The organism is Arthrobacter sp. ISL-30, from assembly GCF_018613855.1.
In the GTDB taxonomy this organism is placed as follows: domain Bacteria; phylum Actinomycetota; class Actinomycetes; order Actinomycetales; family Micrococcaceae; genus Arthrobacter.
Window position 1 is genome coordinate 1 of sequence record NZ_JAGGPK010000011.1, and the last position, 56,140, is coordinate 56,140.

53 protein-coding genes and 1 riboswitch are annotated in these 56,140 nt (G+C 62.8%); of the genes, 21 read left to right on the forward strand and 32 right to left on the reverse strand.

Annotated elements, in window-relative coordinates; translation table 11 throughout:
* Positions 1 to 60: 60 nt before the first annotated feature.
* Together J7E82_RS04480 and J7E82_RS04485 are read right to left on the reverse strand one after the other, a co-directional pair.
* Positions 61 to 645, reverse strand: coding sequence for a DUF3027 domain-containing protein (locus J7E82_RS04480; protein WP_214860838.1), 585 nt, complete (start codon positions 643 to 645; stop codon positions 61 to 63).
* Positions 646 to 651: 6 nt separating this feature from the next.
* Positions 652 to 1,035 carry a cold-shock protein gene (locus J7E82_RS04485; protein ID WP_214860840.1) on the reverse strand — a complete coding sequence of 128 codons (384 nt, stop codon included), beginning with the start codon at positions 1,033 to 1,035 and terminating at the stop codon, positions 652 to 654.
* A gap of 243 nt (positions 1,036 to 1,278) precedes the next feature.
* On the opposite strand from J7E82_RS04485, the gene J7E82_RS04490 reads away from it, so the two are divergent.
* The 6 genes from J7E82_RS04490 to J7E82_RS04515 all read left to right on the forward strand — a co-directional run bounded on the left by J7E82_RS04490 (position 1,279) and on the right by J7E82_RS04515 (position 8,476).
* The gene (locus tag J7E82_RS04490) at positions 1,279 to 1,494 is read left to right on the forward strand and encodes a hypothetical protein (RefSeq protein ID WP_214860842.1); all 216 of its coding nucleotides are present in this window, start codon (positions 1,279 to 1,281) and stop codon (positions 1,492 to 1,494) included.
* 72 nt (positions 1,495 to 1,566) lie between these two features.
* Entirely contained in the window at positions 1,567 to 4,092 is a 2,526-nt protein-coding gene (locus J7E82_RS04495; RefSeq protein ID WP_214860844.1) for a helicase-associated domain-containing protein, read from the forward strand.
* A gap of 54 nt (positions 4,093 to 4,146) precedes the next feature.
* Positions 4,147 to 5,793 carry a DNA repair helicase XPB gene (locus tag J7E82_RS04500; protein WP_214860846.1) on the forward strand — a complete coding sequence of 549 codons (1,647 nt, stop codon included), beginning with the start codon at positions 4,147 to 4,149 and terminating at the stop codon, positions 5,791 to 5,793.
* Between the two features lie 72 nt (positions 5,794 to 5,865).
* Positions 5,866 to 6,576: a response regulator transcription factor gene (locus tag J7E82_RS04505; RefSeq protein ID WP_214860848.1), complete on the forward strand. Its 711-nt coding sequence runs from the start codon at positions 5,866 to 5,868 to the stop codon at positions 6,574 to 6,576.
* Between the two features lie 2 nt (positions 6,577 to 6,578).
* Positions 6,579 to 8,075 carry a cell wall metabolism sensor histidine kinase WalK gene (locus J7E82_RS04510; RefSeq protein WP_214860850.1) on the forward strand — a complete coding sequence of 499 codons (1,497 nt, stop codon included), beginning with the start codon at positions 6,579 to 6,581 and terminating at the stop codon, positions 8,073 to 8,075.
* Between the two features lie 110 nt (positions 8,076 to 8,185).
* Positions 8,186 to 8,476, forward strand: coding sequence for a WXG100 family type VII secretion target (locus tag J7E82_RS04515; RefSeq protein ID WP_214860852.1), 291 nt, complete (start codon positions 8,186 to 8,188; stop codon positions 8,474 to 8,476).
* Between the two features lie 20 nt (positions 8,477 to 8,496).
* Here J7E82_RS04515 and J7E82_RS04520 read toward each other — a convergent pair whose 3' ends face one another.
* From J7E82_RS04520 to J7E82_RS04545, 6 genes are all read right to left on the reverse strand, one after another.
* Complete coding sequence (locus J7E82_RS04520; protein WP_214860854.1) at positions 8,497 to 9,633, reverse strand: ribonuclease HI family protein; 1,137 nt, start codon at positions 9,631 to 9,633, stop codon at positions 8,497 to 8,499.
* Between the two features lie 117 nt (positions 9,634 to 9,750).
* Positions 9,751 to 11,379: a chaperonin GroEL gene (gene groL / locus J7E82_RS04525; protein WP_214860856.1), complete on the reverse strand. Its 1,629-nt coding sequence runs from the start codon at positions 11,377 to 11,379 to the stop codon at positions 9,751 to 9,753.
* A gap of 353 nt (positions 11,380 to 11,732) precedes the next feature.
* On the reverse strand, positions 11,733 to 12,947 hold the full coding sequence (locus J7E82_RS04530; protein WP_308113615.1) for an ABC transporter substrate-binding protein: 1,215 nt from the start codon (positions 12,945 to 12,947) through the stop codon (positions 11,733 to 11,735).
* Between the two features lie 110 nt (positions 12,948 to 13,057).
* On the reverse strand, positions 13,058 to 13,261 hold the full coding sequence (locus J7E82_RS04535) for a cold-shock protein (RefSeq protein ID WP_214860860.1): 204 nt from the start codon (positions 13,259 to 13,261) through the stop codon (positions 13,058 to 13,060).
* 140 nt (positions 13,262 to 13,401) lie between these two features.
* Entirely contained in the window at positions 13,402 to 14,025 is a 624-nt protein-coding gene (locus J7E82_RS04540; protein ID WP_214860867.1) for a LytR C-terminal domain-containing protein, read from the reverse strand.
* 58 nt (positions 14,026 to 14,083) lie between these two features.
* Positions 14,084 to 14,434, reverse strand: a complete 351-nt coding sequence (locus J7E82_RS04545; RefSeq protein WP_214860869.1) for a DUF3263 domain-containing protein — start codon at positions 14,432 to 14,434, stop codon at positions 14,084 to 14,086.
* A 162-nt stretch (positions 14,435 to 14,596) separates the two neighbouring features.
* On the opposite strand from J7E82_RS04545, the gene J7E82_RS04550 reads away from it, so the two are divergent.
* Positions 14,597 to 15,364 (forward strand): uracil-DNA glycosylase, encoded by a 768-nt coding sequence (locus J7E82_RS04550; RefSeq protein WP_214860871.1) that lies wholly within the window; start codon positions 14,597 to 14,599, stop codon positions 15,362 to 15,364.
* Positions 15,365 to 15,450: 86 nt separating this feature from the next.
* Complete coding sequence (locus J7E82_RS04555; RefSeq protein ID WP_214860873.1) at positions 15,451 to 16,290, forward strand: siderophore-interacting protein; 840 nt, start codon at positions 15,451 to 15,453, stop codon at positions 16,288 to 16,290.
* Positions 16,291 to 16,300: 10 nt separating this feature from the next.
* Here J7E82_RS04555 and J7E82_RS04560 read toward each other — a convergent pair whose 3' ends face one another.
* The 8 genes from J7E82_RS04560 to J7E82_RS04595 all read right to left on the reverse strand — a co-directional run bounded on the left by J7E82_RS04560 (position 16,301) and on the right by J7E82_RS04595 (position 27,425).
* A complete protein-coding gene (locus J7E82_RS04560; protein WP_214860876.1) occupies positions 16,301 to 17,788 on the reverse strand; it encodes a threonine/serine exporter ThrE family protein in 1,488 nt (495 codons plus the stop codon).
* A 45-nt stretch (positions 17,789 to 17,833) separates the two neighbouring features.
* A complete protein-coding gene (locus J7E82_RS04565; RefSeq protein WP_214860877.1) occupies positions 17,834 to 18,907 on the reverse strand; it encodes a peptidoglycan bridge formation glycyltransferase FemA/FemB family protein in 1,074 nt (357 codons plus the stop codon).
* A gap of 128 nt (positions 18,908 to 19,035) precedes the next feature.
* Complete coding sequence (locus J7E82_RS04570; protein WP_214860878.1) at positions 19,036 to 20,463, reverse strand: L-serine ammonia-lyase; 1,428 nt, start codon at positions 20,461 to 20,463, stop codon at positions 19,036 to 19,038.
* A gap of 74 nt (positions 20,464 to 20,537) precedes the next feature.
* The gene (gene glyA, locus J7E82_RS04575; protein WP_308113617.1) at positions 20,538 to 21,863 is read right to left on the reverse strand and encodes a serine hydroxymethyltransferase; all 1,326 of its coding nucleotides are present in this window, start codon (positions 21,861 to 21,863) and stop codon (positions 20,538 to 20,540) included.
* On the reverse strand, positions 21,860 to 22,243 hold the full coding sequence (gene gcvH, locus J7E82_RS04580) for a glycine cleavage system protein GcvH (RefSeq protein ID WP_214860880.1): 384 nt from the start codon (positions 22,241 to 22,243) through the stop codon (positions 21,860 to 21,862). Before gcvH ends, glyA begins: the two co-directional genes overlap by 4 nt.
* A gap of 213 nt (positions 22,244 to 22,456) precedes the next feature.
* Positions 22,457 to 23,605, reverse strand: a complete 1,149-nt coding sequence (gene gcvT / locus J7E82_RS04585; RefSeq protein WP_214860882.1) for a glycine cleavage system aminomethyltransferase GcvT — start codon at positions 23,603 to 23,605, stop codon at positions 22,457 to 22,459.
* Between the two features lie 10 nt (positions 23,606 to 23,615).
* The gene (gcvP, locus tag J7E82_RS04590; RefSeq protein ID WP_251041453.1) at positions 23,616 to 26,486 is read right to left on the reverse strand and encodes an aminomethyl-transferring glycine dehydrogenase; all 2,871 of its coding nucleotides are present in this window, start codon (positions 26,484 to 26,486) and stop codon (positions 23,616 to 23,618) included.
* A gap of 196 nt (positions 26,487 to 26,682) precedes the next feature.
* Positions 26,683 to 26,776: riboswitch (glycine riboswitch) on the reverse strand.
* A gap of 109 nt (positions 26,777 to 26,885) precedes the next feature.
* Entirely contained in the window at positions 26,886 to 27,425 is a 540-nt protein-coding gene (locus tag J7E82_RS04595) for a TetR/AcrR family transcriptional regulator (protein WP_214860887.1), read from the reverse strand.
* Positions 27,426 to 27,561: 136 nt separating this feature from the next.
* Between J7E82_RS04595 and J7E82_RS04600 the strand changes: the two genes are divergently transcribed.
* From J7E82_RS04600 to J7E82_RS04615, 4 genes are all read left to right on the forward strand, one after another.
* Positions 27,562 to 29,049, forward strand: coding sequence for an MFS transporter (locus tag J7E82_RS04600; RefSeq protein ID WP_251041461.1), 1,488 nt, complete (start codon positions 27,562 to 27,564; stop codon positions 29,047 to 29,049).
* Positions 29,050 to 29,222: 173 nt separating this feature from the next.
* Positions 29,223 to 30,269 carry a nitrilase-related carbon-nitrogen hydrolase gene (locus J7E82_RS04605; RefSeq protein WP_214860949.1) on the forward strand — a complete coding sequence of 349 codons (1,047 nt, stop codon included), beginning with the start codon at positions 29,223 to 29,225 and terminating at the stop codon, positions 30,267 to 30,269.
* Entirely contained in the window at positions 30,266 to 31,291 is a 1,026-nt protein-coding gene (locus J7E82_RS04610; protein WP_214860890.1) for an agmatine/peptidylarginine deiminase, read from the forward strand. The genes J7E82_RS04605 and J7E82_RS04610 overlap by 4 nt, the downstream gene beginning before the upstream one ends.
* Before the next feature lie 12 nt (positions 31,292 to 31,303).
* Positions 31,304 to 32,869, forward strand: a complete 1,566-nt coding sequence (locus J7E82_RS04615; protein ID WP_251041454.1) for an APC family permease — start codon at positions 31,304 to 31,306, stop codon at positions 32,867 to 32,869.
* 123 nt (positions 32,870 to 32,992) lie between these two features.
* Here J7E82_RS04615 and J7E82_RS04620 read toward each other — a convergent pair whose 3' ends face one another.
* From J7E82_RS04620 to J7E82_RS04630, 3 genes are all read right to left on the reverse strand, one after another.
* Positions 32,993 to 33,541 carry a hypothetical protein gene (locus tag J7E82_RS04620; RefSeq protein WP_214860892.1) on the reverse strand — a complete coding sequence of 183 codons (549 nt, stop codon included), beginning with the start codon at positions 33,539 to 33,541 and terminating at the stop codon, positions 32,993 to 32,995.
* 215 nt (positions 33,542 to 33,756) lie between these two features.
* Positions 33,757 to 34,059 carry a DUF4193 domain-containing protein gene (locus tag J7E82_RS04625; RefSeq protein WP_214860899.1) on the reverse strand — a complete coding sequence of 101 codons (303 nt, stop codon included), beginning with the start codon at positions 34,057 to 34,059 and terminating at the stop codon, positions 33,757 to 33,759.
* Between the two features lie 140 nt (positions 34,060 to 34,199).
* Positions 34,200 to 34,421 carry a hypothetical protein gene (locus tag J7E82_RS04630; protein ID WP_214860901.1) on the reverse strand — a complete coding sequence of 74 codons (222 nt, stop codon included), beginning with the start codon at positions 34,419 to 34,421 and terminating at the stop codon, positions 34,200 to 34,202.
* 216 nt (positions 34,422 to 34,637) lie between these two features.
* Between J7E82_RS04630 and J7E82_RS04635 the strand changes: the two genes are divergently transcribed.
* From J7E82_RS04635 to J7E82_RS04655, 5 genes are all read left to right on the forward strand, one after another.
* Entirely contained in the window at positions 34,638 to 35,675 is a 1,038-nt protein-coding gene (locus J7E82_RS04635) for a LacI family DNA-binding transcriptional regulator (RefSeq protein WP_214860903.1), read from the forward strand.
* A 129-nt stretch (positions 35,676 to 35,804) separates the two neighbouring features.
* Positions 35,805 to 37,097 carry a sugar ABC transporter substrate-binding protein gene (locus J7E82_RS04640; protein WP_214860905.1) on the forward strand — a complete coding sequence of 431 codons (1,293 nt, stop codon included), beginning with the start codon at positions 35,805 to 35,807 and terminating at the stop codon, positions 37,095 to 37,097.
* Positions 37,098 to 37,168: 71 nt separating this feature from the next.
* On the forward strand, positions 37,169 to 38,182 hold the full coding sequence (locus J7E82_RS04645; RefSeq protein ID WP_251041455.1) for a carbohydrate ABC transporter permease: 1,014 nt from the start codon (positions 37,169 to 37,171) through the stop codon (positions 38,180 to 38,182).
* A gap of 1 nt (position 38,183) precedes the next feature.
* Positions 38,184 to 39,062: a carbohydrate ABC transporter permease gene (locus tag J7E82_RS04650; RefSeq protein ID WP_214860907.1), complete on the forward strand. Its 879-nt coding sequence runs from the start codon at positions 38,184 to 38,186 to the stop codon at positions 39,060 to 39,062.
* Between the two features lie 10 nt (positions 39,063 to 39,072).
* Entirely contained in the window at positions 39,073 to 40,596 is a 1,524-nt protein-coding gene (locus J7E82_RS04655; RefSeq protein WP_214860909.1) for a glycoside hydrolase family 32 protein, read from the forward strand.
* 63 nt (positions 40,597 to 40,659) lie between these two features.
* Here the strand turns inward: J7E82_RS04655 and J7E82_RS04660 are convergent, their stop codons facing one another.
* The 3 genes from J7E82_RS04660 to J7E82_RS04670 form a co-directional block, all read right to left on the reverse strand.
* Positions 40,660 to 41,295: an alpha/beta hydrolase gene (locus tag J7E82_RS04660; protein ID WP_214860911.1), complete on the reverse strand. Its 636-nt coding sequence runs from the start codon at positions 41,293 to 41,295 to the stop codon at positions 40,660 to 40,662.
* Between the two features lie 8 nt (positions 41,296 to 41,303).
* The gene (locus J7E82_RS04665) at positions 41,304 to 42,080 is read right to left on the reverse strand and encodes a ring-cleaving dioxygenase (protein WP_251041456.1); all 777 of its coding nucleotides are present in this window, start codon (positions 42,078 to 42,080) and stop codon (positions 41,304 to 41,306) included.
* A gap of 68 nt (positions 42,081 to 42,148) precedes the next feature.
* Positions 42,149 to 42,691, reverse strand: coding sequence for a YceI family protein (locus tag J7E82_RS04670; RefSeq protein WP_214860913.1), 543 nt, complete (start codon positions 42,689 to 42,691; stop codon positions 42,149 to 42,151).
* 195 nt (positions 42,692 to 42,886) lie between these two features.
* Between J7E82_RS04670 and J7E82_RS04675 the strand changes: the two genes are divergently transcribed.
* Together J7E82_RS04675 and J7E82_RS04680 are read left to right on the forward strand one after the other, a co-directional pair.
* Complete coding sequence (locus J7E82_RS04675) at positions 42,887 to 43,588, forward strand: SGNH/GDSL hydrolase family protein (protein WP_214860915.1); 702 nt, start codon at positions 42,887 to 42,889, stop codon at positions 43,586 to 43,588.
* A 78-nt stretch (positions 43,589 to 43,666) separates the two neighbouring features.
* Positions 43,667 to 44,200, forward strand: coding sequence for a hypothetical protein (locus tag J7E82_RS04680; protein ID WP_214860917.1), 534 nt, complete (start codon positions 43,667 to 43,669; stop codon positions 44,198 to 44,200).
* A 65-nt stretch (positions 44,201 to 44,265) separates the two neighbouring features.
* Here J7E82_RS04680 and J7E82_RS04685 read toward each other — a convergent pair whose 3' ends face one another.
* The 7 genes from J7E82_RS04685 to J7E82_RS04715 all read right to left on the reverse strand — a co-directional run bounded on the left by J7E82_RS04685 (position 44,266) and on the right by J7E82_RS04715 (position 51,509).
* Complete coding sequence (locus tag J7E82_RS04685; RefSeq protein WP_214860919.1) at positions 44,266 to 45,339, reverse strand: LacI family DNA-binding transcriptional regulator; 1,074 nt, start codon at positions 45,337 to 45,339, stop codon at positions 44,266 to 44,268.
* A 38-nt stretch (positions 45,340 to 45,377) separates the two neighbouring features.
* On the reverse strand, positions 45,378 to 46,289 hold the full coding sequence (locus J7E82_RS04690; RefSeq protein WP_214860920.1) for a carbohydrate ABC transporter permease: 912 nt from the start codon (positions 46,287 to 46,289) through the stop codon (positions 45,378 to 45,380).
* On the reverse strand, positions 46,286 to 47,167 hold the full coding sequence (locus J7E82_RS04695) for a carbohydrate ABC transporter permease (RefSeq protein WP_214860922.1): 882 nt from the start codon (positions 47,165 to 47,167) through the stop codon (positions 46,286 to 46,288). Before J7E82_RS04695 ends, J7E82_RS04690 begins: the two co-directional genes overlap by 4 nt.
* Positions 47,168 to 47,212: 45 nt before the next feature.
* A complete protein-coding gene (locus J7E82_RS04700; RefSeq protein WP_214860925.1) occupies positions 47,213 to 48,547 on the reverse strand; it encodes an ABC transporter substrate-binding protein in 1,335 nt (444 codons plus the stop codon).
* Positions 48,548 to 48,595: 48 nt separating this feature from the next.
* The gene (locus J7E82_RS04705) at positions 48,596 to 50,032 is read right to left on the reverse strand and encodes a GH32 C-terminal domain-containing protein (RefSeq protein ID WP_214860927.1); all 1,437 of its coding nucleotides are present in this window, start codon (positions 50,030 to 50,032) and stop codon (positions 48,596 to 48,598) included.
* A 76-nt stretch (positions 50,033 to 50,108) separates the two neighbouring features.
* Entirely contained in the window at positions 50,109 to 50,492 is a 384-nt protein-coding gene (locus J7E82_RS04710) for a GNAT family N-acetyltransferase (RefSeq protein WP_214860929.1), read from the reverse strand.
* Positions 50,493 to 50,612: 120 nt separating this feature from the next.
* On the reverse strand, positions 50,613 to 51,509 hold the full coding sequence (locus tag J7E82_RS04715) for a DNA/RNA non-specific endonuclease (RefSeq protein WP_214860931.1): 897 nt from the start codon (positions 51,507 to 51,509) through the stop codon (positions 50,613 to 50,615).
* A gap of 224 nt (positions 51,510 to 51,733) precedes the next feature.
* Here J7E82_RS04715 and J7E82_RS04720 point away from each other — a divergent pair, with 224 nt between their 5' ends.
* A complete protein-coding gene (locus J7E82_RS04720; RefSeq protein ID WP_214860934.1) occupies positions 51,734 to 52,009 on the forward strand; it encodes a hypothetical protein in 276 nt (91 codons plus the stop codon).
* Between the two features lie 187 nt (positions 52,010 to 52,196).
* Here J7E82_RS04720 and J7E82_RS04725 read toward each other — a convergent pair whose 3' ends face one another.
* Complete coding sequence (locus tag J7E82_RS04725) at positions 52,197 to 52,823, reverse strand: hypothetical protein (RefSeq protein ID WP_214860936.1); 627 nt, start codon at positions 52,821 to 52,823, stop codon at positions 52,197 to 52,199.
* 505 nt (positions 52,824 to 53,328) lie between these two features.
* On the opposite strand from J7E82_RS04725, the gene J7E82_RS04730 reads away from it, so the two are divergent.
* Positions 53,329 to 53,946, forward strand: coding sequence for a hypothetical protein (locus J7E82_RS04730; RefSeq protein ID WP_214860938.1), 618 nt, complete (start codon positions 53,329 to 53,331; stop codon positions 53,944 to 53,946).
* A 43-nt stretch (positions 53,947 to 53,989) separates the two neighbouring features.
* Here the strand turns inward: J7E82_RS04730 and J7E82_RS04735 are convergent, their stop codons facing one another.
* A complete protein-coding gene (locus tag J7E82_RS04735) occupies positions 53,990 to 54,274 on the reverse strand; it encodes a hypothetical protein (RefSeq protein WP_214860940.1) in 285 nt (94 codons plus the stop codon).
* A gap of 274 nt (positions 54,275 to 54,548) precedes the next feature.
* On the reverse strand, positions 54,549 to 56,087 hold the full coding sequence (locus tag J7E82_RS04740; RefSeq protein ID WP_214860942.1) for an HNH endonuclease signature motif containing protein: 1,539 nt from the start codon (positions 56,085 to 56,087) through the stop codon (positions 54,549 to 54,551).
* Positions 56,088 to 56,140: the final 53 nt, after the last annotated feature.

Genomic DNA, 56,140 nt, shown 5'->3' on the forward strand with positions numbered 1-56,140 from the left:
GTTGTGGTCGTTAAAACGGATCTTAACGACCACAACTGCGAGCTAGTTGGGAAACTTCTACTAATCGTCCTCGGCAGCCTCGTCGGCTTCGGCAGCTTCGTCGTCGGCCTCGGCAGCTTCGTCGTCGGCGGCTTCTTCAACCACCTCGACCTCTTCCGCCTCGGAGGCGTTCTCGTCGGAAGCCTGCGCCTCATCTTCGGGACGAACGCGCTCGGCCCAAGGGACCCACTGCGGAGCCAGGACCGAATCTTCGGAGGGAAGCAGGCCGAGTTCGCTGACGGTAACCACCTTGGAGCGCGAGTTCCGGGTCAGTACGGCGAACCATTGCCAGCCTACGTATCCGCTCAATCGTGATTCGAACAGGTGCGTTACCAGTCGTTCGCCCTCGGAGCGGGCCCCCAGATGCGGACCAACCTCTCCCGGTCCCGCTATCGACGCAATAGCTTCCCGCGCGACGTCGACCGCGGCAGCAAGCATTGCGTCCGGTTTGCCGGTACGCCAGACGGGCAAACCGGCACGGGGACGTGCGACGGCGGGCTTCCGCGCCGCACTTGCGCCGGATCCTGCCGCCTCGTCCTGGACTGCCGTCGTCTCAGGCTCAGCCGCCGATGCATCGCCTGCGGCTTGTGCGGATTCGGAAGTCATTGTGGCCTAGGCGTCCAGCTCGTCGGCGATCTTGCGAAGGGCGACGGCGATGGCCTTGCCCTTGTTGCCCTCGGGGTATTTGCCGGAGGACAGCGTGCCGGAGAGGTTGTCCAGTACGGACACCAGGTCCTGCACCAAGGGCGCCAGTTCCCTGGCATTCATCCGCTTTGCCTTGGCAATGGATGGAGTCTTTTCGAGGACGCGCAACCCCAGGGCCTGGGCGCCGCGACGTCCATCGGCCACCCCGAATTCGACACGGGTGCCAGCCTTGAGCTCTGCTACTCCAGCAGGCAGCGCCGATTTAGGAAGAAACACTTCCTGGCCATCCTCAGCTGCGAGGAATCCGAAGCCTTTTTCCTTGTCATACCACTTGACCTTGCCGGTGGGCACTTAATCAACCTTCTTCTTGTTGCGTTTCAGTCTGGTCCAGACCGCCACCGCTCCGTTCCAAAGCGCGGGGCGCTTTAGCACATGTTCTGAGGTGACGATTGTCTATGTTGGTCTACTTCTTCAAGGTTATCCTGCCTTGCCCGGGATTCCTGCTTTCATGAGGCCTGCCATCCTGCAAAAGACTTCGTATCCGGATGACGCTGCCCAAAGCGCCGATGGCCGTCGATTTGTTAACGTTGCTCCATGACACGCCTCGGCTATCGCCGTCCACTCATCATCGTCGCGGCCGTTGCCGCACTTCTGTCACTCGCCTCTGTTGGGGCAGTCATGGCAATTGCCTATGCCGGCGGCGTGGCCCCGTCCTGGATGACGTCCACAGCGCTCTTCGGGCTTCCGCTCGCCTTCCTGTTGATGCTCGTGGCCGTGATCGACGGCATTTCGCGCCGCCGTCGCCAATGACGATCAGCGCTCCAACGGAGTGGCCCCGAACCGGCCGCCCGCAAGTCCTCCCGTGGCGGTAACGTTGAATTGATGTCCCTTATCCGTGCCCTCAGCAAGGAACTCGAAGCGCGCAGTGACGACTCACTCCGTGTCCTCTTCGACGCGCGGCCCGACCTCATTTCGCCTGTTGTTCCCGACTTCGCTGCCCTTGCGGCCCGAGCCAGCGCCCGGGTCAGCGTGCAACGAGTCCTCGAGCGGCTGAACAAACCGGAAATGCAGGTCCTTGAGACGCTACATCTCTTGACCAATGCCGACACGGGCCGAAGCGCATCAGCAGCGGCGCTGAAAAAGGTCATCTCCGGCTCCACGGTGTCGGCCCTTGAGGGAATCCTCGGCAAGCTTCAGGACCTGGCGCTGGTCCACCGCGCCGAGCCGCCTCCCGGCTACAACGCCCAAGGCACCGCACGACAACGCTTCTACCTTCCGGTAGGCAGCCTCAAGGATGTCATTGGCATCTATCCGGCCGGCCTTGGGCGCAGCTATACCGAACTGGTCCGGCTGCAACCTGCCTTCGCCCAGCGCGTGGTCCAGTTAGTGAACGAGCTTCACCAAAGCGGGGCGACGGTACGTCCGGCCAGCACACCCATGGAAGCCGCCCTGTCACTCCAGCACTGGACCTCGACGCCGGAGAACCTGGCACAGATCATGTCCAAGGCGCCGGAACGCACCCGCGCCCTCCTTAACCGCTTCAGTAACTGGGCCATGGGAGCGGTTCCCCAGGCACAGCGACGGGCCTCGGTGGTCAATGAAGGCGCCAACGTCGGTCCTGTGGACTGGCTTCTGGCACGCGGCCTCCTCGTACCGTTGGACGCCGCGCATGTGGAACTACCCCACAGCGTCGGGCTGTCCTTGAGGAGTGGCGTGATTGTGCAGAATTTCGCCCTGACTCCCCCCGTTCCGGAACTTGGGCACACGAGCGCGGCCTTACGCCGCAACGCCGCGCTAGGCGCGATCGCCGAGACACTGCGCCTTGTCGCCGAGGTACTTTCCGCCGTCGATGCGCAGCCCCTGGCCACGCTGCGAAGCGGCGGCGTCGGCGTCCGGGAGCTCCGGCGACTGGCCGAGTCCATCCGCCAGGACTTGCCGGAAACCGCCCTCCTGGTGGAATTATGCGCGTTGGCGGGTCTCCTTCGCCTCGACGTCGACAACTCAACCTGGGTACAGCCGCCCTCCCTGGAGTGGCTTGAACTGCCCCGCCAGGAGCAGTGGCTATGGCTCGTCAACGCCTGGCTTGCCAGCGAACGGGCACCGTCGTTAGTGGGGCAACCGTTGGTCCCGGGGGCCGGGTCAGCGCAGCACCGGGAGAGCGACCCATCAAGGGGTGGCAATGAGCTGCACCGCACTGCGGCCCGTGCGGGGACGGCCGGCACCATTAATGCGCTGTCCGCAGAAGCCCAGCGACCCGATGCCCCGGTGGTTCGACGGCGGATCCTGGAGATCCTCCATGAGCTGACCCTCGAGGCCACGGCGCCCGACGGCAAAGCGCCGGTCCTGAACGCTGCCGCGGTCATGGAACGAGCGGAGTGGACGCAGCCCCGGATGTCCAGGCGGTTCAGTTCCCTCGTTCGGGGCATGCTCCACGAAGCCGAACTGCTTGGCCTCATGGGCTCCGGAGCCCTCACCCAGCTAGGGGCCGCCATCGCGGAAGGACACCCGGACGAGGCACTGGACATCCTTGGCGAACACCTGCCCGCTGCCCTGAGCCATGTACTTCTCCAGGCCGATCTCACGGCGGTGGCTCCGGGTTACCTCTCGCCGGAATTGAGCGCCAGGCTGCACCTGATGGCGGATGCCGAAGGGCAGGGCCCCGCAACAATCTACCGGTTTTCCGCCGCATCCATCCGACGCGCCCTCGATGCAGGATACGACGCCGAAGGCCTGCTGGAGTTCCTCCGCCAACACTCGGCCACCGCAGTTCCCCAGCCGCTCGAATACCTTGTGACAGACACTGCCTCACGGCATGGCCGGCTACGCGTTGCGACGTCGGCCAGCTTCATCCAGAGTGATGACGAGGCGGCCCTGACAGAGCTTATGCATGAGCCTGGAGCGGGTAGCCTGGGCCTTGCCCGGATCGCCCCGACTGTCCTAACCTCCTCGGCGAGCCCTCGGGAAACAGCCCGTGTCCTGCGTGAACTTGGTCTTTCCCCCACGGTCGAGGAAACGGAGGCGCAGGGAGTGCGCCTGCGGCGCTCTACCGCCGTCGTCGGATCCCGCCCGGTCTACTCCCTCCCTCGCACAGCCCCTCCGCAAGAGGCCGTAGAGGCGCAGCTCGCGGTTCTCCGTCAGCACAGGGCTGTTGGCGGCATGCAAGGCGGAGGGAACTCCGAGGCTGCCACGCAATTAGGCCTCGAAGCCCTTCAGACGGCTATTCGCCTCAGGCAGGAAGTGATCCTGAACGTCGTGGACAGCGAGGGGAATGCCAGCGTCGAGAAGGTTGTTCCCGTATCTGTGTCCGGGGGCAGGGTCCGTGTCTTCGACCCGGTCAAAGAAACCGAGCGGGTCCTTTCCCTCCACAGAATCATCGACGTCGAACCGGCCCGAGAACTCCGGAAATGAACGTTGGATCCCCGGCAGCATCGAAAATAAGCAGAAAGTAGGCAGGAACCGACTGTGACTGACGGTCCCCTGATCGTGCAGAGCGACAAAACCATCCTCCTGGAAGTCGACCACGAACTCGCCACCGAAGCGCGCCACGCCATCGCCGCATTCGCGGAGCTCGAACGCGCACCTGAGCACATGCATAGCTATCGCCTGACGCCGCTCGGGCTGTGGAATGCGCGGGCTGCAGGGCTCGACGCCGAGAAGGTACTGGATACCCTGCTGAAGTATTCGCGATTCCCGGTGCCGCACGCGCTGCTGATCGATATCGAAGAAACAATGTCCCGTTATGGGCGACTAAGGCTGGAAAAGGATCCGCAGCACGGCCTGGTTATGCGCACCAACGATTACCCCGTGCTGGAGGAAGTCATCCGCGCCAGGAAGATCGAGCCGCTCCTGGGGCCGCGGATAGACGGGGAAACCGTGGTAGTCCATTCCTCCCAGCGCGGGCAGCTGAAGCAGCTCCTGCTGAAGCTCGGGTGGCCCGCGGAGGACCTCGCCGGCTACGTGGATGGCACTCCGCATCCCATCATGCTGGATGAGACAGGCTGGCACCTCCGCCCCTACCAGAAAGTTGCCACCGAAAACTTCTGGTCCGGAGGGAGCGGGGTAGTGGTGCTTCCCTGTGGTGCGGGAAAGACACTGGTAGGCGCCGCCGCCATGGCCACGAGCTCCACGACCACCCTCATCCTTGTCACCAACACCGTTGCCGCCCGCCAGTGGAAGGACGAACTTCTGAAGCGGACCTCCCTGACGGAGAAGGAAATCGGCGAGTACTCGGGCTCTGTTAAGGAAGTCCGGCCCGTCACCATTGCCACATACCAGGTCCTGACCACCAAGCGCGGCGGACTCTATCCGCACCTTGAACTAGTGGACGGGCACGACTGGGGCCTGATCATCTACGATGAAGTCCACCTGCTGCCCGCCCCGATCTTCCGGATGACAGCGGACCTCCAGGCCCGGCGTCGGCTCGGCCTGACCGCCACGCTGGTGCGGGAGGACGGGCGCGAAGGGGAAGTCTTCAGCCTCATCGGCCCCAAGCGCTACGACGCCCCCTGGAAGGATATCGAAGCCCAGGGGTACATAGCCCCGGCCGACTGTGTGGAAGTAAGGGTGGATCTTCCCAAGGATGAACGGGTTGCCTACGCCATGGCTGAGGACGCCGACAAATATCGCTTGTGCTCAACCTCGGAGACCAAGACCAGGCTCGTGGGGGAACTCGTGGATCACCATAGGGGCGAACAGCTTCTGGTGATTGGCCAATATATCGACCAGCTCGATGAGATCGGCGAGCGCCTTGGCGCCCCCGTCATCAAGGGCGACACGACAGTCCGGGTCAGGCAAAAACTCTTTGACGCCTTCCGTGCCGGGGAAATCCAGACCCTCGTGGTGTCCAAGGTGGCCAACTTCTCCATCGACCTGCCGGAAGCGTCGGTGGCGATCCAGGTGTCCGGTTCATTTGGATCCCGACAGGAGGAAGCGCAACGACTGGGACGGCTGCTACGGCCTAAGCAGGACGGCCGTTCAGCACGCTTCTACTCGCTGGTGGCCAGGGATACTCTGGACCAGGATTTCGCCGCGAAGCGACAGCGCTTCCTGGCGGAACAGGGCTACGCGTATCGCATCATTGACGCGAAAGACGTTCAAACGGGCATCTGATCAGTGGAAAAGCACAACAAACACTCAACATTCGTCCAGAAATCTCCCAGAAACTGGGAGCATCATGGAGATATGAAGAAAAACGGCCCTGAAGCCAAGCTGCTCGTGGTTGATGACGAGCCAAACATCCGCGAGCTCCTCTCTACGTCCCTGCGCTTTGCCGGCTTTGAGGTTGTTGCAGCGGGCAACGGCCGCGAAGCCCTCGCCGCGGCGGACCAGCATTCCCCAGACCTCGCAGTGCTTGACGTGATGCTCCCGGATATGGACGGCTTCACCGTCACGCGGAAGCTCCGGGCCGCGGGCAAGCATTTCCCCGTGCTGTTCCTGACGGCCAGGGACGACACGGAGGACAAGGTCACTGGCCTCACTGTCGGCGGCGACGACTACGTCACCAAGCCCTTCAGCCTGGACGAAGTTGTGGCTCGCATCCGTGCCGTGCTGCGCCGCACCCAGCCTCTGGAGGACGACGACGCCATCATCCGGGTGGATGACCTGGAGCTCGACGACGATGCCCACGAGGTTCGCCGTGGAGGCACCGTGATCGAGCTGTCCCCCACTGAGTTCAAGCTGCTCCGCTACCTCATGCTGAACCCCAACCGGGTCCTGTCCAAGGCCCAGATCCTTGACCACGTCTGGGAATACGACTTCAATGGGGACGCCTCCATCGTGGAATCGTACATTTCCTATCTCCGCCGCAAAGTCGAGATAGATCCGGATCCTTCAGCCCTGATCCAGACAAAGCGCGGAGTCGGCTACGTCCTGCGAACGGCTGAGAAGCGCTGACCTTGCTAAACCGCTGGAAGTCGGCCTCCCTGAGGTCCCAACTCGTCGCCATCATCATGGGGCTGCTCCTGCTTGCCCTGGCTGCAACCGGTTCCGGAACCCTCACACTGGTTCGTAGCTACCTTCAGGGGCAGGTCGACGACAAACTCGAGGCCGCCGTCGAACTGGCCCGAGAGCAGCAGTCCTTCAACAAGCTCCAGGACTCAAACTCGGCGGTTCCCACCGACTATTCGCTGTTGCTGTTCAGCCCGGGCCTTCCCCAGCCGTACATTTTCGGCGGCAGCAAAACAAACCATCCGAACATCCGCAGCATTACTCCCGCAGATGTTCGACGTTACAACGACACCCCCTTCCAGGTGCGCGGCACCGACCACAACAACTGGCGGGTCATGGCCGTCAACGTGGTGGACAGCAACAACAACACCGCCGTAGTGATTGTCGGTCTGCCGTTGTCCCCTGTGGACAAGGTCATGGAGCACGCGACGTTCGTGGTGGTGGGCGTTGGGCTCCTGACGCTTGTGCTGGCCTTCTTCATCGCCACATGGACGGTGGCACGCTCCTTCCGCCCCCTCGTCCGGGTGGAAAAGACCGCAGCGGCCATTGCGGCTGGTGACCTATCCAGGCGTGTCGAAGTCGAGAACCCCGGGACTGAGGTGGGACGCCTTGGGCGCTCCCTGAATGCCATGCTGGCCCACATCGAATCATCCTTCGCTGCCCGTGCCGCCTCCGAGGAACGCATGCGGCGCTTCGCCGCGGATGCCTCTCATGAGCTGCGTACGCCCCTTGTCACGATCCGCGGCTTCTCCGAGCTCTACCGGCAGGGTGCCCTGGTAACCGATGACGACGTAGCCATGGCGATGGGACGGATCGAGAGCGAAGCCAAGCGCATGGGATCCATGGTGGAAGACCTTCTGCTGCTGGCGCGCCTCGACGAACAGCGGCCCTTGCAGCTCAAGCCGGTAGATCTCCATATCCTCGCCCACGACGCCGTCGTCGATTCACAGGCGACGGCGTCAGGCCGCACCATCTCGCTGATCGGGCTCGACGGCGGCCAACCGGCACCCGCTCCCGTCCTCGGCGATGAGGCCAAGCTCCGGCAGGTAATCGGGAACCTGGTCAGCAACGCCCTGCGCTACACCCCTGAGGGCAGTCCTGTGGAAATTGCCGTCGGCCGCCGAGCCTCGGATGCCGGCGAGCTATCAGTGGTGGAGATTCGAGACCACGGATCCGGGATCCCGCCTGAGGAGGCGCCGCGGATCTTCGAACGGTTCTATCGGGCGGACACCTCCCGCACAAGGGAGACTGGAGGAAGCGGGCTGGGGCTCGCTATTGTGGCCGCCATTGTTGGTTCGCACCAAGGCACGGTGCGGGTGGAAGAGACCGACGGCGGTGGGGCAACCCTCGTTGTCAGCTTGCCGTATGGCAACGATGAGGACGAGAACCCTGATGCATCGGCGTCAGAGGCCGACGGCGCTTATCCACATAGCGTCAGCCAGTAGTGGTCCCGCCGCTGCAGCCTTCCTAGGCTCGATGGGGTATCCGGCAGTTGTCTAAGGGTCCTGTGAAAGGTGCTGCAACTGCCCCATCATCAATGTCGAGAGGCACCGCCATGAGCATCATTTCCGTCGATACCGAACTCCTGCAGCTAAAGTCGGCCAACGTCAAAGCCACTGTGGAACGGATCAGCGCTGACGTGCAATCCATGAAGCACGGCCTGGACGAACTCCAAGGCACCTGGAAAGGTTCGGCAGCCACGAATTTCCAGGCCCTAATCACGGAATGGGCCATGACCCAAAGCAAGGTGGAGGCATCCCTCGCCTCCATCAACCAGGCCCTTGCCTCGGCTGCCGCCACCTACCTCGAGACCGAGCAGGGAAACACGCAACGTTTCATGTACTGAGATCGGGATTCCTGGCCAGGCTAGGCTTCCGGCGTTCCCTGATGGAACCGAAGCCGCCATTGTCCTCCGTCAAGAACCCATAGGGACGTTCGAAGGACCGTCCCGGCCCGCCCGTAGCTGCGATAGGTCAGCAGGATCGCGTTGTCCCCGATTCGGTCGGAGCCGAGGAGTTCGATGTCCCCGTGTTCGGCGGGGTTCTGTTCAAGGGACATCATCATGGCGTCCCGGGTCCAGAAGCGGCCGGACGTCCCGATTTCGGTGAAATCGGGGTGGAGCAGAACGCCGGTTCGTCCGAGGTCGGCGCGCACGTCGGGACGCAGGAGTTCCTTCTCCAGCGCAAGGACGGTTTCCTCGTCAGTGCGTCCGGAGTTCACGGGTGCCCCATCCACAGACTCCGTGAACAAGACGGGTTCAGCGAAGGCTTCCTCGTCGTCAAAGAGGGAGGGCTCTTGGGTGTAAGACGGTTCCTCTGTGTACACGGGTTCTTCCTCTGGGGTGTACAGAGGCTCTTCCGCTTCTTCACCAAAAACCTCGCCGGAGGAGGATTCAACGGGAGAGTGCTCAACGGAAGTCGTCTGGTCAAAGAGAGACGGCTCTTGCGCCACCGGTGCCGCTGCCCCGGTGACGGCGCCAGGGCGGCCCGTACGGAGTTCTGCATCTTGTTGTGCGGCAGCGCGTGACCAAGGCGTCGAGCCGGAGAAGCCGGGACCGGCCGGAACAGCAAGTCCCTGCTGGTAAGCGATTGCCACGGCCCGAGCACGTTCGTCAGCGGCCTCGTTGAGGTCATGGCCGGCATGACCCTTGACCCACTCGAACGTATACTTTCGGCCGATCAGCTCAGTATCTATATCCTTGAGCAGCTCCACATTGAGGACGGGCTTTCCATCGGCCTTGCGCCAGCCCTTGCGCTTCCACCCCGGCATCCACTTGGTGATGCAGTTGATGACGTACTGGCTGTCGCACAGGATATGCAGTTCCTCATCAGGAAGGTGGGCTGTCTGGCGGAACAGATCCAGCACGGCCATGAGCTCACCCTGGTTGTTGGTGCCGTGGGGCCAGCCCCCGGCACGCCAGCAGGAATCATTCACGTACCAGGCCCAGCCGGCCGGGCCGGGATTGCCAAGCGCGGAACCGTCGGCCGCAGCAGTAATCGTCATGCCTCAATCCTGCCAGACAGCAGCGACACCAAAGAGAGCGTCCATAAACGGCGAGGCGGCCCCCACCCGAAGATGGGGACCGCCGTCGTTGATTGCTGCCGTGTGGTTGGCGGGAGGCTAGAAGCCGCCCATGCCGCCCATGTCGTCGGCACCCGGGCCAGCCGTAGCAGCCTTCTCGGGCTTGTCAGCCACAACAGCCTCGGTGGTCAGGAAGAGACCAGCGATGGAGGCGGCGTTCTGCAGGGCAGAGCGGGTGACCTTGACGGGGTCGTTGACGCCGGCAGCCAGCAGGTCTTCGTAGACGCTTGTTGCAGCGTTCAGGCCGTGGCCGGACGGCAGTCCGCGGACCTTGTCGACGACGACGCCCGGCTCGAGGCCGGCGTTGAAGGCGATCTGCTTCAGCGGAGCGTCGATGGCAACCTTGACGATGTTGGCACCGGTGGCTTCGTCACCCTGGAGGTTCAGGTTGGCGAAGGCCTTGGCACCGGCCTGGATGAGGGCGACGCCACCACCGGCGACGATGCCTTCTTCAACGGCAGCCTTTGCGTTGCGGACGGCGTCCTCAATGCGGTGCTTGCGCTCCTTCAGCTCAACCTCGGTTGCGGCACCGGCCTTGATGACTGCAACGCCGCCGGCCAGCTTGGCCAGGCGCTCCTGCAGCTTCTCGCGGTCGTAGTCGGAGTCGGAGTTCTCGATCTCGGCGCGGATCTGGGCAACGCGGCCTGCGATCTGCTCGGCGTCGCCGGCACCTTCAACGATGGTGGTCTCGTCCTTGGTGACAACAACCTTGCGTGCCTGGCCGAGGAGTTCGAGCGTAGCGTTCTCGAGCTTGAGGCCGACTTCCTCGGAGATGACCTGGCCACCGGTGAGGATGGCGATGTCAGCGAGCTGGGCCTTGCGGCGGTCACCGAAGCCCGGAGCCTTGACGGCAACCGACTTGAAGGTACCGCGGATCTTGTTCACGATCAGCGTGGCCAGGGCCTCGCCTTCGATGTCTTCGGCAATGATCAGCAGCGGCTTGTTGGACTGCATGACCTTCTCCAGGACCGCAACGAGTTCCTTCACGTTGGAGATCTTGGAGTTGACGATCAGGATGTACGGGTCTTCCAGAACCGTTTCCTGGCGCTCAGCGTCGGTGACGAAGTAAGCGGAGATGTAGCCCTTGTCGAAGCGCATGCCCTCGGTGAGCTCAAGCTCCAGGCCGAAGGTGTTGGATTCCTCGACGGTGATGACGCCTTCCTTGCCCACCTTGTCCAGGGCTTCGGCAATGAGGCTGCCGATTTCGGAATCGCCGGCGGAGATGGAAGCCGTGGCTGCGATCTCTTCCTTGGTCTCGATCTCCTTGGCGGAAGCAAGCAGCTCGGTGATGACGGCCTCAACAGCCTTCTCGATGCCGCGCTTGAGGGACAGCGGGTCGGCGCCGGCAGCAACGTTGCGCAGGCCTTCCTTGACCAGTGCCTGTGCCAGGACGGTTGCGGTAGTGGTACCGTCGCCAGCGACGTCGTCCGTCTTCTTGGCAACTTCCTTGACCAGCTCGGCGCCGATCTTTTCGTAGGGATCGTCCAGCTCGATCTCCTTGGCGATGGACACACCATCGTTGGTGATCGTGGGGGCGCCCCACTTCTTTTCGAGGACGACGTTGCGTCCACGCGGGCCGAGGGTGACCTTAACGGCGTCGGCGAGGGTGTTCAGGCCCCGCTCAAGGCCGCGGCGTGCCTCTTCATCAAATGCAATGATCTTGGCCATGACGGCAATAGTCCTTTCGGGACAGTCGTTAAGAAGGTACCCATTGCCTTGGTGCCCGCGACGGACGATCCTTCCAGCCGGGCCTCTGTACGCCCCACTCTCCGGACCTCACCTCAGCAAGGTTTTTCTTTGGCTCCTGCCGCTCCTTTACCAACCCGATGATCCGGCTTTCCGGAAGTCGTTTTAGCAGTCGAAGCTTGGGAGTGCTAAGTCAATAATTAGCACTCACCCGGGGAGAGTGCAAGCAGACGAGTCCGCTGGTGCCGTTTTGGCAGGGCAGGTTCGCTGGTGGCGATCAGGACTGCGATGTGTTCCTGCTGCCAGGGCAACGGGTGCGGGGGTGACTTCCCACATTAGCCGGATTTGGCAACCGCCTGGCTGCCGCTCAGTTCTGCGCGGTTGTCCCCTCCATAGGTGAAGACCATGTAGTTGGCCGAGGTGATGTCACCGTTCGCGTCGAAGTTAATGGCCCCGGACTGGCCCTGGTAGTCGGGCGTCCTGCCCGCCCTCAAGCCATCGATGCATTCCTTGTAGCTGGCGCACTCCGCGAAGTCTGCCACACTACCGCCTGCGGCGCTCCCGCCTGCGGCACTTCCGCCCACGGCCGCCGTCGCAACTCCTGCGCGGAATCCACCCGAGACCGTGGTTAGCCAGGCCGCCATGGACGAACCGGCGTCGTCCTCTGCTGCCGCAGCGGCAATGGCCGCCAGATTAACGGCGTCGTACGTCTCGGCGGCGAACGTCATATCCTTCAGCCCGGAATCCATTGCCACCAGCTCGCCCTGGAAGTGGGCCGAGGGAAAGACTCCGGGCAGGATTCCACGGGCTCCGCTCAAGGCCTTGGAGCCAAGTTCAGCACCGTATTGGCGGACTGCTCCGTCGCTGAGCACCAGCTTTTCTCCGGAGATGCCTGCGTTGTGGAGTTCCGAGAGGGCCCCTTGCGCGCCTCCGCGGGCAACCACGATAACGACCTCCGGGCCCGCTGCCTTGACCTGGGCTACGGCCGCGGCCGCGTTCCCGGCAGTAAATTCGGCTGTTGCCACCGTTTCGGCTCCGGAAGACGTGACAGCAGAGCTCGCCGATTCCGCCACGTCCTGGCCATAGTCGCCCGCCTCATGAATTACCGCCACCCGCTTGGCACCGCCCTCGAGCGCCAGCTTAGCGAGTGCACCGCCCTGGGCAACGTCGGCCGCCGCAGTCCGGAAATAGAAACCGCCGCTGTTGTACGCGCTCAGGCCGGCGGCAGTGTTGGCCGGGGAGATCAGCAGGATCTTGGAACGGGAGAGCACATCTATCGCTGCCGTGGCCCGGCTGGAGTCCGTGGGGCCGATCACGACGTCGGCGTCCGCATCGACCAGGGCGCGGGCCTGTCCGGCCGTATCCTGGCCCACCGATTCAGGCAACAGTTCCACAGGCCTGCCCTTATGGCCGCCTGCCCCATTGATTTCCTGGACAGCCAGTTTGGCGGCTGCAAGCTGGGCCTTGTTGAGAAAACTTCCCTGTCCTTCGTTATCGAGGATCAGCCCGATGCGCAGCGTACCGTCACCGCTCGCCTCGGCAGGGTCCACCCGCGCATTGCCAGTGGGTACGGAACAACCTGAAAGCGCAAGGGCAGCCGCGACAGGGACAGCAGCAAGTACTCTGCGAAACCGCGGGCTTCGCCGATCAAGGAAAGGCACTACGCGAGCCGTACGCTCTCTGCCTGCTGGCCCTTCTCGCCTTCGCCGATTTCGAACTCCACCCGCTGGCCTTCTTCGAGGGCGCGAAATCCGTCCATCTCAATAGCCGACCAGTGGACAAAAACGTCGTCGCCGGTTTCATCCACCGTGATAAAGCCGTAGCCCTTTTCGGCGTTGAACCATTTGACGGTCCCCAAAGCCATGATGTCCACTCTTTCCGATTGCACGATTCCAGGGCCAGCCCCTGCCACTGTCCCGGTGCAAACTACTGTATCCACAGTCACATACCGCGGCGCCTGCACAGTGCCGGAGCATGGGAATAGTTATTCAGGCGTAACCGGGATTACTGGAAGCCCGGCCCCAGGATGATGACCACAGGCTGCTGGAACTCGGCTGATTCCACGAGATTAGTGATTCCCAGGAGTTTCCCCAACGCCTCGGCATTGCCCAGTTGGGCGGCGTCCCTGTAGAAGATCACTGACGACCGCTGTGGGGTGCCGCTCCAATTGGCCACCATTCCCAGCGGCCAGCCTTCGGCCTGGACCTGTGCGGCAACGCGGGCGGCGAGGCCGCCGGTGGTAGTGGCGTTGTACACAGACACTGCTGAGGTAGTGTCCACGGCTGCCGTGGTGGGGGTAGGCGTCGGGCTGGGCGATGGATGCACGGTGCTTTGCGGGCTGGCCGAGGCGGACGTCGTAGCCAGTGTTTCGGCCTTCGGCGTTTCGGACGCAAGGGTTCCTCCCTTGGCATCTTCCGCTGAGACATTGCTGGACATTGCGGCCGGCTGGGTGAAGCCCAGCTTGGGGAGGATCAGGAAACAGACAAGGCCGATGACCAAGGCGGCAATGCCCACAGTAAGGATGGGTACCAGTGAGGGCCGCGGAGCATCTGTCGCGGCGCGGTGGACGCCTTGGCGCGACGAGTTCTGCGCGACGCGGTCGAATTCATCCCGGGCATATTTGGTCATAGTAAAGAGGCATCCTTGCTTGTGACTGCTGGCCTGCTACGGGGCGGGAGCCCTGGTTTTACGCGTCAGACCCCAACCGGCGCGCCGTGCGGGCCCGCTGACGTGACGTACGTAGTCTACGCAATCTCTTGACCAGCATCGGGTCGTGCGCCAGGGCGTCCTCCGTGTCAATGAGGGCGTTGAGGATCTGGTAGTAATGGGTAGCCGAGAGGTCGAACAGCTCCCGGATGGCTTGTTCCTTGGCCCCTGCATACTTCCACCACTGCCGCTCAAGGGCCAGCATCTGCTGCTCGCGTAAGCTGAGGGGCGAGTCGCTGCGGGTGCGGGATGAAATGTCTTCAAGCGCCAGGCCGGCGCCATGGGCCTCGAGGCCGTCGGAGGCCATGTTGTCCGGTGCGGGTTCTGCCACGACATACTCCTTGGGGCGCTGCTCAAAATGTCCTACCCCCATGCTACGGACGAATAACAGGCATGTCATTTAGCCGGGCCCTGGCCGGGTGCTAGCCAGCGGGCTGCCGCTCCAAACCAGCGTCCAACCCAGCGTCCGCCGCAAGTGGGAGACAATGGGGAGGTGTTTGGCGAAGAAGCGTTGTTCGATGTGGGGCAAGGGGAACGGGAGCCTGAGGCCTTTGCCCAGCTCACCACTTTACCCCTGGATGAGCTCCTGGCGCCCGACTGGGCGAAGGCCTTGGAGCCGGTCGAGGCCGAGCTGCGACAGGCGCTGCGGTTTGTAGCCCGTGAGGCAGGCGACGGAGCTAAGGTGCTGCCATCGGCGTCGAACCTCCTGCGCGCGTTTCGCCGGCCCTTGGCCGACGTCAAAGTCCTGATAGTGGGCCAGGACCCCTACCCGACGCCGGGACACGCCGTCGGGCTTTCCTTCGCAGTCTCCCCCCAGACGCGCCCCATCCCCCGCAGTCTTGTGAACATTTACCGTGAACTCCAGGATGACCTGGGCCTCCCTCCTCGTGTGCACGGCGACCTTTCGGCGTGGTCGGACCAGGGGGTGCTGCTGCTCAACCGGGTGCTCAGTGTCGCGGCGGGAAAGGCGGGCTCGCACCGGGGCAAGGGCTGGGAGAAGATCACGACGGCGGCTGTCTCCGCCGTCGCGTCGCGGCAGGACAATCGCGGTGTCCGCAGCCCCCTGGTGGCCATCCTGTGGGGAAAGGACGCTGACAGCGTTCGGCCCCTCTTGGGCGAGACCCCGATACTGGCAAGCGCGCATCCAAGCCCCTTGTCTGCGTCCCGTGGTTTTTTCGGTTCGCGTCCGTTCAGCCAGGCCAACGCCCTGCTCCGGGAGCAGGGCGCTGACGGCGTGAATTGGGAACTGCCGGCAATCTGACAGCCGGCCATCACTGTTGCAGGAATTATCGTGTGAGTGTAATAACACCCCGTCAGCCAGCGGCATTGTTAGCCTAGGCTTACCTTATGACTACTGTTCCAGCAGCCACTTCGGCAACCCGGAAATCGCGGCCGCAAGTGAATCTGACCGTCCTCCGACGCGAGGAACTGTCGCCGCACATGGTTCGCATCGTGGCCGGGGGTCCTGGTTTCTCGGACTTTGTGAACAACGCCTTCGTTGACCGGTACGTCAAGATCGTTTTTCCGCAGCCCGGCGTCGATTACCCCCGGCCGCTGGACCTGTGGGCCGTGCGCGAGACGATGCCGCGGGAGCAGTGGCCTTACACCCGCACCTACACTCTGCGTTGGGTAGACGAGGCCGCGGAGGAGCTCGCCGTCGACTTCGTCGTCCATGGTGATGAAGGGCTGGCCGGGCCTTGGGCCATTGCGGCACAGCCCGGGGACGAATTTGTCTTCACCGGGCCAGGCGGAGCCTACAACCCAGACCCTGCCGCCGATTGGCATCTTTTCGCTGGCGACGACGCCGGGCTCCCGGCCATAGCGGCCGCCGTCGAATCCCTTCCCGCAACAGCCCGCGGGCTCGCGTTCCTGGAAGTCGATTCCGAAGCGGACATTCTACCCATTGCGGCTCCGGCCGCCGTCGAGCTTCACTGGCTCCTCCGCCGTGGCGTGCCCGCCGGGTCCTCGACGCTGCTCCTGGACGCCGTTCGTGACGGCGATTGGCTGGACGGCCGGGTCCACGTGTTCGCACATGGCGAGCGGGGCTATATGAAAGGGCTGCGGGACATCCTGTTCAAGCAGCGCGGACTGGAGCGGACCCAAGTGTCACTCTCCGGTTATTGGGCACAGGGCCGGGTCGAGGACGACTTCCAGGCCGAGAAGAAACTCCCGATCGGCCAGATCTAGCGGCTACATCCTAGCGGCGCCGGCCGCGCCTTCGTTCATTGCTGGCGAGCCCCTGCGTCAACGGCCTTGCCAGGTTGTCGCCGAGGACAATGCCTGCGGCAATAGCCAGCACAATCGCGGCGGCGTTGAGCATGCCCCCGGCGCCTGACAGGGTCTCCCCTTCCTCCACAGTGAGCACGTACAGGGAGCGGAAGATCGTCAAGCCCGGAAGCAGGATCAAGGCCGCCGGAACGGCCACGACAAGCTGGGGCGCGCCGAGCTTCAGGGCTACCACCCGTGCCAGCAAACCGATGACGACGGCGGATATAGCGGGGGAAAGCCGGTCGCCTAAGCCCAGGTTCCCGGCCGCCCAGAGTGCGAAAAAGCCGACAAGCCCCACGGCCGCCGTCGGAAGCAGGAGCTTCACATGGGTCTGCTCCGTGACACCGATCGCAACCACGGCCACGGCGATAAGCAGTGCCTGACCCCACAGCGGATACGCGTCGGGGAAGGTCTGGGTGACGTCGATGGGTTCGCTGCCCAGTAGCTCCCCGACCACGAAGGCCACCGCGATCCCCGCCACGATCGCGCCGAAAGTGAGGAACGTGGAGAGGAATCGCCCGGCCGCCGTGACCGGGAAGCCATTGATGGCGTCCTGAACGGAGGACACGAGCCGCCCGGTGGGCAGGAGCAGCAGGATCCCGCCGGCCACCACGATGGACGGGGCAATATCCGCACCCGCCCAGCGCAGCATCAAGGCTATGAACGTGACCAGGAAGGCGCAGGCAGCCGTGTTGAAGAAGTCCGGCGTTCGCCAGCGGCCGAGCTGGCGGGCCAGCAGGCTGACCAGGATGTTCGACCCGAACGCGAGGGCCGAGGCGCCCGGGCCACCGCCCAGGACGCCCACGAATACTGCTGCGAAGATACCGAAAGCGATGGTGACCATCCAGCGCGGGAAGGGCTTGCTGCCACGGATGATGTCATCCAGCCGGCTGACCGCTTCTGTACGGCCAACTCCCCCGGCCACAATGTCCGTGACGAGCTGGTGGACCTTGGCCAGGCCCGCGTAGTTATTCGTCCAGGACCGAACCACACGGAGCAGCGAAATCGGTGTCTGGTCCTTCGGCGCATAGTTGATGGCGACCGACTGGTTTGTGATGTCCACTTCGATATTCTTCAAGCCCAGCGCAGCGGTTACGGCGATGATGCTGGTTTCGACCTCCAAGGCGCCGGCGCCATAGCGGAACATGGTTTCCGCCATGTGCAGGGCGAAGTCGATGGTCTTCCTGGCAGAGGCGTCCACCCCGCCAACCTGGATGGTGGGATTGGCGTATGGGCTGCCGGCAAGGCGATCCACAATGGTGAGGGGCGCCGTCGGCGGATTTTCGCCTTGGACCAGCCGGCGCAGCATACGCCTGGCGTAGGCATTCTGCGTGATTTGCGACGCCGTGAGCGGCTGGGTTTTGGGCAGTCCGTCCGTCTGGGGACGGTTGCCGGCTCCTTCGGGTCGTTCAGTCAATCTGGGCAGCCTCCAAGGTGAAAACAGGGATCACGCACTGCGATTCTAGTAGAACTGGCGGCCCGTCCTGCGCGTGTACAACTGCCGGGCGATACGCTCCCCGGCGAGGGTCCAGGCCTTATACTTCAGCGGGCTCAGGACGTGGTCGTAACATCCCACGAAGTCAGTGACGGTCTTGCTGAAGCTCGTCTTGAAAAGGCCGAGCCCGTGGAAGGGATTGGACGTGTCCTTGAGCTTGTCGCTGGGTGGCGTGCCGCAGAAATCGTACTCGGTGCAGCCGAGCTCCTTCAGCTGGTTAATGGCAGTCCATTGAACCAGGTGCGAGTCCCCATACTGGCTGCGCTTTTGCAATGACCCGCCATCCTTGTAGGTTCCCTTGCGGCCGTAGTTGATCACGAACGCGCCCACGGACGGAACGCCATTTTCGTAAACGAACATCAGCCGGCCCTGGCCCCGCTTGATGAAGTTGGTCCAGAACTGCTGGTAGTAGTCGTACTCCCGCACCCGGACCTGCGACTTCGCCTCCACCGTGTTAGTCATTAGCGCGTACATCGCCTTGAAGTTTTCCTCGGTGGGATCCACGTTGTGGACCTGGACCCCTTCGCGGATGGCTCGACGGATGGCGTTACGGCCGCGCGAATGGAGGTTCCGCAACAGTTGGTTCTCATCCGGGGTGATGTCCAGCAAGGCCGTGGAATCATTCGGCTGCAGATTGGGGGTCTTGACCAATCCGGCACCCTCAAGGACGCGGTGGGCTTCATCAGACAGCACAATGTCCGGTTCGATCTTGATCGCGAAGACGTTAAGCCGGGATCGGGAGACGAACTCCTTGTTGGCCTTCACGATTCCGGGGATGTCATCGACCGTGGCGACGTCCGGCCCCTTGATGATGTACCAGAACCGGCCAAGCACGGGGAAAGTTTTCTCCAGGACAAGGTTGTAGCTGGTGTCGTCAGCTGTTTCGTAGACCAGGTGCAGGACCTTCCAGCCGAACTGCTGCTTCACCTCCGCAAAGGCCTCGGACTGCAGCAAGTTCCCGCCATTGGGATTGGCAATGACGTGCTCGTCCCAGTTGGCGATCTCCTCGGCGGTGGCAAAGCGGGCGGTGAATTCTCGCAAGGGGGCAGTGTCCAATCAGTTCCGTGCTTGAGGCTGCGTGCGTGGCATGCAGCCTCAAGTCTAACCGCCGGGAGATGGTCATCCTTGAGTCAGGACAATCGCTGTAAAGCCGGCTGGGAGGCCGACCCCTAGCACTCCACGACGTTGACGGCGAGGCCGCCCATAGCTGTTTCCTTGTATTTCGAGGACATGTCCTTGCCGGTTTCGCGCATAGTGACGATGACTTCATCAAGGGAGACGCGGTGGGTGCCGTCGCCCCAGAGCGCCATTTTGGCAGCGTTGATCGCCTTGGCTGCGGCGATCGCGTTGCGTTCGATGCAGGGAATCTGCACGAGCCCGCCGATGGGGTCGCAGGTCAGGCCGAGGTTGTGTTCCATCGCAATTTCGGCGGCGTTTTCGACTTGGGGGGGAGAGCCGCCCAAGACTTCGGCCAGGCCCGCCGCGGCCATCGAGGACGCGGAACCTACCTCGCCCTGGCAGCCAACCTCGGCGCCGGAGATGGAGGCCTGTTCCTTGTAGAGCACCCCGACGGCGCCGGCGGCGAGCAGGAACTTCACCACGACGTCGTCGCGGTCCTGCTGGCTGGCCTTGTCCATTCCCGGCGCGAAGTGCAGGGCGTAGTACAGGACCGCGGGGATGATCCCGGCCGCGCCGTTGGTGGGGGCGGTCACGACCCGCCCGCCGGAGGCGTTTTCCTCGTTCACGGCCAGCGCGATGAGGTTTACCCATTCCTGCCAGTACTTGGGGTCATGGTAATCGGCATCATGGCCCGGGTTTTCCTTCAGGAGCCGTTCGTGCCAGTCAGGCGCCCGACGGCGGACCTTCAGTCCGCCGGGCAGCACGCCTTCGCGCTTGAGGCTGGTGGCGACGCAATTCTCCATCACGGACCAGATGTGCAGGAGCCCGTCGCGGATCTCTTCCTCGGAGCGGGAGGCGCGTTCGTTGATGAGCATGATGTCCGAAATGCCCAGGCCTTTGGACTGGCAGCGGCCCAGCAGCTCCGCAGCGGTGCGGAACGGCAGCGGAAGTTCCTTCTTGGACTCGTCCAACTCCTTCTGTGCGGCGTCCTCTTCGCCATCACGGACAATGAAGCCGCCGCCGACGGAGAAGAAGGTGGCCTCGTACAGGACCGCGCCTTCGGCGTCGGACACCGAGAATTTCATGCCGTTGGTGTGCCGGGGCAGCACCGTGAGCGGGTGCAGGATCATATCCTCCACCGCGTACGGCAGCGGCCTGCCTTCGCCGGACCCTGCTCCCGCCAACTGCAGGGTTCCGGTCTCAGCGATCGAGGCCAGCCTTTCCTCGACCTCGTCAGGGAGGATCAGTTCGGGGTGGTAGCCCTCCAGGCCCAGCAGCACGGCGGTCATGGTGCCGTGGCCCCGGCCCGTCGCGGCGAGGGAACCGTACAGGTCAACGCGCAGGGAATCCATCCGGTCCAAGGCGCCGGATTGCTTGAGTTCGTCGGCGAAGACCGCCGCGGCCCTCATAGGCCCAACGGTATGCGAACTCGAAGGGCCGATCCCAATCGAAAAAAGATCGAAGACACCAACAGCCATGTGCGCTTCCTAACTAACAACTATGGCAGGGACACTATGGACGGGCCCCACCGGGCCAAGGTGACCAAAGGAGGTCAGGACAGAGGTGAGACTGACGGGTAAAGCGGGTGCGCGGCGGCGAGTGCCTCCACGCGGTGGCGGAGCCCCGAAAGGTCCGCGTCGGCGTCGGCCATCAGGGCCTCGGCGATGATATCCGCAACTTCGGCAAACGCTGCTTCACTGAAGCCGCGCGTAGCCAAAGCCGGGGTACCGATACGCAGCCCGGAGGTGACCATCGGCGGGCGCGGGTCAAAGGGCACGGCATTGCGGTTGACAGTGATGTCGATTGCGGCGAGCCGGTCTTCGGCCTGCTGTCCGTCGAGTTCGCAGTGACGCAGGTCCACCAAGACCAGGTGCACGTCCGTACCGCCGGAAATCACGGAGATCCCCTTGGCCGCCACGTCAGCCTGGGTGAGGCGTTCGGCCAGGATCCGCGCACCGGCCAGCACGCGCTCCTGGCGTTCCTTGAACTCCGGCGAGCCGGCGATCTTGAAGGCGACTGCCTTGCCGGCAATGACATGCTCCAGTGGTCCGCCCTGCTGGCCCGGGAACACTGCCGAGTTGATCTTCTTGGCGATATCGGCGTCGTTGCTCAGGATGATGCCGCCGCGCGGACCGGCGAGGGTCTTGTGCGTCGTGGACGTCGTCACATGGGCATGCGGAACCGGGGACGGGTGCAGCCCGGCGGCCACCACGCCGGCGAAGTGCGCCATGTCCACCATCAGGTACGCGCCCACGGAGTCCGCAATCCGGCGGAACTCGGCGAAGTCCAGCTGCCGGGCATACGCGGACCAGCCCGCCACGATGAGCTGCGGCTTGTGCTCCTGGGCCAGGCGCTCCACCTCAGCCATGTCGATCCGGTGGTCCTCTTCACGGACCTGGTACGGGATCACGTTGTACAGCCGGCCGGAGAAGTTAATCCGCATGCCATGCGTCAGGTGCCCGCCGTGAGCCAGGTTCAGGCCCATGATGGTGTCGCCGGGCTTAATCAGGGCATGCATCACCGAGGCGTTGGCCTGCGCACCGGAGTGCGGCTGCACATTGGCGAACTCGGCGCCGAAGAGTGCCTTAACCCGGTCGATCGCGAGCTGCTCGATCACGTCCACATGCTCGCAGCCGCCATAGTAGCGCTTGCCCGGATAACCCTCGGCGTACTTGTTGGTCAGGACCGAGCCCTGCGCCTGCATCACGGCCGCAGCCGTATGGTTCTCCGACGCGATCATCTCCAGGCCGTCGCGCTGGCGGGTCAATTCGTCGTCGATCTTTGCGGCGATCTCCGGATCCAGCTCGGACAGCTGCGCGTTCAGCGACGGGGAAACAACCTGCTCGAAAGCCGCGGTTGCGGCACTTGCGGCGCTCACAGCTCGCCACCGTTCTTGGCCGCGTACTCCTCGGCGGAAAGCAGCGGGCCATCGGAGTCGGCGGCTACCTTGAACAGCCAGCCGGCTCCATAGGGGTCGTTGTTGATCAGGGCCGGGTCGTCGACGACGGCGCTGTTGACTTCGGTGACCACGCCGGTAACCGGGGCATACAGGTCGGAGACGGACTTGGTGGATTCCACCTCGCCGCAGGTTTCGCCTGCGGTCACAGTGGAACCGACCTCGGGCAGGTCAACGTAGACAATGTCCCCGAGGGCGTCAGTGGCCACGGCGGAAATGCCAATCGACACAAGGTTCCCCGCGTCACGGGCCACCCATTCGTGTTCATCGGAGTACTGCAATTCAGGTGCAACTTTTGCCATAGTCTTCTTCCTTACGTTTGTAGGATGCGTGTGCTAAATCAGTTGTGGCTGTCTTTGGGGGCGGCTGACCAGTTCAGGAAGAATGGTCGCCGGAACGATAGCCGGCCGCGGGGCCCCTTCGGGGGGGGTGATGTCCGGAAGCGTGCGTCTTCGCGACCGAGCACGCGGAGGATGTCACCTCCGACGGGCCTGCCAGCCAGGCGGGGTTCGGGCCTACTTTGAGCGCTTGTAGAACGGGAGCGCTGTCACTTCGAACGGCTCGCGCTTGCCTCGGAGGTCTACTTCCAGGGGCGCGCCGATTTCCGCATGCTCGACGTCGACGTAGGCCAGCGCAATAGGGTACCCGAGGGTCGGGGACGGCTGGCCGGAGGTGACCTCGCCCACCACGGCGCCGTCCTTCAGGACCGGGTAGTGGCTTCGACCGGCGCGGCGTCCGAGCCCCTTGAGGCCCACCAGTTTCCGGCCGGTGGTTGCGCCAGCCCCGGCGGCCTTTTTGGCTTCCAGGGCAGCGCGGCCCACGAAGTCGCCTTCCTTGGAGAGCGCGACGACGGGACCCAGGCCGGCGGCGAACGGGTCGCCGTCGCGGGAGAGCTCGTTGCCGTAGAGCGGCATCCCCGCTTCGAGCCGAAGGGAGTCGCGGGAGGCGAGCCCGGCGGGCGTCAACTCCCCCTCCCCAGCAACGGCGACGATTTCCGACCAGAGGGCCGGGGCGCCGTCGTTCTCGATGAAGATCTCGAAGCCGTCCTCGCCGGTGTAGCCGGTGCGGGCCAGCAGCAGCTCGGCTGTGGTGCCGTCAACGGTGAAGGGGACCTCGACGGCGGCGTAGTACTTCAACTCGGTGACCAGGCTGTGCTGCTCCGCCGGCACAAGGCGCAGCAGGATGTCCTCGGCTTTGGGTCCCTGGACGGCGATCAGGGACATCTCGGAGGAGACGTCCTCGACTTTCACATCGAAACCCGCGGCCCGTTCGGCCAGGGCTGCGGCCACCGTGCTGGCATTGCCCGCGTTGGGAACCACGAGGTACTTGTCTTCGCCCTCTGTTTCAGACGGGCGGCGGTAAACGATGAGGTCATCGATGATGCCGCCATCCTCGGCGCAGATCAGGGAGTATTTGGCCTTGCCAACGGCGATCGCAGAGAGCTTCCCCACGAGGGCGTAGTCCAGGAAGGCACCTGCGCCGGCGCCTGTGATCCAGACTTCGCCCATGTGGGACAGGTCGAACAGGCCGGCCGACTTGCGCACGGCGTGGTGCTCGGACAGCTCTGAGGAGTATTTCAGGGGCATCTGCCAGCCGCCGAAATCGGTGAACGAAGCGCCCAGCTTCTTGTGCTCTTCGTAGAGCGCGGTGTAGTTCTCAGTCATTGAGGCGTCCTTAGTTTTCGAAGTCTTCGAGCGGAGGGCAGGAGCAGACCAGGTTGCGGTCTCCGGCGGCGCCGTCGATTCGTCCCACCGGCGGGAAGTATTTGTCCTGCTTCAGCGAATGGACCGGGAAGGCGGCCTGCTCGCGGGGGTAGGCCCGGTCCCAGGAGGAGGAAACGACGGCGGAAGCGGTGTGCGGGGCGTTGCGCAGCGGGCTTCCCTCCAGCGTGAAGTCCCCGCTCGCGACCTGTTCGATCTCGGCGCGGATGGTGATCATGGCTTCGATGAACCGGTCGATCTCGGTCAGGTCCTCGGACTCCGTGGGCTCGACCATCAGGGTTCCGGCCACTGGGAAAGCCAAGGTGGGCGCGTGGAAGCCGTAGTCGATGAGCCGCTTGGCCACGTCCTCAGCGGTGACGCCGGTTCGGGAGGTGAGTTCACGCAGGTCAAGGATGCACTCGTGGGCCACCAGTCCACCCTCGCCCGTGTACAGGACGGGGAAGTGCTCGTTCAGGCGGGAGGCAATGTAGTTCGCAGCCAGAAGCGCGGACTTCGTGGCCTCGGTCAGGCCAGCCCCTCCCATGAGCTTCACATAGGCCCACGAGATCGGCAGGACACCGGCGGAACCGAAACGCGATGCGGAGATCGGGACGTCCGTGGCACCGGAGGCTGCGTCCCATGTGGTGGCGTCACCGGGCATGAACGGTGCCAGGTGAGCCTTGGCTGCCACCGGGCCGACGCCGGGACCGCCGCCTCCGTGCGGGATGCAGAACGTCTTGTGCAGGTTCAGGTGGGACACGTCCCCGCCGAACATGCCCGGCTGGGCCAGGCCCACGAGGGCGTTGAGGTTGGCTCCGTCAATGTACACCTGGCCGCCGGCGGCATGGATCGCGTCGCATACCTCGCGAACGTCGGCGTCGTACACCCCATGTGTGGACGGGTAGGTGATCATGATGCAGGACAGGACGTCCTGGTTGGCCTCGATCTTGGCCTGCAGGTCATCGTGGTCGATGGTTCCGTCAGCCGCAGTGGCGACGACAACGACCTTCATGCCTGCCAGGACGGCAGATGCGGCATTGGTGCCGTGTGCCGAGGCCGGGATCAGGCAGACATTGCGCTGGGCGTCACCACGGGACAGGTGGTAGCCGCGGATTGCCAGCAGCCCGGCCAGCTCTCCCTGTGAACCGGCGTTGGGCTGGATGGAAACCTGGTCGTAGCCGGTGATCTCCGTCAGCTGGGTCTCAAGGTCGGCGATCAGTTCACGCCAGCCCTCAGTCTGCGAATCGGGTGCGAACGGGTGGATGGAGGCGAACTCCGGCCAGGAAATGGCTTCCATCTCCGCTGTCGCATTCAGCTTCATCGTGCACGAGCCCAGCGGAATCATGGTCCGGTCCAGCGCCAGGTCACGATCGGAGAGCTTGCGGATGTAGCGCAGCAGCTGGGTTTCAGAGCGGTGGGTGTTGAAGACAGGGTGCTGCAGGTAGTCGGAGGAACGGTTGACGCCGGATTCGAGGCCGAACCCCGTGTCGGCGCCGCCAGCATCAACCACCGTGGCGTCGAAGATATCAGCGACGTCAGCCACGATGGCGGACGTGGTGGTCTCGTCGAGCGAAACGCCAACCGTGTCGGCGTCGATCCGCCGCAGGTTGATGCCGCGGGCCTCAGCGTCGTCAATCAACTGGGTTGCCTTGCCGGGCACCCTCACCGTGATGGTGTCGAAGAAGCTCGTGTGCAGCACCTCGATGCCCGCGCCCTTAAGCGAGGCGGCGAGGGTCCGGGCGTGGTTATGGGCGGTTTCGGCGATGGCCTTCAGCCCGTCCGGACCATGGTAGACGGCATACATGGAGGCAATGATGGCCAGCAGCGCCTGCGCGGTGCAGATGTTGGACGTCGCCTTCTCGCGGCGAATGTGCTGCTCGCGGGTCTGCAGGGCCAGGCGGTACGCGGGAACTCCGGCCGAGTCCTTGGACACTCCTACCAGTCGGCCCGGGAGGGAGCGTTCGAGTCCCTTGCGGACGGCCATGTAGGCGGCGTGCGGGCCGCCGAAGAACAGCGGGACGCCAAAGCGCTGGGCAGAGCCGACGGCGATATCCGCGCCCTGCTCGCCCGGAGGCGTGATCAGCGTCAGGGACAGCAGGTCAGCAGCGACCGTGACGAGCGCACCGCGCTCCTTGGCGGCGGCGATGACGCCCGAGTGGTCGAAAACCCGGCCAGAAACGCCGGGCTGCTGGAGGACGACGCCGTTGATGTCGCCGTCGGGCAGTCCTTGGGAGAGGTCAGCGATCTCCACCTCGAAACCGAGCGCCTCGGCTCGGCCCTGGACGATGGCGATGGTCTGCGGCAGCACGTCGGCGTCCAGGACGGTCTTGCCCTCGGACTTGTTCTTGTTCGCCCGGCGCATCAGCAGCACGGCCTCGGCCACGGCCGTTGCTTCATCCAGCAGTGAGGCGTTCGCAATGGGCAGGGCGACGAGGTCCTGGACCATGGTCTGGAAGTTCAGGAGGGCCTCCAGCCGGCCCTGGGAGATCTCGGGCTGGTACGGGGTGTAAGCGGTGTACCAGGCCGGGGATTCCAGGATGTTGCGGCGGATCACCGGAGGGGTCACGGTGCCGTAGTAGCCCTGGCCGATCAGCTGGACAGCGGTCTTGTTCTTGCCGGCGAGCTTGCGCAGTTCAGCGAGAACCTCGACCTCGCTAAGGGCATCGCGCAGCCGGAGCGCAGTCTCCTGGCGAATGTCGTTGGGAACCGCGGTGTCCACGAGGGAGTCGACGCTGTCGTAGCCGACAGCTTTGAGCATGATGTCGACGTCGGCCTGGCGGCGCGCGCCGATATGGCGGTCTACAAAAGTGGTGGAGGCTGAACTAACCGACACGAGGAACTCCATTACTAAGGCGGCGTTGGGTACGCCACAGTGATTCGGGTTCCTCCCCGCTCTGTATTGGACCTGAGAGTTTCCGCGTTCCGTGGCGTGGCCACGGCTTCGCTTGCACCGTCGGTGAGCACAGCGTCCTGGTTTCTGAATCCATAGGGACACAGGTCCATGGGGATACAGGGGACAGCCTGCTACTTTCCAGAGTTGCCTTGCCGCGGCGGTGCATGGGCCTGAGAGATTCCTGGGGAGGATTTGCTCCTACGGCGCCTGCCTTGCATGCAGGACTCTCCCGCCGCAGATCAAAGGCTTATTCAATTGTTTGAGGAACTGGTGACAGCTCTCACAAGTTTCAATTGTCCTATGCGGTGCGCCTCTCCGCAAATGAAGCCAGGCGGCAGGCGGCGGCGTTGCTTAGCCCCTGAGCCGCTCAAGGGCGGCGAGGAGGCTGTCGACATCGGACTTCCTTTCGCGAGAGGTCCCTCCAGGACCACCTTCCCACATGGCGTTGAAGTAGAGGCCATCACCCATATAGCGAACGGCTTTTGCCATCTCAGGACCTACATCCTTCGCCAGAAGGTCCAGCCACTGCTGCTGGATCCGTGCAAATCGCCGTCGAGTTTCCTCATGGGCCACCTCGGCAAGTCGTGTCGCCGCTACAAAGACCCTGTCGAGCGGAGTGTCGGCCCAGAGCGAGGATCTGATGAAGTAAACAGCAGCGCCCTCCTCCGCCGCGGCCATGGCCTCGATATCCGCTCCCGCCAGTCGATCCATCCGTTCAAGCAAGGAACTGATGAGCGCTTCCTTGCTCGGGAAATGGTAGAGGAGCCCGCCCTTTGACACTCCGGCGCGCCTGGCCACGGCTTCCAGGGTGGCGGCCCGCTCCCCCACCTCAATGAGCAGGGCTTCGAAGGCATCGAGCACGGCATCGCGGGCAACGGGTTTCCTAGGCATAACTCCCATCATCCCCTTTGTCCCGTCTGGATTTTAAACTGTACCGTCTGGACGGTAAAGTTATGGCTATGTTCAGCCGCCGCACAACACCCTCAATCCAGCATGTTCGCCCAACTGCCCGCCACAGCGACCTGCGCTGTGGCGCGACTGGGCTGCCCTGTCTTTGCTGATGTTTCCGGTCTTGCTGGTTGCAGTGGACAACACCGCCCTCACCTTTGCACTCCCGGCCACCGCCAGGACGCTGGATGCCGGGGGCGTTCAATTGCTCTGGATTATTGATGCGTACCCTCTCGTACTGGCCGCCTTGCTCGTCACCATGGGCAACCTTGGTGACAGGATCGGTCGCCGCCGGCTCCTGCTCATCGGGAGCACAGGTTTTGCGGCAATTTCCGTGGCAACCGCCTTCGCGACTTCCCCCGGTTTGCTCATTGCCGGACGCGCCTTGTTGGGCATCTTTGGCGCCATGCTGATGCCGTCCACCCTGTCGCTGATCCGCAACATCTTCCTGGAGCCCAACAGGCGCCGCCTTGCCGTCGCGATCTGGGCGGCGGGATTCTCCGGTGGCGCCGCACTAGGGCCGATCTTCGGCGGCTGGCTCGTCGAACAGTTCTGGTGGGGCGCAGTTTTCCTTGTGGCCGCACCCCTCCTGTTGCCGCTACTGGCGTTGGGGCCGAAGCTCATCCCCGAATCCCGCGACGGCAATCCGGGAAAGGCCGATATCGCCAGCGTTGCGCTCTCCATCCTCACCATGGCGGCCGTGGTCTACGGCATGAAGGAGGCCGCGATCCATGGCCCCGCTCTCCTGCCGGCCTTGAGTTTTGGGGTAGGCCTGGCAGCAGGAGTTGCCTTCGTTCGCCGGCAGCGGAGGCTCGAATCCCCCATGCTCGACGTTCGGCTGTTCAGAAACGCCACCTTCAGCACGTCCATCACCGCCAACGTCCTGTCGCTCTTCTCGATGACCGGATTCATCTTTTTCTTCGCCCAGCACCTCCAACTCATTGAGGGGCTGACGCCGATGCAAGCCGGCATCTCAATGATCCCTGCCCTCGTGGCCACTATGGCGGCGGGACTGCTGGTGGTACCCCTGGTCCGGCGGGTCCGCCCGGGAACGGTGGTTGCTGCCGGCCTTGCCTTGAGCGCGACCGGCTATCTTGTGGTGGCCCTCGGTAATCACGGCAACGGTCCCGGCTTCCTGCTGGCGGCCCTGCTCATCCTGGCCATCGGCGTGGGCATGGCGGAGACCATATCCAATGACCTCATCCTGGGGTCCGTTCCGGCCGGAAAGGCGGGAGCGGCGTCGGCCATTTCCGAAACGGGCTATGAATTGGGTTCGCTGCTGGGAACCGCAGTACTGGGTTCTATCCTCACGGCGTCCTACCAGCACAACCTCCGGCTGCCGGAGCAACTGTCGGAGGAGTCAGCAGGACACGCCAGTGAAACACTTGCCGGCGCCGTCGAAGCTGCTTCCACCCTTCCGGCATCCACCTCCGACGCCGTTATGGCCGCCGCCCGGACGGCCTTTGAATCGGGCATTCACATCACGGCGGCAATCAGGCTGGTACTGATGGCGACGGCGGCAGTCCTCGCCGCCGTCGTGCTCCGCCGTGTACCTGTGGCCGATTAACACAGCAAGGGGAACTTTAGCTGTACTCGACATAGGCCTGCAGGGAAGTATGCGCCCTGAGGCAACAAATGAACGAAATTCATTTACCCCCTTGCGCGAGGCCAGATCTCCCTTCATACTAAATGAACGTCATTCATTTAGTGACGATCGTCTCACTGGAGAACTCATTCATCATGATCGAAATTACTTGCCTTGGTTCCCCGGCCTCCCTGGCCCGAACAGCGCCGTCGTCCCGCCCTCCTCTGCGGGTGGGCCTTGTCCAGCATCGCTGGCACGCGGATAGCGCCGTGTTGGAGGCCGAGTTGACCGAAGGCATTGAGCGTGCCGCGAAACTGGGAGCCAGTGTTGTCTTCCTGCCCGAACTGACCCTCTCCCGCTATCCTGCGGACACCCGCCCGGCCAACGATCCGTCCGACGGCATTCGCCCCTCCGACATAGCCGAGGACCTTCTGAACGGGCCGACCTTCGCTTTTGCAGCCAATGCCGCCAGGACCTACGGCGTCACTGTGCATGCCTCCCTCTACCAGCGTGCTGAACACCCCGCTGGAATCGACGACGGCCTTGGCCTGAACACCGCCATCCTCGTCTCCCCGGAAGGGGAACTCCTGGCGCGCACCCACAAACTGCACATCCCCGTTACCGCCGGCTATTACGAGGACAAGTTCTTCCGCCAGGGCCCGGCCGCCAGCGATGCCTACGAAGTCCATGCTCCAGCAGAACTGGGCGGCGGCCGCCTCGGCATGCCCACCTGCTGGGATGAATGGTTCCCCGAACTGGCCAGGTTGTACTCCCTTGGCGGCGCCGAACTGCTCGTCTACCCGACGGCGATCGGCTCCGAGCCGGACCACCCCGACTTCGACACGCAGCCCCTGTGGCAGCAGGTGATCATAGGCAACGGCATAGCCAACGGACTCTTCATGGTCGCCCCGAACCGCTGGGGCAGTGAGGGGACCATCAACTTTTACGGCTCTTCCTTCATCTCCGACCCCTACGGCCGAGTCCTGGTACAGGCACCCCGCAATGGGTCCGCCGTCCTCGTGGCCGACCTTGACCTGGACCAGCGCAAGGACTGGCTTACCTTGTTCCCGTTCCTCACCACGCGCCGCCCGGACACCTACGCCAGGTTGACTGAGCCGGTTCGGCAGGACGCCCCTTTCGGGGGCGAGCTGGCTCCCGGGATGTCGACAGGCTCGATCACCAGTGTGCGGGTGACAGCATGACGGCCTGGCGCATGCCGGCGGAGACCGCTCCGCAGGAGCGTACCTGGATGGCTTTCCCCACGGGTGGCTACACCCTCGGCGATACCTCCGAAGAGGCTCACGCGGCACGGACCGTTTGGGCCGCCGTCGCCAATGCAGCGGTCAGGTTCGACCCGGTCACTTTGGTAGTCCACCCCGACGACGTCGAAACCGCCGCGCGTTACCTGCACCCCGACGTCGAAGTACTGACCGCCGAACTGAACGACGCCTGGATGCGGGACATCGGGCCCACCTTCGTCCTTGACAACTCCGGGAGGCTTGGCGCGGTGGACTGGGTGTTCAACGGATGGGGAGCCCAGGACTGGGCCAAGTGGGACAAAGATGCCTTGATTGCGGCTGAAGTTTCCGGCCGCGCCGGGGCCGCCCACATCGCCTCGAGCCTCGTCAACGAAGGCGGGGGAATCCAGGTGGACGGTGAAGGTACGGTCCTGGTCACGGAGACCGTGCAGCTGGATCGGGGACGCAACCCCGGCATCAGCAAGCAGGATGTGGAGAGGGAACTGGCTCGCACCATCGGCGCCACCCACGTCGTGTGGCTGCCCCGCGGACTGACCCGCGATTCGGAGAAGTTCGGCACCCGCGGCCATGTGGACATCGTGGCGGCCATCCCGTCGCCGGGCACCCTCCTGGTCCACTCCCAGCAGAACCCCGAACACCCCGATTTTGAGGTGTGCCGGGACATCATCAGCTTCCTGCGCACCACGCAGGACGCCGCAGGCCGTAGCTGGAACATCATCGAAGTTCCCGCCCCGGCTGCCCTAAAGGACGACGAAGGCTATGTGGACTACAGCTACATCAACCACCTGGTCGTCAACGGAGGAGTCATCGCGTGTACCTTCGATGATCCGATGGATGAAAAAGCCCTCCGTATTCTTGCCGATGCCTATCCGGGCCGTAGCGTCGTAGGTATTGACGCACGCGAACTCTTCGCCCGGGGCGGCGGCATTCACTGCATCACGCAGCAACAGCCTGCGGCCATCTAGAGAGGCGCTGACATGAGTCAAACATTCCACCAAGGCGGCACCGCGACAGGCAACCCGCAGGGTGCAGCCGTCGGGAGCCCTGCCCATAACATTTCCGGCAAGGGACTGAAGACGGGGCAGCTGGGGCTCCTCGCCGTCGTCGTCCTCGGAATTTCAACTATTGCCCCGGCCTACACGCTCACCAGCGCCTTGGGCCCCACCATCAACGAAGCGGGCCTGCAGTTGCCCGTCATCTTCCTCATCGGCTTCATTCCGATGATCCTTGTGTCGCTCGCCTACCGGGAGCTCAACGCCGACTCCCCGGACAGCGGGACCACCTTCACGTGGGTCACCAAGGCCTTCGGCCCCTGGGTAGGCTGGATGGGCGGCTGGGGACTCCTCGCCGCAAACATCATTGTGCTGTCCAACCTGGCGGCCGTGGCGGTGGACTTCTTCTACCTCTTCTTATCCCAGCTGTTTGGTTCACCCGAAATTGCCGAGCTAGCCGCGAACAAGCCGCTCAACGTGGCCACCTGCTTTGTATTCGTAGCGCTGGCTGTGTGGGTAAGCTACCGCGGACTGCACACCACCAAGATCGTCCAATACGGACTGGTGGGATTCCAGCTCCTTGCGCTGGGCCTTTTTGTAGCCATGGCCTTCGCAAACTGGTCAACGTCGGAGACTGCTATCCCCTTCAGCTGGGAGTGGTTCGATGTCACAAGGATTGAAACCTTCGGGCAGATCGCTGCGGGCATCTCGCTGTCCATCTTCGTTTACTGGGGCTGGGATGTGTGCCTGACGGTGAATGAGGAGACCGCGAACGGCAAGAAAACCTCCGGCATCGCGGGCACCCTGACCGCCGTCGTCGTCCTTGGTATCTATCTCCTGGTGAGCATCGCGACAATGATGTTCGCCGGCGTCGGAGACACCGGAATCGGCCTGAACAACGAGGAAAACCACGGGAACATCTTCACCGCCCTGGCCTCGCCAGTGATGGGGCCATTCGCCATCCTCATGTCGTTGGCCGTGCTCTCAAGTTCCGCGGCATCACTGCAGTCCACATTCATGTCGCCGTCGCGCAGCCTCCTGGCCATGGCCCACTACGGAGCCATGCCGAAGCCGTTCAGCCGCCTCAGCAAGCGCTTCTCGACGCCCGGCTTCGCCACTATCGCCGCCGGCGTCCTATCCGCGGGCTTCTACGCGGTGATGCACGTGATCAGTGAGAACGTCCTGAATGACACCATCTTGGCCCTCGGCCTGATGATCTGCTTCTACTACGGCCTCACCGCTATCGCGTGTGCATGGTATTTCCGCCAGAGCGTCTTCAGCAGCATACGCAACTTCCTGCTACGCCTGGCGTGCCCGCTCGCAGGCGGCATCGGGTTGTTCGTCGTGTTCGGCCAGACGGCGGTGGACAGCCTGGCGCCCGAGTTCGGGAGCGGCTCGGAAGTATTTGGAATCGGCCTGGTCTTTGTCCTGGGAGTCGGCATCCTGGCGATGGGTGCAGTGTTCATGGTGGTCATGTCCCGCCTGCGTCCCGGATTCTTCCAGGGCGAAACGATCCGCAAGGACACCCCTGCACTGGTGGTACCTGAGTAAGCTGTTGGCTCTTAAACGAAAGCCCTGAATAAACGAAGGCCCTGGCCCGGTTCGCGGGTCAGGGCCTTCGTTTGCGCTGTGCAGCTGCGTTTGCGCTGCTTCACTGGCAGGTGCGTTTAACTGTCACCAGAAGTGGGCTACATCCACCACCATGCGGGATCCGCCATCGGGTCCATCCACAGTGAAGACCCTGAAGGGAAGCCGGGCACGGACGCCCAGGCCGAAGCTTGAGTAGCCCTCATAGCTGCCGGCCGAGGCTATTTGGCGGAACGTCTGGTAACCGGAAACATTGCTCAATTCGCTCTGGTTGGCCGGGTTGTAAGTGGAGTTGTAGTTCTCGTCGTACGATGGCGCGTTCACCGTTACCCGAACGAACGCCCCTCCCCTAAGAGGAACGGTATGTCCCGAGCCCTCTTGGGCCACTGCCGGGACGTAGCGGACCGTGTAGCCAGCCACTTTCCCGTTGAGGTCGATCACCATACGGTCGAAGCATAGGTGCTGCCCGGTACGGATATTGACCACCTGGGCTGCCGCCAAATCCGGCTGTGCTTTTTCCAATGAGCCCCAGACGAGTCCGCAATACGATGTGGTGGCCGAGGCAGGTCCCGGGGCCACGAGACCAAGCCCTGCAGCCATGAGTATCGCTGCCAGCCATACGTGGATTTTTTTCATTTGGGCCACCTCCTTGACTAGCTGGATAGCTCAAGACTAGGAGCGAAAATGGCCTTAAAGGGGGTTCGTATCCGACTCGGCGCTCAACCGTTAGTGAGCCCGAAAAGGGGTCACGGAAGCGTGATTAACAGGGCTGGTTTCGGCCCGCTTTGGCCGGTTCGTAATCGCCGCATCGCCTGATCGTTACGTCCGGTAACGGGGTTGGAACAAGGCTTTTAGCCTTCGCACTCCACGCAGAACTTCAGGCCGTTCTTTTCCAATGCGATCTGGGAACGGTGGCGGACTAGGAAGCACGATGAACACGTGAATTCATCTGACTGCTCAGGGACAATGACGACAGTCAGTTCCTCACTGGAAAGATCGGCGCCCGGCAAGTCGATGCCCTCAGCTGTATCGTTCTCGTCAAGGTCGATGAGAGCAGTTTGGGCACCGGAGCCACGGGACGCCTGAAGGGCCTCCAGGGACTCAGAGGACGACTCTTCTTCAGTCTTGCGCGGGGCGTCGTAATCGGTAGCCATTGGTTTCACTTTCGTTGCTGCCCAATGCCATCTCAGGCATCTCAGTGAAGCAGTTTAGGGCATGGTACAGGCAAGCGACGAAAAATGTGTTGAACAATACAGCCGGTACCAGGAGTCGCGGAATTCCCGGAGTTCCAGGCCTATCCTGCAGTTGTTTCAGGAAGCCGGGAAGGGCGTTGAGCCAAGTGAGCGGTCGCCAATTGGTCCCGCGCAATAGTGACTCCGCTCAGGGCCGGAAGCCAGCCCCAGCGGGTGGCTTCCAGTATCCCCTCCGCCGTTTCATCCACGCACTCGTGAAAGTAGGCGGACTCGATCCAGTCAAGGACCCTGGCGCGGAGTGAGGCGAGCGCGGAAGAGATCATGGGAGAAACGGTAGCCATCCGGCGTTGAGTGGCCGTTTCTCCAATGTCACCGTCGCGTTAACTGTCGGAGAATCTACTCTTGACACGTGCAAAACGTTTTGCATAAAGTGATCCAGACAACATGCAAAACGTTTTGCAGAAGAACGCTTTGCAGTGCAGAAGAAAGCTTTGCAGAGGGACGTATTGCATAGGGGCAAGTCAACAAAGGACGAGTCAATGACGACCAAGGTAAACATCCGGGACGTGGCCAAGGCTGCCGGCGTATCCGTTACCACTGTTTCCCACGCCCTGAGCGAGACGCACCAGGCTCGAGTTAATGCCCTGACTGTGGCTCACGTGAAGGCTATAGCCGATGACCTCGGCTACGCACCGAACCGATTGGCCAGTGGATTGCGGAACCAGCGCTCCCAGATCCTCGGGCTCGTCAGCGATGAGATCACTACCACTCCCTTCGCCGGAGCAATGCTGCAGGGAGCCCAGGACGCGGCTTCGGAGCGCGGCCACCTCCTGATGGTGGTCAACTCCGGCCTGGACAACGAGCTGGAGCGGCAGGAGATCCGTGCCCTCCAGCAACATCAAGTGGACGGCATCATCTACGCGCGTATGTACCATCACATGGTGTCGGTCCCGGAAGAGCTCCGGGGAGTGCCCACCGTCCTGCTCGACGCCATTTCCGAGGATCCGAAACTGTCCTCTGTGGTGCCGGACGAGTTCGGGGCAGGCGAGTCCGCCGTCGAAGTCCTGATCGCCGCCGGGCACCGCCGGATCGGCATGATCAACAACGAGGACGATATCCCGGCTGCCCACGGGCGTTTGCGGGGTTTCCGTGAAGCTCTGGCCCGGCATGGCCTGCCCTTCCAGCCGGATCACTACCTAACAGCCCATCCGAACACGGCGGGGGGACGGGAAACAGCATTGAAGCTTCTGTCCCTGCCGGACCGACCTACCGCCCTCTTCTGCTTCAGCGACCAGATGGCCATGGGTGCATACCAAGCAGCCAATCATCTGGGGCTGAAGGTCCCTGACGATATCTCGATCGTAGGCGTTGACAACCTCGAGCTCATCGCCGGCGCACTTTGGCCGGGGCTGTCCACAATGGCACTCCCCCACTACGAAATGGGCCGTTGGGCCGTCCTAAAGCTTCTTGAGGAGATCGAGAACCCTGATGAACCCCGTGTGCACGAGGAAATCGCCTGTCCGCTCGTTGAGCGGGATTCTGTCGCCCCGCCCCCAGCCAGCCAGCCCCAAAGCTAGCCAGCCTCCCCACACCCGTATCTACCAACAAACAGGCCTGACAAAACAGGAGCGCGACCGTTGCAGCGGCCACGCTCCCCAAAGGACCTGTCCAATCCCCTCCACCCACCTGAGTAGAAAGACCGAACCATGAACACGAAGTTCACCAAGATCCTTGCGACCAGCATAGCCGCGGCCGCCCTCACCGCCACACTCGCCGGCTGCGGCAAGGGCAGCGCATCTTCCTCCAATGAAGGCTCGGGAGAGATTGCGCTGTGGACCCATAACGCCGGCAACCCTGAAGAGCTGGCCGCAGTCCAAAAGATCGTTGACTCCTACAACGGCAGCCAGGACAAGGTCAAGATCAAAATCCAGGCCTTCCCCCAGGAGTCCTACAACGACTCGATTGTGTCGGCCGCGGCAGCCGGAAAGCTTCCCTGCATCGTGGATATCGACGGGCCCAACGTACCCAACTGGGCCTGGGCCGGCTACCTCAAGCCGCTCGAACTCTCCACCGACCTCTCCACCCACCTCCCCAGCACCGTGGCGGAGTATGACGGCAAGCCGTATGCCGTCGGCTACTACGATGTGGCCCTCGCCATGATGGCACGTCCCTCCGACCTGAAGGCGGCCGGCGTCCGCACGGCAACAGTGGAGCAGCCCTGGACCGAGGAGGAGTTCCAGGACGCGCTCACCAAGCTCAAAGCCCTCGGCAAGTGGGAGTACCCGCTGGATATGGGCACAGCCGGCACCGGCGAATGGCTCCCCTACGCGTACTCTCCCTTCCTGCAGTCCTTCGGCGGCGACCTCATCAACCGCGACGGCTTCCAGAGCGCCGACGGTGTCCTCAACGGCGACAAAGCTGTCTCATGGGCCAACTGGTTCCGCGGCCTCGCTGATCAGGGCTTCATGGCCAAGAAGGGCGGCAAGGATTCCACCCAGGACTTCCTCAACAACCAGAGCGCCATCCTCTACACCGGATCCTGGGCGGCGGACAAGGCCAAGGCCGCCCTCGGCGACGACCTTGTGGTCATGCCCACCGTGGACCTCGGCGAGGGCCCCAAGATCGGCGGCGCCTCGTGGCAGTGGGGTGTGACCAGCGGCTGCCAGAACAGCGAGGCCGCCATGGACTACCTCTCGTACTCCCTCAAGCCGGAGAACGTCGCCGCGGTGGCTAAGGCCACGGGCACGATCCCAGCCAGCAATGAGGCTGCTGCCCTGATTCCGGCTTTCGCCGAGGGAGGCGCCAACCGCATCTTCATGGACTTCTCACGAGAGTACGCGGTGATGCGTCCGGAGACCCCTGCCTACCCGTTCATCGCAACCGAGTACGGCAATGCCGTCCAGGACATCCTCAACGGCGCTGATCCCAAGTCCACCCTGGACAAGGCAGTCAAGGCGATCGACGCCAACATCAAGTCCAACGGCGGCTACAAGAAGTAGCCGCCGCAGTCCGGAGGGTTGCAGGCCAAGGTGGCCGCAACCCTCCGGCCGCCCGGCCCACGGAGATTCCCATGGCAACCACTCCCCTTCCCACCCGCCGGCCTGCACCGGCCCACGTTCGGCCCGCACCGGCGTCGTCCTCAAACGGCAACAAGCGCAACGGCAGCAACGACGCCGGCAACAACCGCAGCGCGGTTCGCCGCCGTCGTCCCGGCTTCCGTCGCGAGCAACTCAGCGGCTGGGGCATGATGGCGCCGGCAGCCCTGCTGCTGCTGGCCTTCATCTTCATCCCGGCGGCGCTGGGCTTCGGCCTCGCCTTCACCAACGCCAGGCTCATCTCGCCCCGTCCCGTCGAGTTCGTCGGCGCAGACAACTTTGTCCGCCTCTTCACCGACCCCACCTTCTACCGGGCACTGCTCAACGTCGCGTACTTCGCCGTCATCGTGGTTCCCGTCCAATCCGGACTTGCCCTCTTGATGGCGCTGCTGATCAACAAGAAGTTCCGCGGCGTGAACTTCTTCCGCACCGTCTACTTCCTGCCGGTGGTCACGTCCATGGTGGTGGTTTCGCTGCTGTGGCTGTTCATGTACCGGAAAGAGGGACTGATCAACGAAGTCCTCTCCGCGATCAGCTTCGGCCTGATCAATGGCCCGGATTGGCTGGCTGATCCCAATACGGCAATGCCCGCCATCATCATCCTGTCCATCTGGCAGGCCGCCGGCTTCCATATGATCATCTGGCTAGCGGGCCTGCAGAGCATTTCCGGCGAGCTGTACGAGGCGGCACAGTTGGACGGCACCAGCCGATGGCAGCAGTTCCGTTTCGTGACCTGGCCCGGCCTCTTCCATACCCGCAGCCTGGTCCTCGTCACCATCACTATCCAGGCCCTCGGCCTCTTCGACCAGATCAGCGTCATGACCCAGGGCGGGCCCATGGATTCGACCACCACCATCATCTACGAGGCGGTCCAATCCGGGTACCGGCAGCAGGAGACCTCCTATGCGTCCGCGATCTCGCTGGTGTTCTTCGTCCTCGTCCTGATCGTCTCCGCCGTGCAGCGCCATCTCACCCGGGAGAAAGACTGACATGAAAAACCAACTCCTCTTGAAGAATGCCGGCACCATGCTCGTCAGGCTGCTGTTCGCCGTCGTCGCCGTCTTCCCGATCCTCTTCATGCTCGTGTCATCGCTCAAGCCGGACCAGCAGATCTTCGGCGACATGTCGTCCCTGGCGGCGTTCCTGCCGGTGGGCAACATTTCACTCGACAATTACGCAGCGGTATTTGACCGGGTCCCGGCCGCCCGCTTCCTGATGAATTCCATCGGCGTCTCTGCAGTCACCGTCATCCTGGGCATCTTCGTCAACAGCCTCTGCGCCTTCGCCCTGTCTCGCATGCAGGTCCGCGGGAAGCGGATCGTGTTCATGGCCATCCTGGCCACGCTGATCGTGCCCTTCCAGACCCTGGCGCTGCCGCTCGTGTGGTGGGTAAACCAGTTGCCCTACTTCGAGTTGAACGGCTTCAGCCTTGAATTCTCCAGGGGCTGGCTGGACACCTACCAGGTCCAGATCATCCCGTTCATCGCCAACGCCTTTTCCATCTACCTGTTCCACCAGTACTTCGAGTCCATCCCCAAGGAACTGGATGAGGCCGCGCGGATCGACGGCGCCGGCTGGTTCAAGATTTACCGGAAGGTGGTCATGCCGCTATCAGGACCCGCCACTGCCACCGTGGCGATCCTGACCTTCCTGCCAGCCTGGAACTCCTACCTCTGGCCCCTCATGGTGGTCCAGTCCGAGGAGCTCCGGCCTGTGATGATCGGCATCCAGTACTTCTTCCAGCTGAACGTCTCCTGGGGCGAAGTGATGGCCTACGCGTCGCTGATCACGGTCCCGGTTGTGGTGCTCTTCATCGCGTTCCAACGTTCATTCATCAACAGCATCGCCTCCAGTGGCGTGAAGGGCTAGGACAGTGAATTTGACCGCGACAACGACGGCGGCCGCACCGGCTGGAGCGCCGTCGCCGGAGCGCTTTCGGCCTGAATACCACTACAGCGCCGAGCGCAACTGGCTCAATGACCCAAACGGCCTGGTGTTCGTCAACGGCACGTACCACCTCTTCTACCAGCACAACCCCTTTGGCAGTGAGTGGGGGAACATGTCCTGGGGACACGCCACATCCCCGGACCTGCTGCAGTGGCAAGAGCAGCCAGTGGCCATCCTTTGCGATGATCAGGAAGCCATCTTCTCCGGTTCCGCAGTGTTCGACGAGCACAACACCAGCGGCCTGGGCACCACCGGGAACCCGCCGCTGGTTGCGATCTACACCAGCGCCTACAGCGATGCTTCACCGCTGGCCGGCAGGCAGGCCCAATCGCTGGCGTACAGCCTGGACGAGGGCAGGACATGGACCAAGTACTCCGGCAACCCGGTGCTGGACCGAGCCTCGGCTGACTTCCGGGACCCTAAGGTGTTCTGGTACGACGGCACCGCAGGCAGTTACTGGGTGATGGTTGCCGTGGAGGCAGTCCAGCGTGAGGTGGTGCTGTACAAGTCCACGGATCTCATGGCCTGGGAGTATCTCAGCACGTTCGGACCCGCGAACGCCACGGGTGGGGTCTGGGAATGCCCAGACCTCTTCGAACTGCCCATAGACGGTAAACGTGAGGCCATGAAATGGGTCCTCGTGGTGAACCTCAGTCCCGGTGGCATTGCCGGCGGCTCGGGCGGACAGTACTTCGTCGGAGAGTTCGACGGGGTGAAGTTCCGGTCCGAGTCGACCGTCACCGAGGGACTGCAGACCGACGACAGCAGGATGCGCGAGTACAGCTGGCTGGACTGGGGCCGTGACTACTACGCCGCAGTTTCCTTCAGTAACGTCCCAGACGGCCGACGGATCATGATCGGCTGGATGAGTAACTGGAATTACTCCGCCCAAACGCCCAGCGAGGGTTGGCGCAATTCGATGTCATTGCCGCGGGAAGTAACCCTTACTCGGCAAAACGGGGCACTTATGCTGCGGCAGCACGCCGTCGATCCCTTCAACGGTCCGGGCTTCCGCAACTTCCAACGTGGGCCGCAGCCACTTGCTTCCGGCGCAGTGGAGCTCGTGGGTGCTCCCGGGGAAGTGGCAAGGATCGACGCCGAAATCGAGCCCGGCCGGGCCACCAGAGTCGGCTTGCTGCTGAAGGCCGGCGACGGCGAGCAGACCGTCCTTTCCTACGACGTCGCCGAGGGTGTGCTCCGCCTGGACCGCCGGGAGTCGGGGAACATGGGTTTCCACGAGGCATTCCCCTCGATCGAGAGCGTGGCCGTGCCGCTTGAAAACGGGCGGCTCCGGCTGCAGGTGTACCTCGACCGGTGCTCTATTGAAGTCTTCGCCCATGATGGACGGGCTACGATCACGGACCTCGTGTTCCCTTCGGAGTCCAGCACCGGCGTCGGGATCTTCGCGGAAGGCGAGGGGGCCCGCCTCCTGGCTCTCAACATCAAAGGCCACTGACTCCCGCCGTCGGCCTCAGGCGGAATGGCCTGATCCCGCCGCTTGGCCTGATCCCGCCGCGGCCTACGCCAAGCCGGCCAGCCAGTTCCGGGCAGCCTCCAGGTCTGGAGGCTGGATGCCGTGGCCGCCAGGGCGCAGCAGCTGATCGACTGCTGCGCCTTGGCGTTTAAGTTCGCCCAGGAGCTTGGTGACGCTCGCGATCGGCGCCATCGGATCCGCGTCACCGTTGAGGACCAGGAATCGGCTGCCCTCCAATTCGACGGCACTGGTCCGCTCCCCCAGCGGATACATGCCCGAGAAGGCAACCACCCGATTCAGCGACTGAGGATGCAGCATGGCCGTCGCGAGTGCGATGTTCGCACCGTTGGAGAAGCCGACGGCGACAATTTTCCGGTCGCCGATCCCATAGCTACTGCGGGCGTCGTCGATGAACGCGGCGAGTTCGCCCGCGCGGAGGATGACATCGTCGACGTCGAACACTCCCTCCGCATGACGGCGGAACCAGCGCAACATGCCGCTCTCTTCCACGCGGCCCCTGGGGGCCAGTACTCCGGCCGCTGGCTGAAGCCGGCCGGCGAGGGAAGCGATATCACGTTCGTTGCTTGCTGTCCCGTGCAGCATCAGCAGCACCGGTGCGTCCTCGTCACCGGGACGAAACAGGTGTGGCCAGGTGTCTATGACAGGGCGGGTGGAGGTCATCTGTGCTCCTACCGCTCGGCCACGGCGGGGTTGTTTTCACCGGGGACCTGGATCCGCGCGACAGAGGCCTCAATGGCCTCACGCGTGGGCTCCAGCCACGGCGGGAGCTTCAGGGACCGGCCGAGCTCAAGCAGCGGCTCGTCGACATTGAAACCGGGGGTATCGGTCGCAATCTCGAACAGCACACCGCCCGGCTCGCGGAAGTAGATGGAGGTGAAGTATTGCCGATCCAGTATGGCGGTAACGGCAAAACCGCGGTCTACCAGGTCCTGCCGCCAGAGCTCCTGCGTGGCCTTGTCCGGGACGCGGAAGGCGATGTGATGGACAGTGCCTCCCGCAACCAGGCCGCGGGGTGCCTTCGGGTCGGCAACAACATCAACAATGTTTCCGGCGCCGCCGTCTCCGGCAGCGAGTCGCGTCCGGTCCGCCGTCTCGCCGATGATGCGGAGCCCGAGATCGTCGGTCAGCACGCGGACGGTCCGTTCCGGATTGGCGACGGTAAGCACGGATGAATGCTGGCCGCGCACTGCGTACTCTGCGGGAACGGAGGCGGAGTCCCACGGGTTGCGCGGGTCCGCCGTCGAGGAGGCAATCAGGTCAAGCTGCAGCCCGTCCGGATCCTTGAGCGAAAGCCGCTCTTCGTCAGGCGAGACGCGGCTAATGGACGAGTCCACCCTCAAGGCCTTGAAGTGGTTCTGCCACCAGCCCAGCGTCCCCTCCGGTACTGAAAAGGCAGTGGTGGTGGACTGACCGGAACCGGCAAGTCGCTTGATCTGCAGGATCAAGGGTGCATATCGTCCGTCGTCGGCCGACAGCAGGATGGCTGACGGCCGACGGCGGTGGACGGCTTCCGTCAGTTGGCGGACTGGACGAAGGCGGCATCTACGGTAATGGTGACCTTGTCGCCGACCAGGACTCCGCCGGCTTCGAGGGCAGCATTCCAGGTGATGCCAAACTGCTTGCGGGAAATGACGGTGGAGGCTGAGAATCCTGCGCGAGTAGCGCCGAAGGGGTCAACCGCAGCGCCGCCGAACTCGACGTCGAACTCCACCGGAAGGGTTGTGTCCTTGATGGTGAGGTCGCCAACCAGGGTGAACTGCTCCGCAGAACCACGAGCGCCGGTGGAACGGAAGCTCATGTGCGGGAACTGCTCGACGTCGAAGAAGTCCGGGCTCTTGACGTGGGCGTCGCGGTTGCTGTCCTTGGAGTCGAAGGATGCAGTGCTGATGGTGGCATTGACCGACGACGCGTCGAGTGACGGGCCAATCACCAAGGTGGCGTCGGCGTCTGTGAACTGGCCACGGACCTTGCTGATACCCGCGTGACGGACGGCGAAGCCGATCTCCGAGTGAGCGAGGTCGAGGTTCCAGGTTCCGGGAGTGAGCTGAGCTGACATGGTGTTTCCTCCTGTTGATCTTTGGGTAAATGCTGCGATACATGCATTTGCATCTATCTTGGAGGAGGTTAGTTGAAATGTCAAGTGATGCTTCAAGTATTATTTCGTCCGGTGACTCCACGGTCTTTCCCGAGTAGGCAGAGCCCCCGGATTCTGGGTCTTTGCCGCCTTTCCTGACGCCCTTACTGTGGCGTTATGGCAACCACGCATCCTGAGCTTGCCCGCCCTGGGCACGTAGTCCTGTTGGGTGATTCAATTTTCGACAACGCTGCCTACGTCAACGGCGGTCCTGATGTCGCCGCCCAGTTGCGGCGGGAGCTTCCTCCTGACTGGAAGTGCACCCTCCTGGCCTTGGATGGGGACGTCATTGCCGGCGTCGCCCGTCAACTTCATTCTGTTCCACGGGATGCAACCCATCTTGTGGTGAGCGTGGGTGGAAACGATGCCCTCGGATATGCCCCGTTGCTGCAGGAACAGCCATCCTCCGTGACGGAGGCGCTCGCTATCCTCGGCAACGCCCAGGACAATTTTGCCGCCAGTTATTCGGCCATGTTGACGGCGGTGGTTGCGCAAGGATTGCCCGCTGCCGCATGCACTATCTATGACACTCGCCCTTCGGAGCCCGGCCAGCGGGTCATCAGGGCCGCCCTCTGCCTGTTCAACGACTCAATTACCAGAGCGGCTTTTTCCCTAGGTGCCGCCCTTATAGACCTGCGGCTCATCTGCACGGAGGACAGCGACTACGCCAATCCGATCGAACCGTCCGCACAAGGTGGGCGAAAGATCGCCCAGGCCATCGCTGCCCTTGTAGAGGCTGGATCTGTGAGTCAGGGTTCCATCGTTGTCGCCGGAGGGTCAGTCGGAACCTTCCGTCCTTCCCTTGAGGGGCTGGAGTAAGAATGGTTAAGCATGAGGCGACACAAGATCACGTAGCCTCATGGCCAATTAGCCCTGGTGACGGAGGCGGCGACGGCTGTGGATATCCTGATCGGCGTAAGCGCGGAATGGTTTGACGCCATAACTTGGATCTCGGCGATCTTCAGCGGCTTGCTGCTGTTTTTTTGGCGGCCTCGTCGTCTCGATTTGGCTGCTCTCGGATCCGTGATCGTCTTCACGGTTGCCAATATTGGAGCCGGTATCTACGTTTTGTACCATCTTGGGGATGCTCGTTGGGGTGGTGGGGCAGAGAACAAACTTAGCGCTCCGTCGTTATCTGATACCCCCGTTGTCGGACGGTTTATGGAACCTCTCGACGCGCTCATGAGCGGAGTAGTTGGCAGCATCAATGAGTTCATCGCCTTTAGGGCAGCTCTTCCTGTTGCTTTGGATTTCTTCGCGGCAGCCGGCTGGGCAATGCTCATCTCCCTTCCCTTGGCGCTGCTCGCACTGATCTTCAGCTACATCGAGGCAAAACGACGAAATGTCGAATTCAACAGGTACAAGCTCCAGGTTGAAGAGCTCAGTGGTGAGCTTGATGAGATCAGGCGCCACCTTGGCTACCCGAATTGAGGCTAGGCCGCCTGTATCGAAGCAAGGCATGGCTGCCCTGGAAGGCCGGCGCGAAAGGCGGCCGCTTACGCGGGTGCTTGCACGCGTACGGAAGTTCTCTCCACGGTGGGACAGTTGATCTTCACGGCGGTATTTGATGGCGCCTCTTCGAGGCCCAGAAGCATTCGCACCCCCGCTGCTCCAAGTTCGTAGTGCGGAAGGGAGACAGTGGAAAGCGGGGGCCGGAGATGGGCCGCGATCACTTCCTGATTGTCGAAACCCACCACCGCCATGTCGTCCGGGATGGACAAGCCGTGGTCGCGTAGCCCATCGTAGAGGCCCATCGCCATTCTGTCGTTGTAGCAGTACACGGCTGTGACGTCGCGCTTGAGGAGTTCGGGTGTCGCCTCATATCCGCCTTCCTGGTCCGGGTAGGCTTCCATGACCAGTTCCGGGTCAAGCGGGATGCCTGCGGCCTCCAGCGCTTCCTTGTAACCCTCGAGGCGTCCATCCTTGGCCGGGGCCGGGATGGTGGCGTTAATGAAAGCTATGCGCCGGTGGCCATGCCGCAGCAGGATTTCTGTGGCCGAGCGACCACCTTGGGCCTCATCGGGTACGACGGCCCGCGTGCCCGGCTCAGTGGAGAAACAGTTGACGAGGACGAAATCCGCTTCCCGGAGTGACTCAGGTATTTCCGTCGGGCGGTGAAACCATGTTGAGTAGAGGATGCCTCGCACCTTGTACTCGAGCATCATCGAGATGGCGTCTTTTTCGAGGTCACCGTTTCCTTCGGTGTTGGCGATCAGGAGTGCATAGCCATGTCTCCATGCCTCATCCTGGGCGCCGTGGATGATCTGTCCCGCGAAGGGAGTGGTCGCGATGGCGTCGGCGACCAGTCCGATGAACCGGGAGCTGCCGCTAACAAGCGTTTTGGCCATGGCGTTGGGCCGATAGCCCAAGTCCTTGATCGCGTCCCGCACGCGTTTCCGGGTCTGGACAGAGATTCGGGCGTCCTTCTTGTTGTTAACAACCAAAGAAACTGTGGCGGTGGAGACGCCGGCAGCTTCGGCTACTTCACGCAGGGTGACGGGATGGCCGCGCTCGGGTTTCAGGAACGCCGCCGCAACCGGTTCACCCGAACTTTTCTCCTTCGAAACCATTTGCCCTCCTTCAGGAGTATATCCACCTGCTGTTGCCGTCATCCCTTGGTCGCCCCGCTCTCCAGGCCTTGGATCATTGCCTTGTTCAGCACGAGGAAGACCAGCAGCAGTGGAGTGATAGTGATGCAGACGGCGGCGAACGTTGCCGTCCAATCGACCTTGCCCATGGCCCCTATGTAGTTCTGCAGGCCCAGGGGGATGGTTTTAAGTTCCTCTGACAGGACGAAGGTGTTGGCGAAGATGAAGTCGTTCCAGATGAAGATGCTGTTGACCAGCACGACTGTCACGACGGTGTTCACCGAAAGGGGCAGGGTGATTAGTCCAAAGATCCGGTAGGGTCCTGCTCCGTCCAGGGATGCGGCCTCGTACGTTTCCCGGGGGATGTATTCGAAGAACGAGGAGAAGAGATAGACGGACATCGGCAGGGAGAAGCCGGCCAGCGGAATGATCATGGACTGGTAAGTGTCGAGCAGGTTCACTGTGGAGTAGTCGATGAACAGGGGAACCAACGCGATCTGGACAGGAACGATGATGCCGATCAGGAACAGTCCGCGGACCAGGCGGCTGAGTCGGAAGCCGAGGACCTGGATCGCGTACGCGGCCATCATTCCGAGCAGCACGATCAGGATGTTTGCGCCCATTGTGACGATGAAGCTGTTGAGGATGTTCCGGCCGAGATCTCCGGTTTCGAACGCCCGGGCGTAGTTTTCCCATGTGAGCGATTTGGGCAGGGCGAAAGGGTCTCCGGTGGCGAAGTCGTGTTCGTCGCGCAGGCTTGTCAGGAAGAGCCAGGCGAGGGGGTAGACCTGCACGATGACGATGATCGCGATCAGAGCCCTTGAAAGTGCCCTATGAACGCTGGGCTTGCGTCGTCTGCGGAGGGGCGGTCGGCCGCTGTCGCTTGGCGGGGTTGTCACAGTCCGGGCTATCGGTGCTGCTGGCGCGGTCATGCGTCCGCCTTTCGTTTGAGCATGAGGAGGATGAGACCGACGGCGACCAGGCACTCGATGACGATGAAGACCGAGATGGTGCTGGCGTATCCGAAGTCGGTGCTCGTGAACGCTGTTTTATACATGTAGGTGGTAAGCAGTTCGGAGGATTGGCCGGGGCCGCCGTTGGTCATGAGGTAGGGGATGTCGAATCCGCGCAAGCCGTAGGTGGTTGCCATGATGGTGGTCGTGATCCAGACCGGCCGGATGTAAGGGAAGCGGATCTTGGTGAACAGCTGCCACCGCGAGGCGCCATCCAGGCGGGCGGCTTCCTCGAGCTCTTTCGGAACAGCCAGCAGGGCCGCGTAGATGATGAGCATGTACAGGCCGGTGAACCGCCATCCTTCCGGTGCTGACACGGCCGCGAGCACGGTATTGACGTCGGAGAGCCAGGCTTTTTCCAGGCCGCCGAAGCCAATCCAATGCAGGAGCTGGTTGAGCAGGCCTACGGGCTCAATGGAGTAGATGCGGACGAAGAGGAAGGCGATGGCCACGGTGGAGATCACGGCCGGCAGCAGGTAGAGGGTCTTGATGAGCTCGGCGCCGCGGCGCAGCGAGGTGAGCAGGCTGGCGACGAACAGCGCGCCTCCAAGCTGCAGGACCAGGCAGATGGCGAGGTAGCCGAGGGCGTTTAAGAAGGAGCGCCAGAAGATGTCGTCCCCAGTGAGCATGCGCACGTAGTTCGCCAGACCGACGAATTCCATGTCGCTGATGCCGTTCCAGGAGAAGAAGCTGAGGAACAGGGACTGCATGATGGGGAAGAGAACTGCGACGCCATACAGCAGCAGGGGCGGGAGCAGGAAGACCAGGACTGAGAGTCGTGACCTGTTGGGAAGCATGGTGGGGCCTTTCGGATGGGGGGCCTGAGCCCCCCACCGCTGGGGTTACTTGAAGAACTTTGGGGCGTTCTGCACGACGGTGCTGTCCATCGTGCTGATGAACTGCTCGGGCGTGATATTGCCCTGGACGAGGAGCACGAGCTCCTGCTGCAACCTGCCGTTAGTGGTCGGGTCCAGCTGGGTGTCCCACGGCATGGCCTGCTTGTCCCCGAGGTCATTGGCCTTCTCAAGGGCCTTCTTGTACAGGGGGGTGGCATTGGCAGGGACGACTGTCTCCACATTGGTGGTCGGGGAAAGCGCACCAGTAGCTGCATATTCGGACGGGTACTTCTCCAAGGCGAACTTCAGGAAGTCGCTCACAAGCGGGTCATACGTCCTGGAATTCACGGCCATGCCGATGCCGGACGGGGAGACGAATTCGTTGGCCGCGGTGACAGATCCTTCGGTTGTGGGGAGGGTGAAGAAGTCGATGTCATCCCTGACTGCGGGATTCAGCTTGTCCGTAGCAAGGCTGGGCAGTTCCCAGGTGCCGATGTTGTACATGGCTGCTTGGCCGGACGTGAATTGGTTCTGGGCGTCCGAGTAGCCCTGCGAGGAGAAGCCGTCCTGGAAGCACTTGGCCTTACCGAGCGCTGCCATCCACTGAACTGCCTTCTGGCCGGCGGGGTCGGAGAACTTCGCTTCGCCCTTCTTCAGCTTCTGGATGAACTCCGGTCCGGCCTGCCTGAACGGCTGGTAGGCGACATACCGTTCCAGCGGCCACTGGTCCTGCCCGTCGATCGCGATCGGGGTGATGCCGGCGTTGCGCAGGGCGCTGCACATGGCCGGGACGTCATCCAGGGACTTCGGGACAGACACCCCAGCCTTCTGCAGCAGGGCTTTGTTGTACCAAATGAACTCCAGCTCGAACTGGAACGGGATCATGTGCAGCGACCCGTCGTCGAACCGCTGATAATCCAACGCGCCGGGCCGGTAGCTGTCGTAGACGCCAAGTGACTTGAGCAGCTTCTCGGCGTCGACCATTTTGCCTTGCTTGGCCAGCTGCTGGGCGAAGGGTGTCGCGTCGGTATCGAAGAGTTCGGGGAGCTTGTTCGCGGCGGCGAGGGTCTCAAGCTTCTGGATATAGGAGGGCCTGTCCGGAGTTGTGATCAGGTTCAGTACGAACCCCGGATGGTCTTTGGCGTAGTCGTCCGCGAGCTTCTTCATGATGTTGATGACGGCGCCGTCGGCCGGGCGGGACAGCAGCCACGATATTTCCCGTGGCTTGATTTCCCCGGTAGGGCTGACGTTGGAGGGGTCGCTTGCCCCTCCGCCGCCGCAGGCTGCCAGGGCCAAGGCAGTTACAGCTGCCACGGCGGCTGTTCGGAACAGTTTTTTCATTGCGGCAATCTTCCTTGATTGGAACGGAGGAGTAAGGGTGATGGATATTCAGTTGTCGGTGCGCTTACGTATCTGAAGTTCGGTGACACTGACGGATCCTTCGCCTGCGAAAACGCCGATCCGTCCATCGGCAAGGTCATAGATCCTCGTGCTGAGGGCCACCTGCCTGTCCACGACGACGACGCAGAGGTCGCCGTCCACGATGACTTCAAGGGTGTGTTCACCTGGGGTCACGTCGCAGGGTCGTTCCAATTCGATCTCGAACGGAACATCGCCCGACACCTGCCACTGCATGTCGCCGGTGGCAACGCGGGGCCACCGGTCGAAGACAAGCCGGCCTCTTTTCGGCTCCAGGCGGAGGATGTAGGACCGATCGCCGTCGGCACTGGAGCGCAGCAGCAGGCCGCACTCAGTGGTATTTGGTTCGATCTGCAGCACCGCTCTTGCATAGAACTGCCCGGGCAGATCCTCGTCCGACACCAGCGCCATGTATCCGTCCGGAACAACCAGGGATGCCGGGAGCGGTCGGTCTAAGGTGGTTGGGACTTCCTCCCAGAAGCTGTCAACGAGCTCATTGGCAAACGAGAATGCGAGGGTACCGTCCGGATTCTGGCGCCCTTCGAGCACTGACATGGTGCCCGCCCACTGCCAGGCACCGTCGTCGCGATTGTCCTCCTTGCTGGCGATCCAGCCGAAGAAGAAGCGGCGCCCGTCCCGTTCGGCGGTCTTGGAGGCATAGAAGGCGCGTCCGTCGATGCTGTCCAGGTCCGGTACGATCCACGGGCCGTTGGGGCTCTTGGACATTCGGTAGCGGGTGGTGAAGGACTCGGAGAACTCCGAGTAGACCATGTACCACCAGTCGCCCCAGGCGAAGACGTCAGGGCATTCATGGGTGATGTATCGTCGCGGATCCCAAAACGGCTCCGTGTGCGTCCAGTTCATCAGGTCACTCGACACGCACTGGGCGATGACACCGCGACGGCGTTCCGGTCCCGCAGCATGCCGTGCGGCCAGGAGCATCCGCCACTGCCCGACATCCCCGTCACGAAAAACGAACGGATCCCGCCAATCGCCTGACTCGTACGCCTCGGGGGCGCCGAACGTCAGCTCGGGATGCTTGGCCCAGGTCTTCATCCCGTCGGTGCTGGTGGCATGCATGACGAGCTGTAGCGGAGCTCCGTCCGGGCCGAGGTTCCGCGGGTTCTGTCCCGTGTAGAACAGGTGGTGAACGCCGGATTCGTCGCACACGATGCTTCCCGTGTAGGCGTTGAAGTCCAAGTCCTTCTCACCGCCATGATGCAGGGCAACGCCATGATCTTCGAACTGAATGAGGTCCTTAGTGGTAACGAGGTGCCAGGACGTCCCGGGCTTCGGGTCGCTGCGGAGCTCGTGGAGGTAAAAGAGCCAGAACTCCCCGTCCTTCTCGAAAGGGATAAGGTCTCCGACCCATCCGTCGGCGGGCTGGAAGAAGACTGAACGATTCATCTGCGCTGATGTCCATTTCTGCTAAAGCGTTTGATCACGACAAAAGTAGCGTTAATTCTGACGTTGATCAAGCGTTTTAGCAAAGTAAAAATCCAGAGCTCAAGCGTTTAATCTGAAGCGAAAAACAGCGCGGTTTTCGTTCAGTCGTTGACCGAGTCCACCAGCCGGAACATCCGGTCATGTCACCCATAGTGAAGCCGGCTCGCTGGTAAAGCGGCAGGGCAGCCTCGGCGGCGAACAATCCGACGAATGCAGATGCGGGCGCTGTGCGTGCCACATGACCCATAAGCCGGTTCAGCAGTGCTCTCCCGACTCCCTGGCCTTGGCAGGAGGGTAGGACAGCGAGGTCCTGGACGTAGAAATACTTCACTCCGTCCCCGACCAAACGACCCATGCCGATGACCTGATCGCCGTCCATGGCGACGACCCCTGCCAATGATCCGGCCAGGGATGCAGGCATGGTCTCCCGGCGAAGGCTTCGGACCAGCCCACGGCTTCGGCCAGGCGTTGATGCTCGACCAGGGTGGGGAGTCGGTCAATGAGACTGAACCCAGCCGAGCTCAGTGAGCGGAAAGAGACATCAGTCATTTAGGTCGAAATCGAGGTCGAGGTCCTCCGGTATGTGCAGGCGGCGCCACGTTGATGCCACGCGGGCGGTCGGAAGGGTGGACGCAATGGGCATGCGGTCGACGGCCACAAGTTGCGCGAGGTCGAGGCCTGTCAGTGAGGCAATGTCCCTGATGGGCACCTGGAAGGTGCGGAACGGTCCGAGCGGCGGGGCCTCGTCGACCGCTCCGGGACGGGGCACGTCGGGGAGATCGGCCAGTTGGGGTGTCTGGTCCACGACATATCCGGTGGCAGCCAATGTCCGGTCCTGGAGGAAGGCAGCGACTTTGAAGAAGCGCAGCGGAATATCCACTCCCCGGTAGACCGGGTCGGCGTCGCTGAAGATGGGCCCCGTGAAGATGACCAGTCGGCGGCCGTGGTCGGCCGCGTGCTCGAGCAGGTAGGACTCCATCCCCAGCCACAGGTCCAGTCCCTGGTTGAACTTCGCGGCCTGGGGCGCCGCATTCGTGTAGTGGAAGGTGTCCTCATTCGCTTGGGCAGCCTCTTCCCGTGTGTCACCCCACACAGCCGATGCGCGACGCACCAAATGGCCGCGGTCGATGTCGTTGCGGGCGTAAACCCTTTCGCCGGTCTGCTGGTCCGCATCAAGCCGGGGATCCAGCCGCCACTTGATCCCGGACCGGTCCAGGTCCATCAGCTTTTCGCCGTCGATGCCGAGACCGGTGACTGCGGCAAGGCGTTTATCCAGGCGCATGAGCACCGAGAAGTGCGTGTACGGAAGCAAAGCTGTTTCGACGTCGTTCAGTGTTGGCAGAGCAACGGAAGGACCAAGGAACTGTTCATCGAAACCGGTCCGGCCCGAAAGCTCCGCAAGGGAAGACGATTGCGTGGTCGCCAAGACTTCATCCATTCGCGGACACTATCAGTGAGAGGTGACAACCAGATGAACCCTTCCGCACAAAAGGGTGACGGGCTTGGAACCGTCCAGACCGGACGCCATGCTGATCCCGGGCCCTGGCCGACTCAAATATTTATCCCAGGCCACCACCAGCCACAGCCCGAGTACGAGAATCAGGCTGGAAAGTATTGTGATCCAAAGACTTATGGCGCCCCCCGCCAGGAGTGAAGCCAAGAATGATCCACCCCACTCCGAACAGGGCAAAAATGATCGGCCACGCCCTTACCCTCCCTGACGACAGCCAGTCCGGCAAAGAGCAGCCCCAGACCGAGGAGAAGCGTGCCGAAGGCGAGCCCGCCGTTTGTCAGCGGATCCAAGAGAACTATCTGGCCTGCGGTGGCGAGCAGCCCAAAGAAGGCCGCCAGCAGCAGCCGTATCAAAGCCGCCCGCTTAAGCCCCGTGCGTGCATGCTGAAGGGCAGGCAGGGGCGAGAGTCCCGTCCAGGTTGTTAGCAGAGGCCCTTGCGGCATCATGAAGCGGAAGTATCCGGAAACACCCCAGAGAATGCCTCCTGCGACCATGGTCCAGCGGACTGCTTCTCCATGACCTTCCAATGGCGCAATTGGAGGTTGAGTCTGAATGTTCATCTGAGGCATCCCGATCGGCAGCTGAATTCCATCGATGGGCCTCGTTACGACCTCAAGCATGCAGAACGCGGCTATGCCATCCCTTGGTCGGGGATGAGGCCGCAGCCCACAGCAGACCGCCTAGAACCATCCAGGCCACTCCGAAAGGAATCACAAGGAGAACTGCTTCGTTCTGATCGTTCATACCAAACAGCAAAAGGGAGGTGACGAGCAGCATCGCACCTGACCAAGCCGGCAGGACCCGGGATCTGATCAGCCCCGCGCCGGTGACTGCGAAGGCCAGGAAGGACAAAAGGAGGAGGATAAAGGCTAGCCACCACATAGCGGAGCCGCTCAGGCCTACCCCTACAAGCAGCGATGAAGCGGCGACCAGTGCAGCTATCCGGACGACTTTTGATCCTCTGCCTTCAAAACGGTGTATCGCAAATAAACCCACGGTGGCGGCGATAATGAGACCAATAGCCCCCAGTACCAGGATCCCGCCGTCGGGCCCAGTTTCGCGGTAGGTTCGGCCTACACACTCTTCAGCTATGCAGCCGCGCGGCTTCAGAGCCATGACGATGGCGTAGGCCACCAGAAGGAGCCCGCCCAAACCGGAACTGATGGCGGTTCCGCGGATAGTGCTCAAACTTACCCCTGGTTGAGTGCTATCTGTTCCTTGGCTGATTGGCTGTTGCATGATGCTTTTCCTTCGCTTTGCTTGGGGCATCGCCGCTTAAGAGTTAAAGCTTCGGCGTGGCGGAAAACTCTCAGCTTCCGCCTGGACGGTGCCCGCGTTTGTTCCTAGGTCTTTGACGGTTACCGCTTGCTGCGCAAGCTCACGTGGAGCCTGATCGGATGCTGGATGAATTCGCCTGAATCTCTCGGCTGCAGGCCGATTGAATGCGGGCGTTTACGCTAGGCCCATTCGTCATTTTGAAGCCCCAAATCCAATGTCGCCCCAGACCGGCATTTTCTACATCGGATGGAATATTCATGGATGATGGCCCTATAGACATGCTTTGTCAATACCCCGTCGGTTCATGGCTGCCTAACGGACCTTGTCTACCTGGAAATCGTAGCCAGGCGCAGTCAAACAGCAATGGCGGTCTAGACTGACGCGATGAGGACGGGTTGGGGATCCTGGGCAACGTCGCCACTCGCTCCACCGGTCAGTCGACTGCGGCGAACGAAAGGATCACTCCATGACCTTCTTCCAAGACATCCCCGTGCCGCCTCATCCCCCACGCGGAAGGGCCGTGAGATACGTTCCACCTCCTTGGGCCGGCGCGCCGCTGTACGAACTGCCGGTTGTACTCCACATCGGACAATTCCTGCACCGCAGCCCAACTATGGTCATGGCCGTCAAGAGTGCCGATGTCTACTCCACCGGCTGTTCCTTCGATGTCTCTTGGACCCTCCGCCGGGAGGAACAGAGCGACGAGGAATGGGTTGAACTCAATGACGTCTTTTTCCGGCCCGGACCGGGTCCCCGCAGAGGTTCCGGCGCCGATTCAGTGTTGCTCTTCGGGGCTCAGTTCCCGGACGGTTCAAAAGCCAGCACCGGTTTCCATGGCATGCAAGGATTCTTCGAAGGCACCGAGCAGCCCGATCCCCCGGTCCTCCTCCTCAGAGGCAGTGGCGGCAACGGCGCCGAGGACGAGTTAGCAGGATCAGGGCAGATCTGGCTCTGGCCGCTGCCCCCTGAAGGAGAGCTCCGGCTGGTTGCCCAGTGGAAGGACTTCGGCCTGGAGGAGTGTTCCATCATGCTCGACGGCGGCCAGCTAAGGGACGCCACGGCAGGCGTTCAGCAGTACTGGTGACGCGAGCCCCAGGGTCAAGAAATCCTCGCATACCGGCAGGCATCTACTCAGGGATGGTGAAGAAACTTTTCGGATCGTCTGCACCGAGCAGATCATGATGGAACACGATCGCGTCCACCGGGCGGGTGTCGAGGAAAAGCACCGCCACGGATCGGGAGTGAAGGATGGTATATCTGTCGGGCCCTTCCACCCAGGAATGGATTCCGGTGTATTCGTCGACGTCCAGCACGTCACCGAGCAGGCCCCGCTCCGAGAGCAGCTCATAGACAAGATTCCAGGCGCGATCCATAAGGTCGTTGATCGCCGCTTCCACCGTTGGAGCCGTCATGCGCCCATCATCCCACCGACCTACGATAGCGTTGCGAATCCATGTCGCGTGTCTTCAAGTTGCCAGAGTCATATCTTGTCCGCCTATCCCCAGGCCCTTATGAAGCCCGTCTCGTAGGCCAGGATCATGGCTTGCATTCGGTCCCCCACGTCGAGCATCGCCAGGAGCTGTGATCTCTCGACAATGCGGAACTGCCGGCTAAATGTCGGATTGCATCTCGCCTGAAGTCCGTCGAGGTGTGCAGCCATCGACAACTAGGTGATCAGGCCCGCTGTTAAGCGGCTGGGTTTCCCAGCTTGGCACGGTGCCGGATTTTCCCGCGCCAAGGGTCCAGGGCCATCGCTAGGAACCCGATGGGCGCCGATCGTTCCCTGATGCTGGTTCCGGGCAGTGGGGGTGCGGTGGAGTGGTAGGTGTGGCCTGTGGGTGTGCGGTATTCGATGGTGTGTTGTCGGCCGGGGCTTGGTCTGGTGGTCCAGCCGGGGTTCTCTTTGGTGTGGTTGCAGGCTTCGCAGAGGCCTGCGCCGTTGTCCAGGCTGGTGGTCCCGCCGGTGTGCCAGGGGAGAACGTGGTCGAAGTGCCGGATGGGTGCATCGCAGTAGGGTGTGCGGCAGGTGTCATCACGGGCCTGGAGGTAACGGCGCAAGCCCGCGGGGAACAGCCGAGCACGGGAGTCCATCGCGACGAGCTCGCCCATGCCGGGAGCGGTGTAGAGCCGGCGCAGCCACACCGTGAACTCCTGACCCCAGGCCGCCTCACCGGCCTTGGCCGCGTCATCTTTGACTGCATGAACCTCTTTGGCTGGCTGGCCCTTTTTGGCCGCCTGTCCTTCTTTGGCCAAGGCGCGGGCCCAGCCGGCGGGGACGATCCCGTATCCGGCGAGTCGGGCCGGTTCACTGTCGCCCTGAAAGAGGGTGCGATCGGTCATGATCAGCTGGATTTCCACGCCCGTGATCCCGTTGGGGGTGCCGGTGATCCGCTCGACCAGGGCGTCAGCCATGATCTGGCCCCGGGAACGGCCGTCTCCTTCTGAGCGGGCCGTGTCCGCATGACGGTTTAGTGCCGCGTGGACGGCCACGCCTTGCGCTACGGGGAGCAGGGCGGTGAGGTAGGTCATGGTGTCCGGTGCCGGGCGCAGGCTGACGTGCCGTTCGGCGGCGGCGTGGCTGGCGCGCTGGGTGACGGAGCGCGGGTCCCGGCGGTAGGACGCGGCGCGGGCCGCGGCCATGATGGCCCGGTCTCCTGCCCCGGTGAAGGTGCCGGTGTCGGCGGAGAGTTCCTCGTCGATGGCGCACCGGTCCGCTGCGCTCAGGCAGGCTGTTTCCCTGACGAGGAGTGTGGCGCGCCACTCGTTTAGCTGGCCGGTGTCCAGGGCGGACAGTGTGTGGGGCATTTCGGTCATGAGGGCTTTCGCGAGGCCGAGCAGGCGGCTGCCGCGGTTCGGGGATTCCCGCCGGGCCAGCGCGATTTGCGCGGCCACGCCGTGGCCCTGCTCCGCTGCCCGGACACCGGCGTCGGCCTGGGCGCGGCGCTGGGCGGCGTCGAAGGCGACAGCGATCCGGGCCTGCACCCCGGCAACCGCTGATTTGAGGTCCTCAAGCCCACGCAGCTGATCGATCAGCCCGGCACTGTCAGATGCCAACCGCAGGCCACGCACCGAGGCGATCAACTCCTGCACCCCGGAACATGACACATCGGAATCTGGCATACCGCCGCTCGGTGATGCGGCATCGGGAAACGCAGCGGCACCGGGGAGCACCCTGTCGCGGGGCGCAGCCGCCAGCGTCAGCTGCGAGTCCTCAATGCCGTCCATACACAAAGCTTCCCAGAACCCTCCGACATTTTAGGGGGATAAGTCCAGCGGGT

What these genes read in the sequence shown, in the direction of transcription:
- J7E82_RS04480 (WP_214860838.1), bottom strand. Translation starts at nt 645, where the DNA reads ATGACTTCCGAATCCGCACAAGCCGCAGGCGATGCATCGGCGGCTGAG.
- J7E82_RS04490 (WP_214860842.1), top strand. Translation starts at nt 1,279, where the DNA reads ATGACACGCCTCGGCTATCGCCGTCCACTCATCATCGTCGCGGCCGTT.
- J7E82_RS04495 (WP_214860844.1), top strand. Translation starts at nt 1,567, where the DNA reads ATGTCCCTTATCCGTGCCCTCAGCAAGGAACTCGAAGCGCGCAGTGAC.
- J7E82_RS04505 (WP_214860848.1), top strand. Translation starts at nt 5,866, where the DNA reads ATGAAGAAAAACGGCCCTGAAGCCAAGCTGCTCGTGGTTGATGACGAG.
- J7E82_RS04515 (WP_214860852.1), top strand. Translation starts at nt 8,186, where the DNA reads ATGAGCATCATTTCCGTCGATACCGAACTCCTGCAGCTAAAGTCGGCC.
- J7E82_RS04520 (WP_214860854.1), bottom strand. Translation starts at nt 9,633, where the DNA reads ATGACGATTACTGCTGCGGCCGACGGTTCCGCGCTTGGCAATCCCGGC.
- groL (WP_214860856.1), bottom strand. Translation starts at nt 11,379, where the DNA reads ATGGCCAAGATCATTGCATTTGATGAAGAGGCACGCCGCGGCCTTGAG.
- J7E82_RS04535 (WP_214860860.1), bottom strand. Translation starts at nt 13,261, where the DNA reads ATGGCTTTGGGGACCGTCAAATGGTTCAACGCCGAAAAGGGCTACGGC.
- J7E82_RS04540 (WP_214860867.1), bottom strand. Translation starts at nt 14,025, where the DNA reads ATGACCAAATATGCCCGGGATGAATTCGACCGCGTCGCGCAGAACTCG.
- J7E82_RS04555 (WP_214860873.1), top strand. Translation starts at nt 15,451, where the DNA reads ATGACTACTGTTCCAGCAGCCACTTCGGCAACCCGGAAATCGCGGCCG.
- J7E82_RS04570 (WP_214860878.1), bottom strand. Translation starts at nt 20,463, where the DNA reads ATGGCTGTTGGTGTCTTCGATCTTTTTTCGATTGGGATCGGCCCTTCG.
- gcvH (WP_214860880.1), bottom strand. Translation starts at nt 22,243, where the DNA reads ATGGCAAAAGTTGCACCTGAATTGCAGTACTCCGATGAACACGAATGG.
- gcvT (WP_214860882.1), bottom strand. Translation starts at nt 23,605, where the DNA reads ATGACTGAGAACTACACCGCGCTCTACGAAGAGCACAAGAAGCTGGGC.
- gcvP (WP_251041453.1), bottom strand. Translation starts at nt 26,486, where the DNA reads ATGGAGTTCCTCGTGTCGGTTAGTTCAGCCTCCACCACTTTTGTAGAC.
- J7E82_RS04595 (WP_214860887.1), bottom strand. Translation starts at nt 27,425, where the DNA reads ATGCCTAGGAAACCCGTTGCCCGCGATGCCGTGCTCGATGCCTTCGAA.
- J7E82_RS04605 (WP_214860949.1), top strand. Translation starts at nt 29,223, where the DNA reads ATGATCGAAATTACTTGCCTTGGTTCCCCGGCCTCCCTGGCCCGAACA.
- J7E82_RS04610 (WP_214860890.1), top strand. Translation starts at nt 30,266, where the DNA reads ATGACGGCCTGGCGCATGCCGGCGGAGACCGCTCCGCAGGAGCGTACC.
- J7E82_RS04615 (WP_251041454.1), top strand. Translation starts at nt 31,304, where the DNA reads ATGAGTCAAACATTCCACCAAGGCGGCACCGCGACAGGCAACCCGCAG.
- J7E82_RS04620 (WP_214860892.1), bottom strand. Translation starts at nt 33,541, where the DNA reads ATGAAAAAAATCCACGTATGGCTGGCAGCGATACTCATGGCTGCAGGG.
- J7E82_RS04625 (WP_214860899.1), bottom strand. Translation starts at nt 34,059, where the DNA reads ATGGCTACCGATTACGACGCCCCGCGCAAGACTGAAGAAGAGTCGTCC.
- J7E82_RS04630 (WP_214860901.1), bottom strand. Translation starts at nt 34,421, where the DNA reads ATGATCTCTTCCGCGCTCGCCTCACTCCGCGCCAGGGTCCTTGACTGG.
- J7E82_RS04635 (WP_214860903.1), top strand. Translation starts at nt 34,638, where the DNA reads ATGACGACCAAGGTAAACATCCGGGACGTGGCCAAGGCTGCCGGCGTA.
- J7E82_RS04640 (WP_214860905.1), top strand. Translation starts at nt 35,805, where the DNA reads ATGAACACGAAGTTCACCAAGATCCTTGCGACCAGCATAGCCGCGGCC.
- J7E82_RS04645 (WP_251041455.1), top strand. Translation starts at nt 37,169, where the DNA reads ATGGCAACCACTCCCCTTCCCACCCGCCGGCCTGCACCGGCCCACGTT.
- J7E82_RS04650 (WP_214860907.1), top strand. Translation starts at nt 38,184, where the DNA reads ATGAAAAACCAACTCCTCTTGAAGAATGCCGGCACCATGCTCGTCAGG.
- J7E82_RS04660 (WP_214860911.1), bottom strand. Translation starts at nt 41,295, where the DNA reads ATGACCTCCACCCGCCCTGTCATAGACACCTGGCCACACCTGTTTCGT.
- J7E82_RS04670 (WP_214860913.1), bottom strand. Translation starts at nt 42,691, where the DNA reads ATGTCAGCTCAGCTCACTCCCGGAACCTGGAACCTCGACCTCGCTCAC.
- J7E82_RS04675 (WP_214860915.1), top strand. Translation starts at nt 42,887, where the DNA reads ATGGCAACCACGCATCCTGAGCTTGCCCGCCCTGGGCACGTAGTCCTG.
- J7E82_RS04685 (WP_214860919.1), bottom strand. Translation starts at nt 45,339, where the DNA reads ATGGTTTCGAAGGAGAAAAGTTCGGGTGAACCGGTTGCGGCGGCGTTC.
- J7E82_RS04690 (WP_214860920.1), bottom strand. Translation starts at nt 46,289, where the DNA reads ATGACCGCGCCAGCAGCACCGATAGCCCGGACTGTGACAACCCCGCCA.
- J7E82_RS04695 (WP_214860922.1), bottom strand. Translation starts at nt 47,167, where the DNA reads ATGCTTCCCAACAGGTCACGACTCTCAGTCCTGGTCTTCCTGCTCCCG.
- J7E82_RS04700 (WP_214860925.1), bottom strand. Translation starts at nt 48,547, where the DNA reads ATGAAAAAACTGTTCCGAACAGCCGCCGTGGCAGCTGTAACTGCCTTG.
- J7E82_RS04705 (WP_214860927.1), bottom strand. Translation starts at nt 50,032, where the DNA reads ATGAATCGTTCAGTCTTCTTCCAGCCCGCCGACGGATGGGTCGGAGAC.
- J7E82_RS04710 (WP_214860929.1), bottom strand. Translation starts at nt 50,492, where the DNA reads ATGCCTGCATCCCTGGCCGGATCATTGGCAGGGGTCGTCGCCATGGAC.
- J7E82_RS04715 (WP_214860931.1), bottom strand. Translation starts at nt 51,509, where the DNA reads ATGGATGAAGTCTTGGCGACCACGCAATCGTCTTCCCTTGCGGAGCTT.
- J7E82_RS04720 (WP_214860934.1), top strand. Translation starts at nt 51,734, where the DNA reads ATGATCCACCCCACTCCGAACAGGGCAAAAATGATCGGCCACGCCCTT.
- J7E82_RS04725 (WP_214860936.1), bottom strand. Translation starts at nt 52,823, where the DNA reads ATGCAACAGCCAATCAGCCAAGGAACAGATAGCACTCAACCAGGGGTA.
- J7E82_RS04730 (WP_214860938.1), top strand. Translation starts at nt 53,329, where the DNA reads ATGACCTTCTTCCAAGACATCCCCGTGCCGCCTCATCCCCCACGCGGA.
- J7E82_RS04735 (WP_214860940.1), bottom strand. Translation starts at nt 54,274, where the DNA reads ATGACGGCTCCAACGGTGGAAGCGGCGATCAACGACCTTATGGATCGC.
- J7E82_RS04740 (WP_214860942.1), bottom strand. Translation starts at nt 56,087, where the DNA reads ATGGACGGCATTGAGGACTCGCAGCTGACGCTGGCGGCTGCGCCCCGC.